The organism is Streptomyces sp. NPDC088812 (assembly GCF_044750285.1).
In the GTDB taxonomy this organism is placed as follows: Bacteria; Actinomycetota; Actinomycetes; order Streptomycetales; family Streptomycetaceae; genus Streptomyces.
In genome coordinates, this window is sequence record NZ_JBIVJP010000027.1 from 114663 (window position 1) to 159261 (window position 44599).

The 44599-nt window shown below is 72.7% G+C and carries 43 protein-coding genes (1 of these 43 running past the window's edge); 22 read left to right on the forward strand and 21 right to left on the reverse strand.

Annotated features, from left to right (window positions below):
• Together ACIP67_RS36895 and amaP are read left to right on the forward strand one after the other, a co-directional pair.
• Positions 1-265, forward strand: partial view of a DUF6286 domain-containing protein gene (locus tag ACIP67_RS36895; RefSeq protein ID WP_401697804.1) — the 3' end only. It extends 386 nt beyond the left edge of the window; only the last 265 of its 651 coding nucleotides appear in the window; its start codon lies off the left edge, out of view; the stop codon is at positions 263-265.
• A complete protein-coding gene (gene amaP / locus ACIP67_RS36900) occupies positions 262-849 on the forward strand; it encodes an alkaline shock response membrane anchor protein AmaP (RefSeq protein ID WP_401697806.1) in 588 nt (195 codons plus the stop codon). Before ACIP67_RS36895 ends, amaP begins: the two co-directional genes overlap by 4 nt.
• 512 nt (positions 850-1361) lie before the next feature.
• Here the strand turns inward: amaP and ACIP67_RS36905 are convergent.
• The 5 genes from ACIP67_RS36905 to ACIP67_RS36925 all read right to left on the reverse strand — a co-directional run bounded on the left by ACIP67_RS36905 (position 1362) and on the right by ACIP67_RS36925 (position 6380).
• Positions 1362-2117 (reverse strand): SDR family oxidoreductase, encoded by a 756-nt coding sequence (locus tag ACIP67_RS36905; RefSeq protein WP_401697807.1) that lies wholly within the window; start codon positions 2115-2117, stop codon positions 1362-1364.
• A gap of 4 nt (positions 2118-2121) precedes the next feature.
• On the reverse strand, positions 2122-3909 hold the full coding sequence (locus tag ACIP67_RS36910) for a glycoside hydrolase family 15 protein (protein ID WP_401697808.1): 1788 nt from the start codon (positions 3907-3909) through the stop codon (positions 2122-2124).
• A gap of 92 nt (positions 3910-4001) precedes the next feature.
• Positions 4002-4808, reverse strand: coding sequence for an SURF1 family protein (locus ACIP67_RS36915; RefSeq protein ID WP_401697810.1), 807 nt, complete (start codon positions 4806-4808; stop codon positions 4002-4004).
• Between the two features lie 48 nt (positions 4809-4856).
• Positions 4857-5090: a hypothetical protein gene (locus ACIP67_RS36920; RefSeq protein ID WP_130437465.1), complete on the reverse strand. Its 234-nt coding sequence runs from the start codon at positions 5088-5090 to the stop codon at positions 4857-4859.
• A gap of 291 nt (positions 5091-5381) precedes the next feature.
• Positions 5382-6380, reverse strand: a complete 999-nt coding sequence (locus ACIP67_RS36925) for a DEDDh family exonuclease (protein ID WP_401697812.1) — start codon at positions 6378-6380, stop codon at positions 5382-5384.
• A 219-nt stretch (positions 6381-6599) separates the two neighbouring features.
• Between ACIP67_RS36925 and ACIP67_RS36930 the strand changes: the two genes are divergently transcribed.
• On the forward strand, positions 6600-7322 hold the full coding sequence (locus ACIP67_RS36930) for a VIT family protein (RefSeq protein WP_401697813.1): 723 nt from the start codon (positions 6600-6602) through the stop codon (positions 7320-7322).
• A gap of 84 nt (positions 7323-7406) precedes the next feature.
• Here the strand turns inward: ACIP67_RS36930 and ACIP67_RS36935 are convergent, their stop codons facing one another.
• Both ACIP67_RS36935 and ACIP67_RS36940 read right to left on the reverse strand, forming a co-directional pair.
• Entirely contained in the window at positions 7407-9107 is a 1701-nt protein-coding gene (locus ACIP67_RS36935) for a CoA transferase (protein ID WP_401697815.1), read from the reverse strand.
• Positions 9108-9309: 202 nt separating this feature from the next.
• On the reverse strand, positions 9310-10839 hold the full coding sequence (locus ACIP67_RS36940) for a S8 family serine peptidase (RefSeq protein WP_401697817.1): 1530 nt from the start codon (positions 10837-10839) through the stop codon (positions 9310-9312).
• Positions 10840-11157: 318 nt separating this feature from the next.
• On the opposite strand from ACIP67_RS36940, the gene ACIP67_RS36945 reads away from it, so the two are divergent.
• The 3 genes from ACIP67_RS36945 to moaA all read left to right on the forward strand — a co-directional run bounded on the left by ACIP67_RS36945 (position 11158) and on the right by moaA (position 14293).
• Entirely contained in the window at positions 11158-11514 is a 357-nt protein-coding gene (locus ACIP67_RS36945; RefSeq protein ID WP_401697818.1) for a DUF485 domain-containing protein, read from the forward strand.
• The gene (locus ACIP67_RS36950) at positions 11511-13136 is read left to right on the forward strand and encodes a cation acetate symporter (protein ID WP_389524696.1); all 1626 of its coding nucleotides are present in this window, start codon (positions 11511-11513) and stop codon (positions 13134-13136) included. Before ACIP67_RS36945 ends, ACIP67_RS36950 begins: the two co-directional genes overlap by 4 nt.
• Before the next feature lie 167 nt (positions 13137-13303).
• Positions 13304-14293 carry a GTP 3',8-cyclase MoaA gene (moaA, locus tag ACIP67_RS36955; RefSeq protein WP_401697819.1) on the forward strand — a complete coding sequence of 330 codons (990 nt, stop codon included), beginning with the start codon at positions 13304-13306 and terminating at the stop codon, positions 14291-14293.
• Between the two features lie 78 nt (positions 14294-14371).
• On the opposite strand, the gene ACIP67_RS36960 is transcribed toward moaA, so the two are convergent.
• Both ACIP67_RS36960 and ACIP67_RS36965 read right to left on the reverse strand, forming a co-directional pair.
• Positions 14372-14608 carry a hypothetical protein gene (locus ACIP67_RS36960; protein WP_401697820.1) on the reverse strand — a complete coding sequence of 79 codons (237 nt, stop codon included), beginning with the start codon at positions 14606-14608 and terminating at the stop codon, positions 14372-14374.
• Positions 14609-14795: 187 nt separating this feature from the next.
• The gene (locus tag ACIP67_RS36965) at positions 14796-15215 is read right to left on the reverse strand and encodes a DUF3099 domain-containing protein (protein ID WP_401697821.1); all 420 of its coding nucleotides are present in this window, start codon (positions 15213-15215) and stop codon (positions 14796-14798) included.
• Between the two features lie 201 nt (positions 15216-15416).
• On the opposite strand from ACIP67_RS36965, the gene ACIP67_RS36970 reads away from it, so the two are divergent.
• The gene (locus ACIP67_RS36970; RefSeq protein WP_401697822.1) at positions 15417-15698 is read left to right on the forward strand and encodes a GlsB/YeaQ/YmgE family stress response membrane protein; all 282 of its coding nucleotides are present in this window, start codon (positions 15417-15419) and stop codon (positions 15696-15698) included.
• A gap of 120 nt (positions 15699-15818) precedes the next feature.
• Here ACIP67_RS36970 and tyrS read toward each other — a convergent pair whose 3' ends face one another.
• The 3 genes from tyrS to ACIP67_RS36985 are packed head-to-tail and all read right to left on the reverse strand — an operon-like array spanning position 15819 to position 20071.
• The gene (tyrS, locus tag ACIP67_RS36975; RefSeq protein WP_401697824.1) at positions 15819-17090 is read right to left on the reverse strand and encodes a tyrosine--tRNA ligase; all 1272 of its coding nucleotides are present in this window, start codon (positions 17088-17090) and stop codon (positions 15819-15821) included.
• A 57-nt stretch (positions 17091-17147) separates the two neighbouring features.
• Positions 17148-18551: a metallopeptidase TldD-related protein gene (locus ACIP67_RS36980; RefSeq protein WP_401697826.1), complete on the reverse strand. Its 1404-nt coding sequence runs from the start codon at positions 18549-18551 to the stop codon at positions 17148-17150.
• Positions 18548-20071 (reverse strand): TldD/PmbA family protein, encoded by a 1524-nt coding sequence (locus tag ACIP67_RS36985; protein WP_401697828.1) that lies wholly within the window; start codon positions 20069-20071, stop codon positions 18548-18550. The genes ACIP67_RS36980 and ACIP67_RS36985 overlap by 4 nt, the downstream gene beginning before the upstream one ends.
• Before the next feature lie 464 nt (positions 20072-20535).
• Between ACIP67_RS36985 and fabG the strand changes: the two genes are divergently transcribed.
• The 3 genes from fabG to ACIP67_RS37000 all read left to right on the forward strand — a co-directional run bounded on the left by fabG (position 20536) and on the right by ACIP67_RS37000 (position 22572).
• Positions 20536-21255: a 3-oxoacyl-[acyl-carrier-protein] reductase gene (gene fabG, locus ACIP67_RS36990; RefSeq protein ID WP_389524715.1), complete on the forward strand. Its 720-nt coding sequence runs from the start codon at positions 20536-20538 to the stop codon at positions 21253-21255.
• Between the two features lie 5 nt (positions 21256-21260).
• Positions 21261-22028 (forward strand): enoyl-ACP reductase FabI, encoded by a 768-nt coding sequence (gene fabI, locus ACIP67_RS36995; RefSeq protein ID WP_392046020.1) that lies wholly within the window; start codon positions 21261-21263, stop codon positions 22026-22028.
• A 163-nt stretch (positions 22029-22191) separates the two neighbouring features.
• The gene (locus ACIP67_RS37000) at positions 22192-22572 is read left to right on the forward strand and encodes a hypothetical protein (RefSeq protein WP_401697829.1); all 381 of its coding nucleotides are present in this window, start codon (positions 22192-22194) and stop codon (positions 22570-22572) included.
• Positions 22573-22622: 50 nt separating this feature from the next.
• Here ACIP67_RS37000 and ACIP67_RS37005 read toward each other — a convergent pair whose 3' ends face one another.
• The gene (locus ACIP67_RS37005; RefSeq protein WP_401697831.1) at positions 22623-23312 is read right to left on the reverse strand and encodes a FadR/GntR family transcriptional regulator; all 690 of its coding nucleotides are present in this window, start codon (positions 23310-23312) and stop codon (positions 22623-22625) included.
• Positions 23313-23382: 70 nt separating this feature from the next.
• Between ACIP67_RS37005 and ACIP67_RS37010 the strand changes: the two genes are divergently transcribed.
• From ACIP67_RS37010 to ACIP67_RS37025, 4 genes are all read left to right on the forward strand, one after another.
• Entirely contained in the window at positions 23383-24693 is a 1311-nt protein-coding gene (locus ACIP67_RS37010; protein WP_401697833.1) for a CynX/NimT family MFS transporter, read from the forward strand.
• A gap of 102 nt (positions 24694-24795) precedes the next feature.
• On the forward strand, positions 24796-24912 hold the full coding sequence (locus tag ACIP67_RS37015; protein ID WP_401697835.1) for an SGM_5486 family transporter-associated protein: 117 nt from the start codon (positions 24796-24798) through the stop codon (positions 24910-24912).
• Positions 24913-25083: 171 nt separating this feature from the next.
• Positions 25084-25293, forward strand: a complete 210-nt coding sequence (locus ACIP67_RS37020; protein WP_401697836.1) for a hypothetical protein — start codon at positions 25084-25086, stop codon at positions 25291-25293.
• A 106-nt stretch (positions 25294-25399) separates the two neighbouring features.
• Entirely contained in the window at positions 25400-25918 is a 519-nt protein-coding gene (locus ACIP67_RS37025) for a SixA phosphatase family protein (RefSeq protein ID WP_401697838.1), read from the forward strand.
• A 188-nt stretch (positions 25919-26106) separates the two neighbouring features.
• Here the strand turns inward: ACIP67_RS37025 and serB are convergent, their stop codons facing one another.
• Positions 26107-27321: a phosphoserine phosphatase SerB gene (gene serB / locus ACIP67_RS37030; protein WP_401697840.1), complete on the reverse strand. Its 1215-nt coding sequence runs from the start codon at positions 27319-27321 to the stop codon at positions 26107-26109.
• A gap of 146 nt (positions 27322-27467) precedes the next feature.
• Positions 27468-29813 (reverse strand): streptophobe family protein, encoded by a 2346-nt coding sequence (locus ACIP67_RS37035; protein ID WP_401697842.1) that lies wholly within the window; start codon positions 29811-29813, stop codon positions 27468-27470.
• A 247-nt stretch (positions 29814-30060) separates the two neighbouring features.
• On the opposite strand from ACIP67_RS37035, the gene ACIP67_RS37040 reads away from it, so the two are divergent.
• Entirely contained in the window at positions 30061-32643 is a 2583-nt protein-coding gene (locus ACIP67_RS37040; protein WP_401697843.1) for an FHA domain-containing protein, read from the forward strand.
• A gap of 122 nt (positions 32644-32765) precedes the next feature.
• Here the strand turns inward: ACIP67_RS37040 and ACIP67_RS37045 are convergent, their stop codons facing one another.
• Both ACIP67_RS37045 and ACIP67_RS37050 read right to left on the reverse strand, forming a co-directional pair.
• Positions 32766-33518: a transglycosylase SLT domain-containing protein gene (locus ACIP67_RS37045; RefSeq protein ID WP_401697845.1), complete on the reverse strand. Its 753-nt coding sequence runs from the start codon at positions 33516-33518 to the stop codon at positions 32766-32768.
• A 313-nt stretch (positions 33519-33831) separates the two neighbouring features.
• Positions 33832-35097, reverse strand: a complete 1266-nt coding sequence (locus ACIP67_RS37050; RefSeq protein WP_401697846.1) for an S-adenosylmethionine:tRNA ribosyltransferase-isomerase — start codon at positions 35095-35097, stop codon at positions 33832-33834.
• A gap of 245 nt (positions 35098-35342) precedes the next feature.
• Here ACIP67_RS37050 and ACIP67_RS37055 point away from each other — a divergent pair, with 245 nt between their 5' ends.
• The 3 genes from ACIP67_RS37055 to chpE all read left to right on the forward strand — a co-directional run bounded on the left by ACIP67_RS37055 (position 35343) and on the right by chpE (position 37556).
• Positions 35343-36488: a GAF domain-containing sensor histidine kinase gene (locus tag ACIP67_RS37055; RefSeq protein ID WP_401697848.1), complete on the forward strand. Its 1146-nt coding sequence runs from the start codon at positions 35343-35345 to the stop codon at positions 36486-36488.
• A complete protein-coding gene (locus tag ACIP67_RS37060) occupies positions 36481-37122 on the forward strand; it encodes a response regulator (protein WP_401697850.1) in 642 nt (213 codons plus the stop codon). The genes ACIP67_RS37055 and ACIP67_RS37060 overlap by 8 nt, the downstream gene beginning before the upstream one ends.
• Before the next feature lie 188 nt (positions 37123-37310).
• Positions 37311-37556: a chaplin ChpE gene (gene chpE, locus ACIP67_RS37065; RefSeq protein ID WP_401697851.1), complete on the forward strand. Its 246-nt coding sequence runs from the start codon at positions 37311-37313 to the stop codon at positions 37554-37556.
• A 328-nt stretch (positions 37557-37884) separates the two neighbouring features.
• Here chpE and ACIP67_RS37070 read toward each other — a convergent pair whose 3' ends face one another.
• Entirely contained in the window at positions 37885-38673 is a 789-nt protein-coding gene (locus tag ACIP67_RS37070; protein ID WP_401697852.1) for a hypothetical protein, read from the reverse strand.
• Positions 38674-38827: 154 nt separating this feature from the next.
• Here ACIP67_RS37070 and ACIP67_RS37075 point away from each other — a divergent pair, with 154 nt between their 5' ends.
• From ACIP67_RS37075 to ACIP67_RS37085, 3 genes are all read left to right on the forward strand, one after another.
• Positions 38828-39625, forward strand: coding sequence for an ABC transporter ATP-binding protein (locus ACIP67_RS37075; protein ID WP_401697853.1), 798 nt, complete (start codon positions 38828-38830; stop codon positions 39623-39625).
• 66 nt (positions 39626-39691) lie between these two features.
• On the forward strand, positions 39692-40123 hold the full coding sequence (locus ACIP67_RS37080; protein WP_389524767.1) for an NfeD family protein: 432 nt from the start codon (positions 39692-39694) through the stop codon (positions 40121-40123).
• Positions 40124-40264: 141 nt separating this feature from the next.
• Positions 40265-41218 carry an SPFH domain-containing protein gene (locus ACIP67_RS37085; protein WP_390656163.1) on the forward strand — a complete coding sequence of 318 codons (954 nt, stop codon included), beginning with the start codon at positions 40265-40267 and terminating at the stop codon, positions 41216-41218.
• Positions 41219-41312: 94 nt separating this feature from the next.
• On the opposite strand, the gene ACIP67_RS37090 is transcribed toward ACIP67_RS37085, so the two are convergent.
• The 3 genes from ACIP67_RS37090 to ACIP67_RS37100 all read right to left on the reverse strand — a co-directional run bounded on the left by ACIP67_RS37090 (position 41313) and on the right by ACIP67_RS37100 (position 43395).
• Positions 41313-41819 (reverse strand): HNH endonuclease, encoded by a 507-nt coding sequence (locus ACIP67_RS37090; protein ID WP_401697855.1) that lies wholly within the window; start codon positions 41817-41819, stop codon positions 41313-41315.
• A gap of 211 nt (positions 41820-42030) precedes the next feature.
• A complete protein-coding gene (locus tag ACIP67_RS37095) occupies positions 42031-42570 on the reverse strand; it encodes a YbhB/YbcL family Raf kinase inhibitor-like protein (protein ID WP_401697856.1) in 540 nt (179 codons plus the stop codon).
• Positions 42571-42612: 42 nt separating this feature from the next.
• Complete coding sequence (locus ACIP67_RS37100; RefSeq protein ID WP_401697857.1) at positions 42613-43395, reverse strand: sporulation protein; 783 nt, start codon at positions 43393-43395, stop codon at positions 42613-42615.
• Between the two features lie 146 nt (positions 43396-43541).
• Here ACIP67_RS37100 and ACIP67_RS37105 point away from each other — a divergent pair, with 146 nt between their 5' ends.
• Positions 43542-44183, forward strand: a complete 642-nt coding sequence (locus ACIP67_RS37105) for a DNA-3-methyladenine glycosylase (protein WP_401697859.1) — start codon at positions 43542-43544, stop codon at positions 44181-44183.
• The last annotated feature ends 416 nt before the right edge of the window (positions 44184-44599 follow it).

Genomic DNA, 44599 nt, shown 5'->3' on the forward strand with positions numbered 1-44599 from the left:
CCGGCCGGAGGTCCGCGCCGGTCTCAGCCGCGGCGCCGCCGCGCTGGTGCTGCGCGACCGGGCCATGGAGGTCGCCGGTGTGCAGTCCGTGCGGGTCCGCGTCGGCCGCCGCAGGGCCGACGTCCGCGCGGTCTCCCACTTCCGGGACCTGGACGACGTACGCGCCGACCTGGACGCCGTGCTCGGTGACGCGGTCCGTGGTCTGGGCCTGGCCCGTCCGCCCGCGCTGAAGGTGCACGTGCGCCGGCTCGGCGGAAAGGGGTGAGGGCGGTGCTCAGAACGGTCGACCGGGTGGTGCTGGGGCTCGTGGGCCTCGTCCTGCTCGCCCTCGGCGGCGCGGTGCTGGCCGTCGGCCTCGGCGTCTCCCCGCCCTCCTGGTGGATCCACGACGGTCCCCACGACGTGCTCCTCAGCACCGCCGAGCGCACCCACTGGCGTGGCGAGGCCTGGTGGTGGCCGGCCGTGCTCGCCGCCCTCACGGTCCTCGTCCTGCTCGCCCTGTGGTGGCTGGTCGCGGTCCTGCGCCGCCACCGGCTCGGCGAGGTCCTCGTCGACACCGGCGACGGCGCGGGCGCCCTGCTGCGCGGCCGGGCCCTGGAGGGGGTCCTGGCCACCGACGCGACCCGTCTGGACGGCGTGGCCCACGCCCACGCCCACCTGACGGGCCGCAGGGACGCCCCCGAGGTCCGCGTCCGTCTCCTGCTGGAGCCGCACGTCGACCCGGCGGACGCCCTGCACCACCTGACGGCCGACTCCCTGACCCACGCCCGGGACTCCGCGGCCCTGGGCTCCCTCCCGGCGGAGGTCCGCCTGCGCACGGCCAGACACAAGGCCGAACGGGTGAGCTGAGCGGCCCGCGGTCCGTCGGCGCACCGCGGGCCGGGTGGGCCGACGGACCGGGACGGGGTGGGCCGGCGCACCGCGGCGGGGTGGGCCGGCGGACCGGGGTGCGATCCCGCCCGACCGGGCCCGCCGGGCCGGTCCGTACGCGGACCGGCGGGCGGGCTGACGTAGGACCGGCGGGCGGGCTGACGTAGGACCCGCCGGCCGGAGGACCGGGGCGCGGTTCCGCTGCTCCGGCGGGCCGGGCCCGCCGGGCCGGTGCACACGCGGACCGGCCGACCCGTCGACCGACGAACCCCGGCGTCCGGCGCCGCGCTCTCCAGGGGCCGCGCCCGGCCTTGCCGGCCGGAGCCCGCGACCGCGGCCCCTCCGGCCTGCCGGAGCCGTTCGGCCGTCCGGACGGTGCCGTGCCGCCGGTCGGAGTCCGTGCCGTCTCGCCGGTCGTACGGCGGGCGCGGCCCGCCGGGCCGCGCCCGTGTGTCCTCCGGTCGGCCGGGAGGCGGGCGTCGGCCCCGTGCTCAGAAGCCGTGCCGCATGCCGCCGTCGACCGGCACCATGATGCCGGTGAGGTAGGAGGCACCCGGGGACAGCAGGAACGCCGCCGTCCTGCCGAACTCCTCCGGCCTGCCGTACCGCCGCAGCGGGATGCGGGACTCGTGGGCGGCCCGCGTGGCCTCCGGATCGGCCGACAGGCCGTCCAGCTCGCGCACGCGGTCCGTGTCGATCCGCGCCGGCAGCAGGCCCACGACTCGGACGCCCCGCGGTCCCAGCTCGTCCGCCAGCGACTTCGCGAACCCCGCGAGCCCCGGCCGCAGCCCGTTCGAGATCGTCAGCCCGGGGATCGGCTCGTGCACCGAACCGGACAGCACGAACCCGATGACACCACCGTCCTCCAGCTCGGCGGCGGCCGCCCGCGCGAGCCGGACGGCGCCGAGGAACACCGACTCGAACGCCGCCTGCCACTGCTCGTCGGTGTTGTCGGCGACGAACCCCGGCGGCGGGCCGCCGACGCTGACGAGCACGCCGTCGAAGCCGCCGAAGTGCTCGCGGGCCGTCGCGATCAGCCGCGCGGGCGCCTGCGGGTCGGCGTTGTCGACGGCCACCCCGACCGCGTTCGGCCCCAGTTCCCGCGCCGCGTCGGCGGTGCGCTGCGCGTCCCGCCCGGTGACGACCACCTTCGCGCCGTCGGCGACCAGCTCGCGCGCGGCGGCGTTCCCGAGGCCGCGCGTGGCCCCGGTGACGACGTACACCCGGTCCCTCAGTCCAAGATCCATGCCCCTATCCTGCCTCCTCGCCGCCGAACAGGGTGAGGGCGGTGTTGACCAGGCCGATGTGGCTGAACGCCTGGGGGTAGTTGCCGAGGTGGCGGCCGCTCACCGGGTCGTACTCCTCGGCCAGCAGCCCCACGTCGTTGGCCAGACCCACCAGCCGCTCGAACAGCTCGCGGGCCTCCCGCGTACGGCCCGTCAGGTGCAGCGCGTCGGCGAGCCAGAACGAGCACGCCAGGAAGGTGCCCTCGTCGCCGGGGAGGCCGTCGACCGTGGTGCCGTCGGTGCTGTAGCGGCGGACCAGGCCGCCGTGGCCGAGCTCCGCGCGGACCGCGTCGACGGTGCCGACCACGCGCGGGTCGTCGGGCGGCAGGAAGCCGACCCGGGGGATCAGCAGCAGCGAGGCGTCCAGCTCGCGCGAGCCGTAGGACTGGGTGAAGGTGTTCCGCTCGGCGTCGTAGCCCTTAGCGCACACCTCGCGGTGCACCTCGTCGCGCAACGCCCGCCAGCCCTCCAGGTCGCCCTTCAGCTCGGGGTGGCGTTCCAGCGCGGTCACGGCCCGGTCGGCGGCCACCCACACCATCACCTTGGAGTGCACGAACTGACGGCGGCCGCCCCGCACCTCCCACAGCCCCTCGTCCGGCTGCCGCCAGTGCTCGCTCAGCCAGGTCATCAGCGAACACTGCAACGACCATATGTGCGGTTTGGGCGACATGCCCGCGGCGCGGGCGAGGGACAGGGAGTCCATGACCTCGCCGTAGACGTCCAGTTGCAGCTGGTTCACGGCTCCGTTGCCGATGCGCACGGGCCGGGAGTCCAGGTACCCGGACAGCCAGGGCAGTTCGCACTCGGGCAGCCGGCGCTCGCCGCCCAGCCCGTACATGATCTGCAGGTCCGCCGGGTCGCCCGCGACGGCGCGCAGCAGCCAGTCGCGCCAGGCCTCGGCCTCCTCCTGGTACCCGGCCGCCAGCAGCGCGCCGAGGGTGAGGGTGGAGTCGCGCAGCCAGCAGTAGCGGTAGTCCCAGTTGCGCAGCCCGCCGATCTCCTCCGGCAGGGAGGTGGTGAGCGCGGCGACGATACCGCCCGTCGGTACGTAGGTGAGGGCCTTCAGCGTGATGAGGGAGCGCACGACGGCGTCCCGGTGCGGTCCGTCGTAGCGGCAGCGGGCCGACCACGCCTGCCAGTCCTCGACGCTGGACCGCAGCGCCTCGTACGGGTCGACGAGCGGCGGCCGTGCGTGGTGCGAGGCGTGCCAGGTCAGTACGAACGCCACCGACTCGCCCTCGGCGACGGTGAACTCCGCGTGCGTGCCGAAGTCCTCGCCCCATGTGCGCACGGCGGGTTCGCTGCGGAACCAGACCGCGTCCGGTCCGGCGACCGCCACCCGGTGGCCGTCGACCCGGCGCATCCAGGGGACGACCCAGCCGTAGTCGAAGCGCAGCCGCAGCGTGGAGCGGACGGTGACCCGGCCGCGCAGGCCCTGCACGACGCGTACGACGTCGGGGGCGCGGTCACGCTGCGGCATCAGGTCGGTGACGCGGACCGCCCCCTCGTCCGTCTCCCACTCGGTGTCCAGGACGAGGGTGTCGGGGCGGTAGGCGCGCCGTGTGCAGGGCCCGTCGACGCCCTTGGGCGCGATGCGCCAGTGGCCGTTGCGCTCGTCGCCGAGGAGGCGGGCGAAACAGGCGCCGGAGTCGAAGCGGGGCAGGCACAGCCAGTCGATGGAGCCGTCCGTGCCGATCAGCGCGGCGGTCTGTTCGTCGCCGATCACGGCGTAGTCCTCGATACGGGGGTGCACGGGGTGCGGGTTCCCGGCTCGCCCCGGGGGCAATCAGGGGAGCGGCCGGGGGAGTGACACGCGGTCCGGACCGGCCGTGCCGCCGGCCCCGGCTACACCGGCCCCGGCTGCACCGTCGCCGGTTCCGTCCGGTCGGTCTCCTGACGGGCCGCCTGGGTCCGGTCCCGTCGCTCCCGGCGGACCAGGACCACCCAGCCGACGGGCACGCCCGCGGAGAACAGCCACCACTGGATGGCGTAGGCGTAGTTCAGTGCGGCGTCCTCGTTGCCGGGCTTGCCGATCAGTTCCGGGGTGTCGCCCCGGGGCTCGGGCGCGGTCTGCACGACGTAGCCGCCGAGCACCCGGGCACCGAGGCGCTCCGCCTCCTGCTCACTGTTGATCAGCATGACCTGCCGGTCCGGCAGCCCGTCGAGGTTCTTGATGCCGCTCGCCTCGGTCGTCTCGTCGGGCATCAGCCGCCCGGTGACGGTGATCGTGCCGGTGGGGGGTGCCGGAACCTTCGGGAACTCGGTCTGGCTCGCGCCGTCGGCGGGGATCCAGCCGCGGTTGACCAGCAGCACCGTGCCGTCCGTCAGGACGAACGGGGTCAGGACGTGGAAGCCGACCTCCTCGTCCGCGTTGACGCGCCGCCGGACCACGACCTCCCGCTCGGGGTCGAAGCGGCCCTCGGCCGTCACGGTGCGGTACCGCTCGCCGGTGGTGACGGTGTGCCCCGGGGCGGTCAGCCTCTCCACGGGCACCGGGTCGGCGGTGAGCGCGTCGGAGACCAGCTGGTTGCGGGCGGTGCGCTCCTCGTAGCGGTGCATCTGCCAGAAGCCCAGCCTGATCATCGTGGGGATGAGGAGGAGGGCGACCAGCGTGAGGATCACCCACTGCCGGGACAACAGGAAGCGGTACACCCCACGACCGTACCTCCCGGGCCGTGGGGTGCCTCGGGCAGGGGGCGCTCAGACGCGGTCGACGATGCCCACCTTCCCCTCCGCCCGCGCGCAGTGCGCACCGCAGTACCAGTGGCCCTCGACGTCGACACCCTGACCGATGATCTGAACACGACAGTGCTCACAGATGGGGGCCATGCGGTGGATCGCGCAGGAGAAGCAGTCGAAGACGTGCACCGCGCCCTGCGCGTGCACCTCGAAGGTCATGCCGTAGTTGTTTCCGCAGACTTCACAGGTCGCCATGGGCCACAGGGTGAGCGGTCGCGGTGGCGCGGGCGAGCGGGCGGCGGGCGAGTCGTACGGCAATCACCCGTACGTACGGGTCGCGGCGAGGCGGTCGGCGGCCCCGCCCGTCCGGCGTGCGGGGGGCACCCGTCCGCAGGGGACACCCGCCTGTAAGGGACACCCGTCCGGCAGGGCGTCGCCCGTCCGCGGGGGGGCATCCGTCCGTGGTGCCCCGTCCGCGGGCGTCATCCGTCCGCGGGCGTCACCCGTCCGTGGTGTTTCCGTCCGTGGTGCCCCCGTCCGCTGCGGTCATCCTTCCGCGGGCTCGACGTCCCGCAGCAGTTGCCCGAAGGCGGCCTCGTCGACCACCGGCGTCCCGAACTGGCGCGCCTTGACCACCTTCGACGTGCCCGAGTCGGGGTCGTTGGTGACCAGCAGGCTGGTCAGCCGTGACAGGCTCGTCGCCACGTGCAGCCCCGCCTCCGCCGCACGGTCCTCCAGCAGCTCGCGGTCGACGGACGTGTCGCCCGAGAACGCCACCCGCATGCCCTGCTTCAGCCTTCTGCCCTCTTCGTACCGGCCGGGGTTGGGGTAGGGGCATACCGGGCGTTTCCGGGACGGACGCCAACTCGTCGGCCGATAGCTGCCGTAACCGCCCGAACCTCCCGGCTGCTGTCCGATCCGGGGCGCGGGCCGGTCCTGCCACTCCGTCAGCGGGCGGCACTCGTGCAGCGGCAGCCGTACGCCGCCCGCCGCCGCGGCCCGCAGGCTCGGCCGGAACGCCTCCGCCAGCACGCGCGCGTCGTCGAGCGCGTGGTGCGCCCGCCGCTGGACCACGCCGAAGTGGGCCGCCAGCGACTCCAGCTTGTGGTTGGGCAGCGGCAGGCCCAGCTCCTTCGAGAGGGCGATGGTGCACAGCCGCTGCTTCACCGGGGCCTCGCGCTCCGCGCGCGCGTACTCCCGCGCGATCATCTGCCAGTCGAAGACCGCGTTGTGCGCCACGAGCACCCGGCCCGCGAGCCGGGCCGCGAACTCCTCGGCGACGTCCCGGAACACGGGCGCCCCGGCCAGGGCGTCGCTCGTCAGACCGTGGATCCACACCGGGCCGGGATCGCGCTCCGGGTCGACCAGCGTGTACCAGTGGTCCTCGACCTCACCGCGCGCGTCCAGCCGGTAGACGGCGGCGGAGATGATCCGGTCGTCGCGGGCCAGGCCGGTGGTCTCCACGTCAACGACCGCGTACCCCTGGGGATACGCGGCCGGCCACTCCGTGGCGGAGGGCGCTGTGGTCGTGCGGTCTTCGAGCATGGTCCCTGAGGATACGGGCCACCACTGACACCCCGCGCACGTGTCCCCGCCCGGCCCCGCGTACCGCCACACGCGCGTGCGGGACGAAGCCGGACGGAAGGTGCCCGCGGCGCACGGCAGTTCGGCCTGCCCACCCGGACGGGGTGTCACACCCCGTCCCGCGCGCGCGTGGAGCGTCGGTACGGTGCGGGCGGTGCCTGGGGTGCGATCCTCCGACCTGTGACGGAACCCACGCCGGAACCTCCCGCGGGCAAGGCCCACGACAGCACGCTCGGATCCCGCCTCAACTGGCTGCGCGCCGCCGTCCTCGGCGCCAACGACGGCATCGTCTCCACCGCCGGTCTCGTCGTCGGCGTGGCCGGTGCGACGGGCGACCGCTCGACCCTGCTCACGGCCGGCCTGGCCGGACTGCTGGCCGGGTCGATGTCCATGGCGGCGGGGGAGTACGTCTCGGTGTCGACGCAGCGGGACTCCGAGGAGGCGGCCCTCGCCCAGGAGAAACGGGAGCTGCGCGAACAGCCGGAGGCGGAGCTGGAGGAGCTGACCGTGCTGCTGGAGGAGCGGGGCCTGAGCCGGCAGGTGGCCCGGGAGGCGGCCGTCCAGTTGACCCGACGGGACGCGCTGAGGGCCCACGCGCGCGTGGAGCTCGGGATCGATCCCGACGACCTCACCGACCCCTGGCACGCGGCGTGGGCCAGCTTCCTCGCCTTCACGGTCGGCGCCCTGCTGCCGCTGCTGGCGATCGTGCTGCCGCCGCCGGACCGGCGGCTGCCGGTGACGGTGGTCTCGGTGCTGCTCGCCCTCGCCTGCACGGGATGGACCAGCGCCCGGCTGGGCGCGGCGCAACCGCGGCGCGCGGTGGTGAGGAACGTCGGCGGCGGGGCCCTGGCGATGGGGGTGACGCACGCGGCCGGGATCCTGCTGGGGGCGGCGGGGGCGTGAGGCCGGGGCGGCGGGGCACCGCTCCCGCCCGCCGCCGGGCAGGCTCACCCGCCCCTGGCGCGACGGCGCCGCCGGGCCGGCCGCTCACCCCGCCCAGCGTGCCGGATCAGCCCCCCAGGGCCCCGGCGGCCCGGCCCAGTCGACCGGCCCGCCGTCGAAGGACACCGGCGGGAGCGCGTACCGCAGCCGCCCGAGCCGACTGTCGGCCTCGGCGAGCCAGCCAGCGGACCCGCTGTGCGCGGTCTCGGCGGACCGAGGGGAGGGTTCGTCGTGCGGGGTCTCGGGGAGTCGGGGTGTGGGTTCGTCGTGGCTGCTCTCGCGGGGTCCGGGTGCGACTTCGTCGTGGCCGACGTCGGCCCCTTCGCCGCCCGCCGGGGCGGCGTTGACCCCGCCTCCGCCCGCCGAGTCGGCGCCGCCTCTGCCTCCGCCTGCCGAGTCGGCGCCGCCTCTGCCTCCGCCTGCCGAGTCGGCGCCGCCTCTGCCTCCGCCCGCCGAGCCGGCGCCGCCCCTGCTCCGGCCCGCCGAGGCGGCGTCAGCCCCTTCGCCGCCCCCGCCCGCCGACGCGACACCGACCTCCACCCCGCCCGGCCGTACCCCCTCCGTCAGCCAAGCCGCCGTCCGGGCCAGTGCCAGCCGCAGCACCCGGCCGCCGCCCTGCGCCGACCGGTCGGTCAGCGCGCGCAGGACCGCCGCCGCCAGGAGGTACCCCGTGCCGTGGTCGAGCGCCTGGGCGGGCAGTGCGCCGGGCCGCCCGGCCGTCCCCTCGACGGCGGCGATGCCCGTCGCGGCCTGGACGAGGCTGTCGAAGCCACGCCGCCCGCCCCACGGCCCGTACGCCCCCCACGCCGACAACTGCGCGACGACCAGCCCGGGCCGGCGCTCGGCCAGCGCCTCGGGCGAGAGGCCGAACCGGTCCAGGGCCGCGGGCCGGTACCCCGTGACGACGACGTCCGCCGTGGCGAGCAGTTCCTCGAACGTCCGCCGGTCGACGCCGAGATCCAGGGCCGCCGACCGTTTCCCGAACCCCGTGTCGGCGTGCTGGTCGGGGAGCTCGGGCAGGTGGGGTGCGTCGACGCGCAGGACGTCCGCGCCCAGCAGCGCGAGGGTGCGGGTGGCGACCGGACCGGCGATGACCCGGGTCAGGTCCAGCACGCGCAGCCCGGCGGCCGGCAGCAGGGGAGTGCCGTCGAGGGGCGGCAGCGCACGCGCGGGCGCGGTGTCCAGGGCCGCGCTCTCGACGAGCGGCCGACGGGCGATCTCCGCCGCCTGCGGGTGCGCGGCCCACTCCGCGGGCGTGCGCAGCGCCACGGCCAGGCCCGAGGCGGCGGTCACCGTCTCCTCCACCTCCAGGGCGGAGCGCCCGGTGAGGGCCGCCTCGACGGAGGCCGGACCCGCATCGCCGGGCAGGTCCAGGGCCCGCAGCAATCGCTCACGGTGGTGCGGGTAGTTGGCGTGCGTGCGCACCCAGCCGTCGGCCGTCCGCCAGAACCGCGACAGCGGCGCGAAGGAGACGGGCGCCCGCCCGTCGACCAGCAGATGGCGCTCGCTGACGAACGCGGTGGCCACCGCCCCGTCGTCCACCCGCACCCGCGGCACCTCGGTGAGCCCGGCCCGTACCGCCGCGAGCTCGGCTCCGGCGAGCGCGCACGCGCCGACGCAGGCCCGCGCCAGTTCCCGTACCGGAAGCCGGGAGGGGAGGACGCCCTCCCGCGGAAGGGCCGTCACGCGCGCGAGGAGGGCGGGGCGGCCGCCCAGGTCCGCCCAGGCGGACGCGATATCCATCATGACCGCACCCTACGCATCACCGGCCGGAACCGGCCGGAACATGCATCACCGGCCGGAACATGCATCACCGGCCGGATCGCCACAGGCCCAGGCACCTCTCTCGGCCACCCGCCCACCTGCGCACCCGCCCGTCCGGACCCGGGCAGGGCGGGGGCCGGACGGGACACCCCGCCCGGCCCCGGGAAGAGGCCCGGGCCTCCGGCTACTTCACGGCGCGCAACGCGTTCACGACGCCGAAGCCGAAGAATCCGTTGAACCGCGTGCCGCCCGCGCACGTGGCGTCCACCACGCCGTCACCGTTGCCGTCGTACGGCTCGGCCGGGCACCCGGGGTTGTCCGCCTGCGCCTTGAGCAGCGCCTGCAGCGTCGCCGGGGACGCGGACGGGTACGTCGACTTCAGCAGCGCCGCCACCCCGGCGACGTGCGGGGACGCCATCGAGGTGCCCTGGAGGAAGCCGTACGCGTCGTTCGGCATCGTCGACAGGATGCGGCCGTTGGCCGACGGGGTGTCCGGGACCTGGTACCGGTCGCCGCCCGGAGCCGCCACGTCGACGACGCCCAGGCCGTAGCTGGAGTAGTACGACTTGGTGCCCTTGACGCCCGTCGCGCTCACCGTGACCACGCCCGGCAGCTGGGTCGGCACGTCGAGGCAGGTGTGCGGGTCGACCGTCCGCGTCACCGGCGTGGAGTCGTCCGGGCTGCTGGAGTCGACGACCTCGTCGGCGTCCAGGTCGTGGTTGGAGTTGCCCGCGGAGGCGACGTTGAGCGTGCCCTTCTTCTGGGCGTACAGCTGCGCCCTGTTGACCGCGTCGACGATGGCCCTCTGGTCGGGGTCGTCCAGGCAGTTGTACAGCCACGGGTCCACGTAGTAGCTGTTGTTCGTGATCTCGACGCCGTGGTCGGCGGCGAACACGAAGGCGCAGACGACGTTCTCCGGGTAGAAGAGGCCGTCCACGGGGTCGCTCACCTTGATGCTGGCGACCTTCACCCCGGGCGCCACACCGGCCACGCCGATGCCGTTGCGGGCCGCCGCGATCTCACCGGCGACGTGCGTGCCGTGGTAGTCGTCAGCGGTGTACGGGCGCCAGGCGCCCTCGGAGGTGTCCGCGACGCCGCCGACGCAGTTGGCCGACTGGGACGCGGAGAAGTTCGGGGCGAGATCCGGGTGGGTGTCGTCGACGCCGGTGTCGATCACGGCGACCGTCACGTCCCTGCTGCCCGGGTCGATCTCGGCGGCCTTGTCGGCGCCGATCGCACGCAGGTCCCACTGGTCGGCCTCGAGGGGCTCGCTCTCGCCCGCCGCCGCCGACGCGCTCGCGGTCCTCGCCGCGTCCGCCTCCGACAGCAGCTGCGCCGCGCCCTCGTCGGTGGTCCCCGCCGGGCTCAGCGGCGCCGTACGGGTCGCACCCGCCGACTCCACCCCGCGCACCGCGCGTATCGTCGCGCCGAAGCCGGGGTCCGCCGAGTGCGCGACGAGCACGCCGATCCGGTCGTAGGCCGCGGTGACGGTGCCGCCGGCCGCGGTGATCGCCTCCTTCACCGACCCGATCGTGCGGTGGTCCACCCTCGTGTTGACGACGTACGCCAGGGTGCCGGCGTCGGCCGCCTCCGTGGCGGAGGCCGTGACCGGGGCCGCCGCGGCCGCCGTCGGCAGGAAGCCGAGCGAGGCGGTCAGCGAGAGCACGACGGGCACCGCGAGGGCGAGACGGCGTCTGGACGGCAGATGAGCCATGGGGTCTCCACATCATCCGGGAACAGGACCGCCCGGGACACAGGTCGTGTCTGGGCAGGTACATGACGCATGGTGCTGGGGCGAAGCTATCTTCCTGACTCGCCGGCCAGCAATGACCCACGGCCACGACTTCTCCGGGAGCCTCCCCGCGGCCCCGGCCGACATCCCGGGACGGCCTCCGGAACAACCCCCCGACGACTTCCGAAACAACCCGATCGAGTTGAACCGTGGCTTGCGCGCCGCCGTGACCTTGGGCAGGGAGCCCGAGGACGATCGAGCCCCCCGGTACACCCGCCGTCCGTAACGCGAGGAGACTCCGTGGCCACCGATGCACCGCCCCCCTCGAAAACCCAAGCCCGACTCCCCTCCACCGAGGAGTTCGTCGCGGTGCAGGAGAGCGCGGAGTTCGGTGAACTGCGCCGCTCCCACCGCAGCTTCGCCTTCCCGCTGACCGTGGCCTTCATCGCCTGGTACCTGCTGTACGTCCTGCTGTCCAACTACGCGGGCGGCTTCATGGGCACCAAGCTGTTCGGCAACGTCAACGTCGCCCTCGTCCTCGGCCTGGCCCAGTTCATCACCACGTTCCTCATCGCCTGGTGGTACTCGCGGCACGCCGCCGCGAAGCTCGACCCCCAGGCCGAGGCCATCAAGTCCCGGATGGAGGGCGGCGCATGAGCCCCGCACAGCACACCTTCCTCGCCGCCAACGAGGCCAGCGAACACCGGCCGCTGATCATCACGCTGTTCGCCCTCTTCGTCGTCGCGACCCTCGTCATCACCGTCTGGGCGGGCCGCCAGACCAAGGACGCCGCCGACTTCTACGCGGGCGGCCGCCAGTTCAGCGCCTTCCAGAACGGCCTCGCGGTCTCCGGCGACTACATGTCGGCCGCGTCGTTCCTCGGCATCGCCGGCGCCATCGCCCTCTTCGGCTACGACGGCTTCCTCTACTCGATCGGCTTCCTCGTCGCCTGGCTGGTGGCCCTGCTCCTGGTGGCCGAGCCGCTCAGGAACTCCGGCCGGTACACCATGGGCGACGTGCTGGCGTACCGCATGCGCCAGCGCCCGGTCCGTACGGCGGCCGGCACCTCCACGATCGTCGTCTCGATCTTCTACCTGCTGGCCCAGATGGCGGGCGCCGGCGTCCTCGTCTCCCTGCTGCTCGGCATCACCTCCGACGCCGGCAAGATCCTCATCGTCGCCCTCGTCGGCGTCCTGATGATCGTGTACGTCTCCATCGGCGGCATGAAGGGCACCACCTGGGTCCAGATGGTCAAGGCCGTGCTGCTCATCGGCGGCACCCTCCTGATCACCTTCCTGGTGCTGCTGAAGTTCGACTTCAACATCTCCGACCTGCTCGGCAAGGCCGCCGAGAACAGCGGCAAGGGCGCCGCCTTCCTGGAGCCCGGCCTCCAGTACGGCGCGACCGGCACCTCCAAGCTGGACTTCATCTCCCTGGGCATCGCCCTGGTGCTCGGCACGGCCGGCCTGCCGCACATCCTGATCCGCTTCTACACGGTCCCCAACGCCAAGGCTGCCCGGAAGTCGGTGAACTGGGCGATCGGCATCATCGGCGGCTTCTATCTGATGACCATCGCGCTCGGCTTCGGCGCCGCCGCCCTGATCTCCCAGGACGAGATCATCGCCTCCAACCCGTCCGGCAACACGGCCGCCCCCCTGCTCGCCCTCCACCTGGGCGGCGTGGACTCCACCTGGGGCGCGATCCTGCTCGCCACCATCTCGGCGGTGGCCTTCGCGACGATCCTCGCGGTGGTCGCCGGCCTGACCCTCGCCTCGTCGTCGTCCTTCGCCCACGACATCTACGCCAACGTCATCCGCAAGGGGAACGCGACGGAGAAGGAGGAGATGAAGGCGGCCCGCTGGGCGACCCTCTTCATCGGCATCGTCTCCATCGGCCTGGGCGCCCTCGCCCGCGACCTCAACGTGGCCGGCCTGGTCGCTCTCGCCTTCGCGGTCGCCGCCTCCGCCAACCTGCCGACCATCCTCTACAGCCTGTTCTGGAAGCGGTTCACCACCCAGGGCGCCCTCTGGTCGATCTACGGCGGCCTGATCGTCGCCGTCGGCCTGGTGCTGTTCTCGCCGGTCGTCTCCGGTGACCCCAAGGCGATGTTCCCCGACGTCGACTTCGCCTGGTTCCCGCTGAAGAACCCCGGCATCATCTCCATCCCGTTCGGCTTCCTGATGGGCTGGCTCGGCACCGTCCTGTCCAAGGAGGAACCCGACGCCGGCAAGTACGCGGAGCTGGAGGTACGGTCCCTGACCGGCACCGGCGCCCACTGACCCGCCCCCCGCAGCGGCCGCGTCGCAGGGCACCTGGAGGTCCCTACGACGCGGCCGCGTCTTATGTCGTGGGATCGGCGGCTGACCTTGTCGGTCCGGTCACGTAGGCTCGCAGACGACGGACCACACACGATCCGCTCCGAGCGCTACGAGGGAAGGGGGCCCACGTGCTCATCGACACCTACGGCCGGGTGGCCACCGACCTGCGGGTCTCGCTGACCGACCGGTGCAACCTGCGCTGCACGTACTGCATGCCCGAGGAGGGACTGCAGTGGCTGGCCAAGCCGGACCTGCTCACGGACGACGAGATCGTCCGCCTGATCGACATCGCCGTCACCACCCTCGGCATCGAAGAGGTCCGCTTCACCGGTGGTGAGCCCCTGCTGCGCCCCGGCCTCGTCGGCATCGTGGAGCGGGTCGCCGCCCTCACCCCGCGCCCCCAGATGTCGCTGACGACCAACGGCATCGGCCTGAGGCGCACGGCGACCGCCCTGAAGGCGGCCGGCCTGGACCGGGTCAACGTCTCCCTCGACACCCTCCGGCCCGACGTCTTCAAGACCCTCACCCGCCGCGACCGCCACAAGGACGTCCTCGAGGGACTCGCCGCCGCCCGCGAGGCCGAGCTGACCCCGGTGAAGGTCAACTCCGTCCTGATGCCGGGGCTGAACGACGACGAGGCCCCCGACCTGCTGGCCTGGGCCGTCGCCCACGACTACGAACTGCGCTTCATCGAGCAGATGCCCCTCGACGCCCAGCACGGCTGGAAGCGCGACGGCATGGTCACGGCGGGCGACATCCTCGCCTCGCTCCGGACCCGCTTCGACCTCACCGCCGAGGGCGAGTCCGCGCGCGGCTCGGCCCCGGCCGAACGCTGGCTGGTCGACGGCGGCCCCCACCGCGTCGGCGTCATCGCCTCCGTCACCCGCCCGTTCTGCGCGGCCTGCGACCGCACCCGCCTCACCGCCGACGGCCAGGTCCGCACCTGTCTCTTCGCCCGCGAGGAGACCGACCTCCGGGCCGCCCTGCGCTCCGGCGCACCCGACGAGGAGATAGCCCGCATCTGGCGCCTGGCGATGTGGGGCAAGAAGGCGGGCGCGGGCCTGGACGACCCGTCGTTCGTCCAGCCGGACCGCCCGATGTCCGCGATCGGCGGTTAGCCGAGCACACCTCGGAAGCCACGCCTCAGGAGCCCTGGGTCCCCGGGCACCCTCAGGAGCCCTGGGCCTCCGGCACCTTCAGGAGCCCTGGGCCCCGCCGGTCTCCTCGGGCGCCCGCCACTCCTCGAACCTCACCACGTCCTTGAGGAACCCCCGCACCCCGAGGAACTGCGACAGGTGCTCCCGGTGCTCCTCGCAGGCCAGCCAGGTCTTGCGCCGCTCCGGCGTGTGCAGCTTCGGGTTGTTCCAGGCGAGGACCCACACGGCGTCGGCACGACAGCCCTTGGCGGAGCAGATGGGGGTCTCTTCACTCACTGGTTCGTCCCACAGGTGCGGTGAACAAGGCGACGCCGAGCAGCCACGGGGGGAGCTGCCCGGCGTCGGTCCGTCGCTCCGACGGGGGATGCGGAGCGCGTACGCAGTATGTCACGGGTGACCGGCCGCACGGCACCGGAACAACATGATTGATCTGAGCTTTTCTTGAGCTTGGTCCACAGCCGGCTCAAGGCGTGGCGCGTGGCCGCCGCTCCGTCGGACCGCCCTCCGCGGGCTCCCGGGCGGATTCCGCGGACGGCTCCTCTTTTGGCCCGGACACCCCGGAACCGCCCTCCGCGCGCGGCGGCGTCAGCATCGGCCGTTCCGGCGCGGTCACGAACGTCGACGGCAGCCCCGGCGCGTTCTCCCGGCCGGCGTTGGCGATCACCACCGCGACGTACGGCAGGACTCCACCCAGGATCAGCGCCACCACGGCCACATGCCGTTCCACGTTCCACAGCACCGCCGCCAGGATCACCGACAGGGTGCGGATCGTCATCGAGATCACGTACCGTCGCTGCCGGCCCCGCACGTCCTCCTGGAGCCCCTGACGGGCCCCGGTGATCCGGAACACCTGGACGTTGCCGGCGCCACTCCGCTTCCGCATCACATTCCACCATCCGACCGCATCGAACTCTCCCCGGCACCCACGGTACGCCCGGCCCCGGCCGCCTTCGAGGCCGGGGCGCTCCCCGCCCGGGCGGACTTTCTGCGCCGTACCACGTACGGCCGTGTCCGACATGCGCCGTACGGCGTACGAACCCAGACTGGGGGCAATGCTCACGTCGAGCCGTACGAGGAGGCAGCCATGGGCTGGTTGTGGGCGATCATCGTGGGATTCGTACTGGGCCTGATCGCCAAGGCGGTCATCCCGGGCAAACAGCACAGCCCGCTCTGGCTGACCACCATCTTCGGCATCCTGGGCGCCGTCGTGGGCAACGCCGTCGCGCGGGGCTTCGGAGTCGACGAGACTCCCGGCATCGACTGGAGCCGCCACATCTTCCAGCTGATCGCCGCGATCATCATCGTGGCCTTCGGCGACATGCTGTACATGGCGACGCTGGGCAAACGCAAGCACCGCACCACCTGAGACGGGAGCGACACCCCGAGCCGTCCGAGGCGGGAGCCGTACGAAGGGACGCGCCCCCCGGAACACAAGCTCCGAGGGGCGCGGGGGCGGGCCGGGCGGCGATGGGCGCCGGCGAACCGGTCAGGCGGCCCCGGTGACCTCCACGGCGGCCAGGTTCTTCTTGCCCCGACGCAGCACCAGCCACCGCCCGTGCAGCAGGTCCTCGGCGGCGGGCACGGCGTCCTCCGCGGTGACCTTGACGTTGTTCACGTAGGCGCCGCCCTCCTTCACGGTCCGCCGCGCGGCGGACTTGCTCGCCACCAGGCCGACCTCGGCGAACAGGTCCACGACCGGTCCCAGCTCGGTGACCCGCACGTGCGGCACCTCGGAGAGGGCCGCCGCCAGCGTCCGGTCGTCCAGCTCCGCCAGGTCGCCCTGACCGAAGAGCGCCCTGGACGCGGCGATCACGGCGGCCGTCTGGTCGGCGCCGTGCACCAGCGTCGTCAGCTCCTCCGCCAGCGTGCGCTGCGCGGTCCGGGCCTGCGGCCGCTCCTCCGTCTGCTGCTCCAGTTCCTCCAGCTCCGCACGGGAGCGGAAGGACAGGATGCGCATGTACCGCGAGATGTCCCGGTCGTCCACGTTCAGCCAGAACTGGTAGAACGCGTACGGCGTCGTCATCTCCGGGTCCAGCCAGACGGCGCCGCCCTCGGTCTTGCCGAACTTGGTGCCGTCCGCCTTGGTCATCAGCGGCGTGGCCAGCGCGTGCACGGAGGCGTCCGGCTCCAGCCGGTGGATCAGGTCCAGGCCGGCCGTGAGGTTGCCCCACTGGTCGCTGCCGCCCTGCTGGAGCGTGCAGCCGTGGCGCCGGTAGAGCTGGAGGAAGTCCATGCCCTGGAGCAGCTGGTAGCTGAACTCGGTGTAGCTGATGCCCTGGTCGGACTCCAGGCGGCGGGCCACGGAGTCCTTCGTCAGCATCTTGTTGACGCGGAAGTGCTTGCCGATGTCGCGCAGGAACTCGATCGCGGACAGTCCGGCCGTCCAGTCGAGGTTGTTGACCATCACGGCCGCGTTCTCGCCCTCGAAGGAGAGGAACGGCTCGATCTGGCCGCGCAGCCGGTCGACCCAGCCGGCGACCGTCCCCGGGTCGTTCAGCGTGCGCTCCGCCGTCGGGCGCGGGTCGCCGATCAGGCCGGTCGCCCCGCCGACCAGGGCCAGCGGCCGGTGCCCGGCCTGCTGGAGCCGGCGCACGGTGAGCACCTGCACCAGGTGCCCGACGTGCAGGGACGGCGCGGTCGGGTCGAAGCCGCAATAGAACGTGACGGGACCGTCCGCGAGCGCCTTGCGCAAAGCGTCCTCGTCGGTGGACAGGGCGAACAGCCCGCGCCACTTCAGCTCGTCGACGATGTCCGTCACGGTTCTCGTGTCTCCTCGGTGATCCTCGGGCAGCCGGGACGACTACCGGCTACGAGGTTATACGCCCTGGCTGACAGAGCTCATATTGAAATCCGGCACCCGCAGCGGCGGCATCGCGGCCCGGGTGAACCAGTCGCTCCACTCCCTGGGCAGCGTCTTCTCCGTGCGCCCGGCCTCGGCCGCCCGGCCCAGCAGATCGACCGGCGACTCGTTGAAGCGGAAGTTGTTCACCTCGCCCACGACCTCGCCGTCCTCGACGAGGTACACGCCGTCCCGGGTCAGGCCGGTCAGCAGCAGCGTCGCCGGGTCGACCTCGCGGATGTACCACAGGCAGGTCAGCAGCAGCCCGCGCGCGGTGCCCGCGACCATCTCCTCCAGGGAACGGTCGTCCCCGCCGTCCAGGATCAGGTTGTCGCCCGCGGGCGCCACCGGCAGCCCGGTCAGGCCCGCGCTGTGCCGGCTGGTCGTGAGGTGCCTCACCTCGCCCCCGCCGATCCACTCGGTCGCCCGGATCGGCAGCCCGTTGTCGAACACCGACTGGTCGCCGCCGGAGGAGTGCGCGACGACGAACGGCGCCGACTCCAGCCCCGGCTCGTGCGGGTCGCTGCGCAGCGACAGCGGCAGCTCGGTCAGCTTCTCGCCGAGGCGGGTGCCCCCACCCGGCCGGGAGAACACCGTCCGTCCCTCGGCCGCGTCCCGGCCCGACGCCGACCACAGCTGGTAGATCATCAGGTCCGCCACGGCGGTCGGCGGCAGCAGCGTCTCGTACCGCCCGGCGGGCAGCTCGATCCGCCGCCGGGCCCAGCCCAGGCGTACGGCGAGCTCGGCGTCGAGCGCCGCCGGGTCGACGTCCTTGAAGTCCCGGGTCGACCGGCCCGCCCACGCCGACCGCGTACGGTCCGGCGACTTCGCGTTCAGCTCCAGCGTCCCGTTCGGCTGGTCGTGCCGCAGCCGCAGCCCGGTCGACGTGCCCAGGTACGTCGACACCATCTCGTGGTTGGCGAACCCGTACAGCTCGCGCCCGCCCGCCCGCGCGCGGGCGAACGCCTCGCCCAGCGCCGGCGCGAAGTCGGCGAACACCGCGGACGAGGTCTCGGCGGGCGCCTCCGTGAACTCGGGGGACCGCGCCGCACCCGTGACCAGCGGCTGCGCGTCCTCGGCGGGCCCGGCGCCACGCGCGGCGGCCTCGGCGGCCCGCACCAGCGGCTCCAGCTCGTCCGGGGTGACCGCCGCCCGCGAGACGACCCCGGAGGCGGTGCCCTCCCTGCCGTCCACCGTCGCGATCACCGTGAGCGTGCGCGAGCGCGTCACCCCGTTGGTGGTGAGGGCGTTGCCCGCCCAGCGCAGGTTGGCGGTCGACTGCTCGTCGGCGATCACCACACAGCCGTCGGCCCGCGACAGCTCCAGGGCCCGCTCCACGATCTCGTGCGGCTGGTCCGCCTTGCTGGTGCGCGTGCTCATCGGCCGGCCTCCTGCGTGGTGTTCAGAATGTTGACGCCCTTGAACAGGGCCGACGGGCAGCCGTGCGAGACGGACGCGACCTGCCCCGGCTGGGCCTTGCCGCAGTTGAAGGCACCCCCGAGCACGTACGTCTGCGGACCGCCGACCGCGGCCATGGACCCCCAGAAGTCGGTGGTCGTCGCCTGGTAGGCCACGTCCCGCACCTGCCCGGTGATCCGCCCGTTCTCGATGCGGAAGAAGCGCTGCCCGGTGAACTGGAAGTTGTACCGCTGCATGTCGATCGACCAGGACCGGTCGCCGACGACGTAGATGCCGCGGTCGACGCCCCCGATGAGGTCCTCCGTGGACATGCCGGCGGGGTCCGGCCGCAGCGACACGTTCGCCATGCGCTGCACCGGGACATGGCCGGGGGAGTCGGCGTACGCGCACCCGTTGGAGCGGTCGAAGCCGGTGAGCTTCGCGATCCGCCGGTCCAGCTGGTAGCCGGCGAGGGTGCCGTCCTTCACCAGGTCCCAGGACTGCGCCCGCACCCCTTCGTCGTCGTAGCCGATCGTGGCGAGGCCGTGCTCGGCGGTGCGGTCGCCGGTGACGTTCATCAGCTCCGAGCCGTACCTGAGCTTGCCGAGCTGGTCGAACGTGGCGAAGGAGGTGCCGGCGTAGGCGGCCTCGTAGCCGAGGGCCCGGTCCAGCTCGGTGGCGTGCCCGATGGACTCGTGGATGGTCAGCCACAGGTTCGACGGGTCCACGACCAGGTCGTACAGCCCCGGCTGGACGCTCGGCGCCCGCATCTTCTCCGCGAGCAGCTCCGGGATCCGCTCCAGTTCCTCGTCCCAGTCCCAGCCGGTGCCCGTGAGGTACTCCCAGCCGCGCCCGACCGGCGGGGCGAGCGTCCGCATCGACTCGAACTCGCCGCTCGACTCGTCCACCGACACCGCCGTCAGCGACGGATGCAGCCGCACCCGCTGCTGCGTGGTCACCGTGCCCGCCGTGTCCGCGTAGAACTTGTTCTCGTGGACGGTGAGCAGCGAGGTGTCGACGTGGTCGACGCCGTTGCCCGCGAGCAGCCGTGTGCTCCACTCCGCGAGCAGCGCCGCCTTCTCCTCGTCGGGCACGCCGAAGGGGTCGATCTCGTACGACGACACCCACGTCTTCTCCGCGTGCACCGGCTCGTCGGCCAGCTCCACCCGCTCCTGCGACCCGGCCGCCTCGATCACCCGGGCGGACAGCCTGGCCATGGCCACCGCCTGCGAGGCGACCTTGGCCGCCGCGTCCATCGTCAGGTCCACGCCCGACGCGAACCCCCACGTGCCGCCGTGCACCACGCGCACCGCGTACCCGAGGTCCGTGGTGTCGGACGACCCGGCGGGCCGCGCGTCCCTCAGCCGCCAGGACGCGCTGCGCACCCGCTCGAACCGGAAGTCCGCGTGCTCCGCCCCCAGCGCACGCGCGCGTGCGAGCGCGGCGTCGGCGAGGGCGCGTAGGGGTAGCGCGAGAAAGGTCGGATCGATGCCGTGGGCCACAGGAGGCTCTCCCCTATCGAAGTGTTCTCAAGGTGTTCTCTGCGCGTGCTCTGTGGAAGGGACAGGCCGCAGTCAAGCACGTCACATTCGATCATGCCGTGTCCACCGTGTTTCACGAGGCGACCGAGGGGAGTTGGGGAACGGCGGTCGGCACGTGGCCCGGTCCTCGGGCGTGGTCCGGGCGTGGTCCGGCCGTGGGAGGGCAGGCTGCGCCGCCACCCGGCGGCCGGTGCGCGGACGGTGGCCCGGACACCCCGCCCGAGCCCGGCCTCCTCGTGGGCCACGCCCGGTGCCGGCTGCCGCCCGGCGCCGGGCGAAACTGTAGGGACCCGACAGCCAGCCCCCTGCGCCACTGTCGGTGCCCCCTTCTCCGCCACCGCGACCGGACCGATAGGTTCGGGGGAAGCCGCCTGTCACCCAGCGTCCGGGCGGTCGTGTCAGACCCCTAGGGAAAGGGTGATCCGTTGAGCCGCTCGGTTCTCGTCACCGGAGGAAACCGGGGCATCGGCCTCGCCATCGCCCGCGCGTTCGCCGACGCCGGCGACAAGGTCGCGATCACGTACCGTTCGGGTGAGCCGCCGGCCGCCCTGACGGAACTGGGCTGCCTCGCCGTCAAGTGCGACATCACCGATGCCGAGCAGGTGGAGCAGGCCTACAAGGAGATCGAGGCCGTGCACGGTCCGGTCGAGGTCCTGATCGCCAACGCCGGCATCACCAAGGACCAGCTCCTGATGCGCATGTCCGAGGAGGACTTCACCTCGGTCGTCGACACCAACCTGACCGGCACCTTCCGGGTCGTCAAGCGCGCCAACCGCGGCATGCTGCGCGCCAAGAAGGGCCGCGTCGTGCTGATCTCCTCGGTCGTCGGGCTCCTCGGCTCCGCGGGTCAGGCCAACTACGCCGCCTCCAAGGCCGCCCTGGTCGGCTTCGCGCGATCCCTCGCCCGTGAGCTGGGCTCGCGCAACATCACCTTCAACGTCGTCGCGCCCGGTTTCGTCGACACCGACATGACCAAGGTGCTCACCGACGAGCAGCGCGCGGGCATCGTCTCGCAGGTCCCGCTCGGCCGGTACGCGCAGCCGGAGGAGATCGCCGCGACGGTGCGGTTCCTCGCCTCGGACGACGCCTCGTACATCACTGGAGCCGTCATCCCCGTTGACGGCGGACTGGGAATGGGTCACTGATCACCATGAGCGGAATTCTCGAGGGCAAGCGCGTCCTGATCTCCGGTGTGCTGATGGAGTCCTCCATCGCCTTCCACGCGGCCAAGCTGGCTCAGGAGCAGGGTGCCGAGATCATCCTGACCGCGTTCCCGCGGCCCACGCTGACCGAGCGCATCGCCAAGAAGCTGCCGAAGCCCACCAAGGTCATCGAGCTCGACGTCACCAACGACGAGCACCTCGGCCGCCTGGCCGACATCGTCGGCGAGGAGCTGGGCGGCCTCGACGGCGTCGTCCACTCCATCGGCTTCGCGCCGCAGGACGCCCTCGGCGGCAACTTCCTCAACACGCCGTTCGAGTCGGTCGCCACGGCCATGCACGTCTCGGCGTACTCCCTGAAGTCGCTCACCATGGCCTGCCTGCCGCTGATGCAGAACGGCGGCTCGGTCGTCGGCCTCACCTTCGACGCGCAGTACGCCTGGCCGCAGTACGACTGGATGGGCCCGGCCAAGGCCGCCCTGGAGGCGACCAGCCGCTACATCGCGCGTGACCTGGGCAAGCAGAACATCCGCTGCAACCTCATCTCCGCGGGCCCGCTCGGCTCGATGGCTGCCAAGTCCATCCCGGGCTTCAGTGACCTGGCCGCGGTGTGGGACACCCGCTCCCCGCTGGAGTGGGACCTCAAGGACCCGGAGCCGGCCGGGCGCGGCATCGTCGCCCTGCTCAGCGACTGGTTCCCCAAGACCACGGGCGAGATCATCCACGTGGACGGCGGTCTGCACGCCATCGGCGCCTGACCCCCGGCCGAAGCACCGACGCCCCGTCCCCCGCGGCACGCCGGGGGCGGGGCGTCACCCGTCCGGCGTACTCGACCGGGCGGGGAGGGGGCGTCACCAGCCATGATGAGGTGTGCGCTCCGCACGCGCTTCCCTCCCCAGCACGGCCGAGGAGGTCCCCCTTGTGCGTCTGTCCCGCAGCGTGGCCCCAGTGACCGTTGCCGTCTTCGTCGTCCTTTTCCTGCCGTACCACGCCCTGCCCCACGCGCGTGGGGAGGCATCGCCCGCGCAGGCGCCGCGCGCGCGGGCACCGAAGCCCGCCACCCCGCCGGAACCGTTCGGCGCGGAGTGCCGCGTCACGGTCCGCGGCTCCCGCGTCGTCGCGTACTGCCACAACCCCTACGCCGAGGTCGACCGCGTCCGCCTGCACATCGAGTGCGCCCGCTGGTGGGACCTGGACACCGACGGAGCCCCCGCCGACGCCGGACCCGCCATGACCGTACGGCTGACCGGCCGGTGCTGGAAGGAGGTCGGCGCGGCCTGGGTCAGCCACCGCAGGCCGTGAGTCCGACGGCCTGGGTCAGCCACCGCAGGCCGTGAGTCCGACGGCCTGGGTCAGCCACCGGACGCCGTGAACCGCCCGGGCCGGCACAGGAACGGATAGCTCGCCGCCTCCATGGCCGCCCGCTCCGCGTCCCCGGCGCGGATCGCGTCCACCAGCCGCGCGTGGTCCATGTACGTCTCCGGCGTCAGCTCCTCGCCCACGTCCTCGCGCAGCCAGTCCCGCAGCACCTCGCCGAGGTCCGCGTACATCGCGGTCATGACGTCGTTGTGGGAGGCGGCCACCACCGCCAGGTGGAAGGTCGCGTCCGCCGCGACGAACGCCTCGGCGTCGCCCGACTCCCACGTCTCCTCGCGCCGCAGCAGCAGCGCGTCCAGCTGCTTGAGGTCCTTCTCGGTGCGCCGCTCGGCGGCCAGTTTCGCCGCGCCGGACTCCAGCGTGGAACGGAGTTCGGCGATGTGCCGCGGGTCCGCGGCGGCGAAACGGCGGTGCATCACGCCCGCCAGCTCGCTCGTCGCCACCACGTACGTGCCCGAGCCCTGCCGGATGTCCAGCAGGCCGTTGTGCGCGAGGGCGCGGACGGCCTCGCGGACGGTGTTCCGGGCGACGCCCAGCTGCTCGACCAGCTCGGGCTCCGTCGGGATGCGTGAGCCCACCGGCCATTCACCCGAGGTGATCTGGGTACGCAGCGCGGTGATGACCTGCTCGGACAGCGCCGAGCGACGGGGATGGCTCAGGGGCATGGCACACCTTCGCACGGGCGGGGCGGGGCGACGGCACCCGGGGATGGACAACCAATCATCCCATGATTCTATGATGGGCCTCATGGCCAGTGAGGAAACACGGACGACGCCGTCGCCCGCGCACACGACGACGTCCCCCGCCCCGCCCGCCCCGGCGGCGGACGAAGCGCCGGGGGCGGACACGCGCGCGTGGGCGCAACGCCTGCTCGTGGTCGGCATCGTGCTGGCCGCCTTCAACCTCCGTCCGGCCATCACGAGTCTCGGCGCCCTCCTGGAAGAGGTCCGCGACGGCCTCGGCATGAGCGGCAGCGTGGCCGGCCTGCTCACCTCCGTGCCCCCGCTCTGCTTCGCCGTCTTCGGCGTCACCGCCCCCCGCCTCGCCCGCCGCTTCGGACCGGGCGCGGTGGTCTGCGCGGGCATGGCGGCGATCACCGCGGGCCTGCTGATACGGCCGTACGCCGGGAGCACGCCCGGTTTCCTGGCCGCCAGCGCCCTCGCCCTCATGGGCATCGCCGTCAGCAACGTCCTGATGCCGGTGATCGTCAAGCGCTGGTTCCCCGAGCGGGTCGGTTCCATGACCGGCCTGTACTCGATGGCCCTCGCCCTCGGCACCTCGACCGCCGCGGCGATCACCGTGCCCGTGACCGACGCGCTGGGCGGCGAGTGGCAGTCCGGACTCGCGGTCTGGGCGGTCCTGGCGGCGGTCGCCGTCCTGGCGTGGCTGCCACAGGTGCGCAGGCGGGAGGCGGCTCCCGACGCGCGGGCCACCGCGCGCGCGGAGGCGCCGGCCGGGATGCGCGTCACCCGCAGCCGCACCGCCTGGGCGCTCGCCGTCTTCTTCGGGCTCCAGGCCACCGCCGCCTACATCACCATGGGCTGGATGGCGCAGATCTTCCGGGACGCGGGCGTGGCCGCGGGCACGGCGGGCCTGCTCCTCGCCGTCACGATGGTGATGGGCGTGCCCCTCGCCTTCGTCATCCCGCGCGTGGCGGCCCGGCTGCCGCACCAGGGCCCGATCGTGCTCGCGCTCGGCGTCTGCGGCCTCGCCGGATACGCCGGCCTCTACTTCGCGCCCGCCGGCGGCGCCTGGGCCTGGGCGGTGCTGCTCGGCGTCGCCAACTGCGCTTTCCCGCTGGCCCTCACCATGGTCGGCATGCGGGCCAGGACCGGCGCGGGCGTGGCCCAGCTGTCGGCCTTCGCCCAGAGCACCGGCTATCTGATCTCGATTCCCGGCCCGCTCCTGGTGGGCGTCCTCTACCAGCACAGCGGAGGCTGGGGCCTGCCCCTCGCGCTGATGGCGGCGCTGATGGTCCCGCAGACGGTGGTGGGCGTGCTCGCCGGGCGCGACCGCACCGTGGAGGACGAGGCCGCCGCCCGCTGACCCCGGGTGCGCCGCGTCGACCCGGGGGAACCGCGTCGGCCCTGCGGGAACCGTGTCGACCCCGGGCGCACCGTTTCGCGTGGCGGGTGCGAGACTGGGCGCATGCCCGTGCTCGACCCGAACCCCCAGAACGGCCAGAAGAAGATGCTGATCGTCTTCGGCTCGTTCCTCCTCATCTTCGTGATCATCGCCGTCGTCGCGACGATCGCCTCGCCCTGACGGGCCCGCTCCCCCCCGGGCGGTGGGGTTAACCCCCCTGTCCCCTAGGGGGCCAGGGTCAGGGTCAAGTGGGTGGACCACCGGATGGGGGGAGGCCCGCCGGATCCGTACCTTCGAGAAGTGACCGCGCGACGCGGACCACGGACGACTCGAAGACCCGCGGAGGCACCCATGCCGGCCCCTACGCACACCCGGCTCCACCCGGTCGCCCCGAGCGGCGGCATCGCCACCCGGCTGCCCTGGTGGGCCCTGGCGCTCCCGGCCCTGGCCTTCGTCGCCCTGCTCACGCTGATACTGAACCCGTCCGACGCCCAGGCGGCCGCCGGCGACCCGACGATCCCGCACCTCGTCGAGCGCGTGCGCCACCTGCTCGCGCGCTAGCCGTGTCGATCACGCCCCGGGCACGCCCTTCACCCCCCGGCCGACCGGTGAAGGCGCATGTCAACTCCCTGCGCCGCATGGCCTGTTTCATGCGAAGCTGGGAGCCATGAGCGTCGTAGAACCCCGCAGGATCGTCCTCTTCCGGCATGCGAAAGCCGACTGGCCCCAGGTGACCGACCACGAGCGTCCGCTCTCCGAGCGGGGCCGTCATGACGCCGCCATCGCCGGACGCAAGCTGACCGACACCGGCATCCCCATCGATCTCGCACTGTGCTCCACCGCCACCCGCACCCGCGAGACGTGGAAGCTCGCCGTCCAGGAGTTCCCGCAGCGGCCGAAAACCGTCTACGAAGAGCGGATCTACGAGGCCTCCCCGGGCGAACTGATCGCCCTGCTCAACGAAACCCCCGACGACGTGCGCAGCATCCTCCTCGTCGGCCACAACCCGGGCATCCACGGCCTCGCCGACATCCTCTCCGGCACCGCCGAGGACGACGCCCGCGAGCGCATGAACCGCCGCGGCTTCCCGGCCGCCGCCTTCGCCGTCGTGTCCTTCGACGGCTCCTGGAAGTCCCTGGAGCCTGCCGTCGGCACCCTGACCGACTACTGGGCGCCGTCCGAGTGAGCCCGCGGCAGGAGTGATCCGCGGGCGGGCGAAGGCCCCGCTGGCGGGCGCGGCCCCGCACACGGGACGCTCCGGCACGCGCACGCGGGGTGTTCCGGCACCCGCACCCCGGACGCACCGGCACGCGCGAGGGCCCGGCACCCCTGGGTGCCGGGCCCTCGCGCGTGCCGGTGCGGGTCGGTACAGCGCTAGCGCTCGTCGTGGGTGTCCGCCGCCTCGACCTCTTCCCGGGTGATACCCAGCAGATACAGGACGGTGTCCAGGAACGGCACGTTCACCGCGGTGTGCGCGGCCTGCCGCACGACCGGCTTGGCGTTGAAGGCGACACCGAGACCGGCCGCGTTGAGCATGTCCAGGTCGTTGGCGCCGTCGCCGATCGCCACCGTCTGCGACAGCGGTACGCCCGCCTCGGCGGCGAACCTGCGCAGCAGCCGCGCCTTGCCCGCGCGGTCCACGATCTCCCCGGTGACCCGGCCCGTCAGCTTTCCGTCGACGATCTCCAGCGTGTTCGCCTGGGCGAAATCGAGCCCCAGCCGCTCCTTGAGGTCGTCGGTGACCTGGGTGAAGCCGCCGGAGACGACCCCCACCTGGTAGCCGAGTCGTTTCAGCGTCCGGATGAGGGTGCGCGCGCCCGGCGTCAGCCGCACCTCCGCGCGCACCTTCTCCACGACCGACGCGTCCAGCCCCTCCAGCAGCGCCACGCGCGCGTGCAGCGACTGCTCGAAGTCCAGCTCGCCCCGCATGGCCGCCGCCGTCACCTCGGCGACCTGCTCCTCACAGCCGGCGTGCGCGGCGAAGAGCTCGATCACCTCGTCCTGGATGAGCGTGGAGTCGACGTCCATGACCACGAGCCGCTGGGCGCGCCGGTGCAGGCCCGCCGCCACGACGGCGACGTCGACACCCAGCGCGGCCGCGTCCGTGACCAGGGCGGTGCGCAGCGGCTCCGTCTCCACACCGGAGACCGCGAACTCGACGGCCGTCACCGGATACTTGGCCAGCCGGAAGATGCGGTCGATGTTGCCGCCCACCTTGGTGATCTGGGCGGCGACGGCGGCCGTGGCCTCCGCGGTCAGCGGGTGGCCGAGCACGGTGACGAGGGAGCGGCCCAGACCGCGCGGGCGGTTGTCACCGATGCCGGAGATGATCTCCGCCTGCATCTTCATCGACTCCGCCCAGCTGTGGACGGTCGCCCGAAGGTCCCCCTCCAGCCCGTGCGGCGGCTCGGTCACGAGCGCGCACAGCACCATACGGCCACGGGTGACGACCTGCTCGATGTCGACCACGTCGACGGAGTAGGCGGCGAGGGTGTCGAAGAGGCCGGCCGTGATGCCCGGCCTGTCCTTGCCGAAGATCTTGACAAGGAGGGTGGGGACGTCGGTCGGCGAGGTCTGCTCAGCGCTCATGGTGTACCCACCGTATCCGGCACCCAGTGCCGACCGCCGCCCAGGTCCGCCTAGCGGACACGGAACAGTGGGTGGCGTGCCGGTGACCCGCGCATGACGACGCGGCCACGGTTGCCGGAGCACGTCCCGCCCTGCGGCCGGCCGGCTCAGCGGGGCCGCTTCGGCCTGCCGGGCGGGGGCGCGGCCGGAGGCGGGGGAGGCGGTGGGGGAGGAACCGACGGAGGGTGCGGCGGTGAAGGCGGGGGAGACGAAGGGGGCGCCGGAGGTGGCGGAGGCGGCGGAGGCGGTCCGTCGTCGGCGTCCCGCGCCGGTCGCTCCCCGGGCCGCGGAGGGTCGCCGGGCCGCCGCGGCGACCGGGGCGGCGGCCCGACGGGCCGGACCATGGTGGGCGCGTCGTACAGGTCGCCGAGCGGCGGCGGCCCGTCCGGACGCCGCCCGGCACCCGGGGTGTCCGGAGCACCCGGGGGCCCCGGAACGTTCGGGGCAGGAGGCTCGACGGGCCGGGCGCCGCCCGCAGGCCCGACGGGTCCTCTCGGCCCGGGCGGGAAACCCGGCGCGGACGGCGCGGACGGCGCGGCCCCACCGGGGCGGGGCCCGGGACCGCCCGACGGCGGGGCGGGACGGGCGTCCTCGGGCGGAGACGCGTCCGTGCTGCGCCCGCTCGGGGGCCCCGGGCGGGCGTCCTCCGGCTCCCGCAGGCGGTCCGGCACGCGCAGGTACGGATTGGTCGCCGGATTGGGCGGCCGGTACGGCGCGCTCGGCGTGTACGGTCCGGACCGGCTCTCACCGGGCCCGGCGACCGGACGCTCCGCCTTCCCGGCCCCGGCGCCCCGAAGCCCGACACCGATGTCCCCCGCGTCTCCGTGTCCGACACCCGCACCCCCCGCACCCCCGTGTCCGACACCTGCACCCCCGTGCCCCACACCCGCGAACCCGCCCCCGACCCCAGCAGCACCGCCCCCTGCACCCCCACCGCCTCCCGCACCCCCACCGCCTCCTCCACCACCCTCCGCACCAAGCACCACCTCCGGCACCCCCACTCCCGACACGCCCACCCCCCTGACACCCCGTGCCAGTGGCGCCGCCCGTCCGCCCGCCGCCCCGGTCGCGCAGGCCAGTGCCGCGCCGACGGCCCCCGCCCCAGCACCCCACGCGACGCCCAGCAGCACCGCCGTGCCGGGGTGCCCGTGCAACTCGATCCCGGCCTCGAAGGCGTCGAACCCCAGCACGGACAGGGAGGCGTCCGCGGACACGTCCGTCAGCCGGGCGAGCAACGGCAGGGCCACCCCGGTCACGACCCCCAGCCGCAGCGCACACCGTCCGGTGAAGCCGACGACGCCGGGGCCGTCGGCGGCGCCCGCCCCTCGGGCCGCCTCGAAGGGCGTCCGTACGGCCGTCAACACCCCTGCCAGCAGCATCATCACGGTGACCGCAACCGCTAACAGCCACACGCGACCGTCCAGTTCGGCCAGTCGTCCCAGCGTCACCGACTGCTCGGTGCCCATGCCCAGCAGTCGGTCCAGCGGAGTCGGCAGCACGCCGGTCAGGACGCCCGTCGCCCGTCCGTCCCACGGCACGAACAGGCCGATGCCGAGACCGAGCCAGGCCCCGTTCGGCGCGCCCAGCAGCGCCGCCCCCGCGATGCGCCCGGGGTGGTCGTCGCCGATCGCCGCGTACGCGGCCGCGGCGAACCCGGCCGCCACAGAGACCAGCAGCACGGTGACGACGGCGGAGACGGCGGGCCGTACCACCCGGTGCACGGCCTCCCACCCCCGCGGCACGGGCGTACGGCGCGAGGCCAGCAGGGCGATCGTCAGGACCCCCGCCGACCAGAGCAGTCCGCCGAGCAGCGTCGGGACCGTGTCGACGGTGAAGCCGACGGCCGCCTGAGCGTCCATCAGGTCTTCGAGCCCGTCCGGCAGCAGACCACCGACGTCCCCCAGGTCACCCAGCCCGGGGATCTCGACCCCACCGCCCCCGCCCCCGCCGGGCAGGCCGTCCAGCCCCAGCGAGCCCCCGTCGATCGTGACGACGTCGTGTCCCGCCCAGGCCAGCCCGCCCAGCACCGCCACGAACAGCGCGACCATCGTGGCCGCGCGGGCGAGGAGTTCGGCCGGGGAGATCACCGCGCCCGCCGTGCGCAGGGACCGCAGGAAGAACCACGACAGCAGCAGCGCCCCGACCAGGCCGACGCCAAGTGGCGTGATCTCGACGGCCGTCACCGCCTCCGCGCCCGTGAGGCCGAACGCCGACAGATCCCCCGACGGCGTCACCGCACCACCCGCCCCGAGCGCCACCACCGCCGCCGTCATCGGGCCCAACGAGCCCGCCGCGTCGGCCTCCAGCAGATGCAGCCCGAGCGCCGCGGTCCCCGCCATCCCGATCAACGCCCAGCTCACCGCGGCGATCGCGGACACCAGCACGTCGGCCCACGGCACACCCGTGCCGCGCTCCGAGCCCCCGACGCCCCCGACACCCGTGCCGGCACCCATGCAGACCCCCCGATCCGCGGTGCGGAGCGGCGAAGATCGCCGTTTCCGTCCCCTCTCGCGTGTGTTTACCACTCTCCGGTCCGGTTTCAACCCCGTCAACGGATACGGCCGAGGAGCCCCTACGCGGTCTTCACAAGGCCCGGCTTTCGGTCAGGGGGCCGTGCCTGAAATAGTTCCCGACGATGTTCGACATCCCTAGACTCCCTGCGACGGGGGTAATTCGGGGGACTACTCAGTGGGGCATGGAGTGCCGGAACTCGTACTGGAATTGAACGGACGCACCTGGAGACTGGATCCGTCCAGGGCCTACACCCTGGGACGTGATCCGCAGGGGGACATCGTCCTTGACGACGCCAGGGTCTCCTGGCGTCACGCCACGGTCAGCTTCAACGGCCGTGGTTGGGTCCTGGAGGACCACGGCAGCACCAACGGCACGTTCGTGCAGGGCCAAAGGGTCCAGCAGGTGGAGCTCAACGCCGGTTCGGCGGTGCACCTCGGCAACGCGACCGACGGACCCCGCCTGAACCTCTCCGGCGCGGCGGCGGGCGTCGCCGCGCCGCAGGCCCAGCCGCAGCAGCAGCCGTACGCGGCGCAGGGCGCCAACCCCGGCTGGGGCCAGCAGGCACCGCAGCAGCAGGCACCGCAGCAGCAGGCGCCGCACGCGCAGGCGCCGCACGCGCAGGCGCCGCACGCGCAGGCTCCGCAGCAGGCCCCGCAGGCAGGCTGGCAGCAGCCTCAGCAGGCCGCCGCGCCCATCCCGCAGCAGCAGGGCCCCGGCGTCGGCGCGGGGGCGCCGCCGGTCTACGGCGACCGCAGCCCGACCACCTTCCACCAGTTCTCCCTCGGCCGCGTCATGCGCATCGGCCGTGCCCTGGAGAACGACCTGGTCGTCTCCGACCTCCAGGTCTCCCGCCATCACGCCGAGTTCCACTCCACGCCCGACGGCCGTATGGAGATCCGCGACCTCGGCTCGCACAACGGCACGTACGTCAACGGCCAGCCGATCGCCAAGGGCGGCTCGCAGCTGCTCGGCCCGGCCGACATCGTCGGCGTGGGCCACTCGACGTTCCGGATCGTCGGCGACCGCCTCGAGGAGTTCGTCGACACCGGTGAGGTGTCCTTCTCCGCCCGCCACCTGACCGTCACGGTCGACGGCGGCAAGCAGATCCTGAAGGACGTCTCCTTCGGAGTGCCGGAGAAGTCGCTGATCGCGGTCATCGGCCCGTCCGGTTCCGGCAAGTCCACCCTGCTCAAGGCGCTCACCGGCTACCGGCCCGCCAACCAGGGCGACGTCCTCTACGACAACCGGAACCTGTACAAGCAGTTCGCCGAGCTGCGCCAGCGCATCGGTCTGGTCCCGCAGGACGACATCCTGCACAAGGAGCTGACCGTCAAGAAGGCCCTCAAGTACGCGGCCAAGCTCCGCTTCCCCGCCGACACCACGGCGGCCGAGCGCCAGTCCCGCATCGACGAGGTGCTGCGCGAACTGAAGCTGGACATCCACAAGGAGAAGAAGGTCACCTCCCTCTCCGGCGGCCAGCGCAAGCGTGTCTCGGTTGCCCTGGAGCTGCTCACCAAGCCCTCGCTGATCTTCCTGGACGAGCCGACCTCCGGCCTCGACCCGGGCATGGACCGCGACGTCATGCAGCTGCTGCGCGGCCTCGCCGACGACGGGCGCACGGTCCTCGTCGTCACGCACTCGGTGGCCGAACTGGCGATCTGCGACAAGCTCCTGGTGATGGCGCCGGGTGGCTCGGTCGCCTACTTCGGCCCGCCGGAGGAGGCGCTGAACTTCTTCGGCTACGACACCTGGGCCGACGTCTTCTCCGCCTTCGAGAACTACCGCGACTACGACTGGGCGGGCCGCTGGAAGGGCTCGCAGCACTACCAGATGTACGCCGCGGACATCGACGCCACCGCGCCGCAGTCCGTACAGATGCCGCCGATGCAGGCGCTGAGGCCACCGAAGCCGCAGGGCTGGATGTCCCAGTTCGTCACACTGGTGCGCCGCTACGCCTCGGTGATCGTCTCCGACAAGGGCTTCCTGGCCCTCATGGTGATCCTGCCGGCCGTCCTCGGCGCGGTGAGCCTGCTCATCGACCCGGACCGCGGCCTGCTGCCGAACCCGGCCAACCCGAAGACCGGCCGGATCATCCCGAACGGCACGGCCACCACGGTCCTGCTGATCCTCGCCGTCGGCGCCTGCTTCGCCGGTGCCGCGAACTCCGTCCGTGAGCTGATCAAGGAACGGGTCATCTACGAGCGGGAGCGCGCGACCGGCCTGTCGCGCTCCGCGTACCTGATGTCCAAGGTGTTCGTACTGGGCATGATCACCGTGCTCCAGGGTCTGCTGGTCGGCGTCATCGGCCTCTCCAGCCGGGAGATCCCGGAGGAGGGCCTGGTCCTCGGCAACCTCACGCTCCTCGAGATGTCGCTGCCGATCATGGCGCTCGGCTTCACCTCGATGATGTTCGGCCTGATCATCTCCGCGCTGGTGAAGACCGCCGAGAAGACCATGCCCCTGCTGGTCATGTTCGCGATCATCCAGGTCGTCTTCACCGGCTGCCTGTTCGCCCTGAACGGCTCGATCGGCGTCAACCAGTTCTCGTACCTGATGCCCTCGCGCTGGGCGGTCGCCGCCGCGGGCGCCACGCTGGACTTCAACAAGATCAGCCCGCCCGAGGAGGGCGTCGGCAACGACCCGCTGTGGGAGCACACGGTCGGCGCCTGGGCCATGGACCTGGCCGCCCTGATCGCCCTCGGCGTGATCTGCGGCTTCTTCGTGGCCCGCTTCCTGCGCCGCCACGAGCCCGAGGTCATGCGGAAGTAGTCCGCACGCGGCCGACGCCGAAGGGCGGCACCCCGACCGGGGGTGCCGCCCTTCGGCGTCGGCGGACCTTCGGCGTCGGCGGACCTTCGGCGTCGGCGGCCCTTCGGCGTCGGCCGACAGGATCAGTACGCGCTGTTGACGTTGTCCATGGAGCCGTAGCGGTGGGCCGCGTAGTTGCAGGCGGCGGTGATGTTGGCGACCGGGTCGTAGATGTTCCAGGACGTGCCCGGGACGTGGTAGGCCGAGAAGGTCGGCGGGATGACCTGGAGCAGGCCCTTCGACGGGACGCCGTTGATGGCGTTGATGTCCCAGTTGTTGATGGCGTACGGGTTGCCGGAGGACTCGCGCATGATGTTGCGGTGGATGCCCGAGTAGGAGCCCGGGATGCCGTGCTTCTTCATGATGGCGAGCGACTCGCGGATCCAGCCGTCGAGGTTGTTCGCGTAGCTCTTGACGGAGACCGGCTGGACGGCGGCGCGCAGGGAGGCCCGGCTCGTGGCCTGCTGGACCTTGCGCTCGGCGGCGGCCTTCGCGACCGCACGGGCCACTGCCTTCTTCCGGGCGGCCGCGTCGGCGGCGGCCTTCTTCTTCGCCGCGGCGGCAGCGGCGGCGGCCTTCTTCGTCGCGGCCGCGTCGGCGGCGGCCGCCTTCTTCTTCGCCTCGATGGCGTCCAGCTTCACGGTGACGCCGGCCAGCTGGCCGGTCACGCCGCCCTTGACGTCCTTCACCGGCTCGGAGCTGTAGGCGACGCGGGACGGGGAGGCGGCGTCCGTCGTGGTCGTGTGCGTGTCGGCCGGCACCACGGAGAAGGCGATGGCGGCGGCACCGAGCGTGGTGACACCGGCGATCGCGATCCTGCGAGTGTTCTTGGGCATGGCGGAATGACCTCTTCGAATAGCGCGGAGGTCGCTCTGTCTGTCCACGGCGGACACGGGTGCTTTCGGCACGAACGCCGCGGGGAGAGCCCGCGGCGCTGAGCGACGGCAGCCATTGTTAGCGGCCGCAAAATCCGGAGGCAATCATGTGACGTACGAAGCCGGATAGTGGATCAGGGAACGGCAAAACGGGACAGACCACAACGTCTGTCCCGTTCAACCCGGACCCTTTTGACTCCTAAGGTCCTTCGTACGTGATGTGCACCCTATGTGCGGGCTCACATCAACCTCTCAGACTTCTCACTGCGAGTTGCTAGAGCAATGCCGAGCGTGAGTGGTTCGTAGCGGGCTCGCCACCGCCCCTTCGGACGGGATCGGAAGGCGTCGTCCGGACGGGACCGGGCCGCCCCGCTCGGACGGGACCGGACCGCCCCGCTCGGACGGGACCGTGGTCCCCGTCCCCCGGCAGGAAGAGGTGCAGATCCCCGAACTCGTGCCACAGGTACCGCCCGCGCAGTGCCTCCTCGTAGCCCCGGTCGATCGCGGCCCGGCCCGCCACCGCCTCCAGCATCAGCAGGTGCGAGGCCTCCGGCTCGTGCAGCCCGGTCAGCAGCCCGTCCACCACCCGCACCCCGCGCCCGGGCGTGACGACGAGGTCCGTCCACCCCTCCCGCGCGCGCACCACCCCGTCCGCCCCGGACGCCGACTCCACGGCCCGCACGGCCGTCGTCCCCACCGCGATCACCCGCCCCTCCGTCCGCCTCCCGCCGCCCTGCCGGACGAGCGCCCCGCGCCCGCCCCGCTCGGCCCGCACGGCGTTGATCAGCCGGGCCGACGCCTCCGGCACCGCGAACCACTCCGGGTACGGCGGCTCGTGCGCCTCCGCCGAGGCCACCCCCGTGTGCAGGGTGACCGGCGCGAACCGCACCCCGCGGCTGACCAGCTCCGTCACCAGCCGAGCGGTGAAGGGCCGCGCCGCACTCGGCATCTCCGCACTGCCCGACCCGTCGGCCGACGGCAGCGCGAACACCGTCTGGTACACCGACAACGGCTGGTCCCGCTCCGTGTAGGAGTACCGGATGGGCCGCCCGTGCCCCCGCAGCAGCACCGGCACCGACCCGCCGGACATCCGCGCCCACCACAGCCGCCCGCCGCCCCCGCCCAGCGCCTCCTCGCACACGAGCCGCACGCCTCCCGGCAGCCGCACCTCCGTCCCCCGGGCCGCGCCCGCCGCTCTCCCCACCCGCGCGCGCGTGGTGCCCCTCCCGTCCGGGTCCCGCAGCTCGACCGCCCACCGCCCGTCGTCCCCGCGCGTGGAGAAGTGCACCACCACGCGCGCGTGCCCGGTCCATCCGTCCACCGCGGCCGCCAGCGTGGGCGAGGTGTTCACCACCAGCAGGTCCCCGGCCCGCAGCAGCCCGGGCAGCTCCCGGAACGCGTGGTGCGCCACCTCCGTCCCCCGCGACACCAGCAGCCGTACGGAGTCCCGGCCCCGGCGAGCCCCGCGCGGCCAGCGCCTCGGCCAACGCCCTCCCCAGGCCCTTCGACGCTCCCGTGATGATCGCCACCGGCATGACAACCGTCCCTTCGTCCGACGACCCGCCTCCGCTCGGCGATGCCCTCACCGTAGGAACCGCCCCGCCCGCCCCGCCTCGGACGCGGGGCGGGGGCCGCCGGGGCCCTTCGGCGTACGTCCCCGCACCCCCGCCGCGCGCCCTACGCCCTACGCCCTACGCCCGGGACCGCGGACCTAGGCCCCGGGCCCCACCCCGACGCCGCCACCGGTCCGATCCCCCTGTCACACCCCGCCGGTACCGTGAGGGCATGAGTCAAGGCCCCCGGTCCGGCCTCGCCGCGGTGAGCTCCGCGCTGCTGGCCATGAGCAGGCACCTCGAGGTGCGCGACGTCCTCAAGACGATCGTCGCCTCGGCCCGTGAGCTGCTCGACGCGCAGTACGCCGCGCTCGGCGTCCCGGACGACCACGGCGGCTTCGCCCAGTTCGTCGTCGACGGCATCGGCGAGGAGCAGTGGAAGGCCATCGGCCCCCTGCCCCGCCAGCACGGCATCCTCGCCGCGATGCTCCACGAGGCCCGGCCCGAGCGCCTCGCCGACGTGCGCGAGGACCCGCGCTTCGAGGGCTGGCCGTCCGCCCACCCGGACATGTCGGACTTCCTCGGCCTGCCCATCCGCGACGGCGACGAGGTCGTCGGCGCGCTGTACCTCGCCAACAAGAACTGCGCCAAGCCGGCCGGCGGCTGCGGCTTCACCGAGGACGACGAGGAACTGCTCTCCATCCTCGCCCAGCATGCCGCGATCGCCCTCACCAACGCCCGCCTGTACGAGCGCAGCCGCGAACTGACGATCGCCGAGGAACGCTCGCGACTGGCCCACGAACTGCACGACGCGGTCAGCCAGAAGCTGTTCTCCCTGCGCCTGACCGCCCAGGCCGCCGCCGCCCTCGTCGACCGCGACCCCTCCCGCGCCAAGGGCGAACTCCAGCAGGTCGCCGCGCTCGCCGCCGAGGCCGCCGACGAACTGCGCGCCGCCGTGGTGGAGCTGCGCCCCGCGGCCCTCGACGAGGACGGCCTGGTCGCCACCCTCCGCACCCAGATACGGGTCCTCGACCGCGCCCACTCCGCGCGCGTGACCTTCACCAGCCGTGGCGTCCGCGCCCTGCCCGCCGCCCAGGAGGAGGCCCTGCTGCGCGTCGCCCAGGAGGCCCTGCACAACGCGCTGCGCCACTCCGGCGCGGAGCACGTCGAGGTCAGCCTCCACCGGCGCGGCCCGGCCGCGGTCCTGCGCGTCACGGACGACGGCGGCGGCTTCGACCCCACGACGGTCCGCAGGGCCGGCCGCCACCTCGGCCTGGTCTCCATGCGGGACCGGGCGAGCGGCGTCGGCGGCAGCCTGGTGGTGGAATCGGCGCCCGGCAAGGGCACCACGATCGAGATGGAGGCCCCCGGTGGCTGACGCAATCAAGGTGCTGCTCGTCGACGACCACCAGGTCGTCCGCCGGGGCCTGCGCACCTTCCTGGAGGTCCAGGACGACATCGAGGTCGTCGGCGAGGCGGCCGACGGTGCCGAGGGCGTCGCCCGCGCCGAGGAGCTGAAACCCGACGTCGTCCTGATGGACGTCAAGATGCCCGGCATGGACGGCGTGGAGGCCCTGCGCAGGCTCCGCGAACTCGACAACCCCGCGCGCGTGCTGATCGTCACGAGCTTCACCGAACAGCGCACCGTGGTCCCGGCCCTGCGCGCGGGCGCCGCCGGATACGTCTACAAGGACGTGGACCCCGACGCCCTGGCCGGCGCCATCCGTTCGGTCCACGCCGGCCACATCCTGCTCCAGCCGGAGGTCGCGGACGCCCTGCTCTCCCAGGAGGAGGCCACCACCGGGCAGGGCAGGGGCGGCTCGCTCACCGAGCGGGAGCGCGAGGTCCTCGGGCTGATAGCGGACGGCCGCTCCAACCGGGAGATCGCCCGCGCCCTGGTCCTCTCCGAGAAGACCGTCAAGACCCACGTCTCGAACATCCTGATGAAACTCGACCTGTCCGACCGTACGCAGGCCGCCCTGTGGGCCGTACGCCATGGTGTGACCGGCTGAAACACGCTCCGGCGCACGACCGGGGGCGTTTCGGGGCGCCCTCGCGGAGCGGTTCCCTCCGGTCCGAGATTCATACCGTCGTGGGAATGTCCCCCGGACGGCGCACCCTTCGCCGGGCGTCCGCGTTCTCCAGTGCGTACCGCGGCGGCTGCCGCGGCACTCGCCAGCAGGGCCAGGAGGGCTCAGAAGTGAAGAACCTGAAGAAGGCAGCGGCCGTGACGATGGTGGCCGGCGGTCTGGTCGCCGCGGGCGCCGGCATGGCCTCCGCCACCGGCGGCGCGTCGGCCCACGGCGTGGCCGAGGGCTCGCCGGGCGTCCTCTCGGGCAACGTCGTCCAGGTCCCGGTGCACGTCCCGGTCAACGCCGTCGGCAACAGCGTCAACGTCATCGGCGTACTGAACCCGGCCTTCGGCAACTCGGGCGTCAACCACTGACACCCTTCGCGGACCCCGGCGGCCACCGGCCTCCCCCGGCCCCACTCCGGGGGAGGCCGGTCCGCTTGTCGCCGTGCACGACCGAGACCGCCCGGCCCGCACGGAGCCCCGCGTCGGAAAGAACACGGCACCCCGTGTGTGACCGGCCCCCGTCGGCCCGCGAGCTCCCACCGGCCCCGGCCGCCCCTCCTACCGACGCCACCCCCGCGAGGCCCTCACCGCACCCCTGGCCCGGCCGCTCCTCCGGCCGACGCGCACCCCGGCGAGGCTCTCCCCGCATCCCTCGCCCCGGCCGCCTCTCCGGCCGACGCGCACCCCGGCGAGGCTCTCACCGCATCCCTCGCTCCAGCTCCTCCACATACGCGTTGTACGCGGCGACCTGCGCCCGCCGAGCCGTCCGCTCCACCGGCCGCAGCGCCTCCCCGCGCGCCGCCATCTCCGACGCGCTCACCGCACCCCCGTGCCCGCGCTCCAGCGCGAGGGAGACCAGCAACCCCACCCGCTGCGCCAGCTCCAGCACCCGCACCGCCCGCGGCGGATACCCCGGCGCGAGCACCTCCCGCCCCTGCTCCGACCGAGTCCGGTACGCGTCGATCGCCGCCTCCGCCACCGGCCCGGACCCCGCCACGTCCAGCCGCGACAACACCGCCGTGGCCTCCCGCAACGCCTCCGCCAGTTCCCGCTCCGCCTCGCCCAGCGACGGCACGTCGGCGGGCGGCGCCTCCCGCACCGCGAGACAGCGCCACACCACCTCGGCATGGACATCGCCCGCGGGCCCGGCCTCGGACACCTCCGGCACCAGCCCCAGCGCGGACCCGTGGCAGATCACCGCCTCCTCCGCCTCCAGCGCCCGCGCGTTGAACTCCGGCGGCCCGCTCAGCCCCAGCGGATGCCCGGACGCGGGCAGCGCGACCCGGAACCCCCTCACCCCCAGCGCCCGCAGCCGCCCCAGAGCGAGCGTGAGTCCGACGGGCGACGCCTCGCCGGGCAGCCCCGCCACCCGGTGCACGGCATCGGCACCGACTATGGCGTGCACCGCATCGTCCGGAGAGACAAATCCGGACAGAAGTGCGTTTCCCCAAGCGGCAAGGCGACCAGAGCGCGGTTCCGAAAGCATCCCCCCACCCTAAGGACCGGACCGATGGAACGGCTCCCCCGACCGGTGGCGTAGATTTTCCCGGAGGGCCGCGCCCACCCGCGCGCGGCGGTCCGAGCCACAGGCGTACGCGACGACCGAGTCCGGCCACACTGCAAGGGGAGACAACGCGCTCATGAGCGATGTTCTGGAGCTTCAGGACGTATCCGTGGTCCGTGAGGACCGGGCTCTGGTGGACCAGGTCTCCTGGTCGGTCAAGGAGGGCGAACGCTGGGTCATCCTCGGCCCCAACGGAGCCGGCAAGACGACCCTCCTGAACCTCGCCTCCAGCTACCTCTACCCCAGCAAGGGCACCGCCACCATCCTCGGCGAGACCCTCGGCAGGCCCGGCACCGACGTCTTCGAGCTGCGCCCCCGCATCGGCATGGCCGGCATCGCCATGGCCGAGAAGCTCCCCAAGCGCCAGACCGTCCTGCAGACCGTCCTCACCGCCGCCTACGGCATGACGGCCGGCTGGCAGGAGGAGTACGAGGCCGTCGACGAGCAGCGCGCCCGCGCCTTCCTCGACCGCCTCGGCATGACCGAGTACCTCGACCGCAGGTTCGGCACCCTCTCCGAGGGCGAACGCAAGCGCACCCTGATCGCCCGCGCCCTCATGACCGACCCCGAACTGCTGCTCCTGGACGAGCCCGCCGCCGGACTCGACCTCGGCGGCCGCGAGGACCTCGTCCGCCGCCTCGGCCGCCTCGCCCGCGACCCCATCGCCCCGTCGATGATCATGGTGACGCACCACGTCGAGGAGATCGCCCCCGGCTTCACCCACGTCCTCATGATCCGCCAGGGCAGGGTCCTCGCCGCCGGCCCGGTCGAACTCGAACTCACCTCCCGCAACCTCTCCCACTGCTTCGGCCTCCCCCTCGTCGTGGAACAGGTCGGCGACCGCTGGACCGCTCACGGGCTGCCGCTGTCCTGACCGCCGTTCCGACCGCCCCCCTTCGCGCTCTGTCGGCGGCACGACCCTCGGTCCTACCATGAACGCGTGGACGACATCGACGCGTGGGTGTGGTGGCTCGTGGGGGCGGCAGCGCTCGGCATACCGCTCGTGGTGACCGCGATGCCGGAGTTCGGCATGCTCGCGGTCGGCGCCGTCGCGGCCGCCGTCGCCGCGGGCCTCGGCCTCGGCACCGTCGCCCAAGTGCTCGTCTTCCTCGCCGTGTCGGTCGCCCTCATCGCCGTCGTACGGCCCATCGCCGCCCGCCACAGCAGACAGCGCCCCCAACTCGTCACCGGCGTCGACGCGCTGAAGGGCAAACAGGCCGTCGTACTGGAACGGGTCGACGGCTCCGGCGGACGCATCAAACTCGCCGGCGAGGTCTGGTCGGCCCGCGCCCTCGACACCGACCACGCCTACGAGGTGGGTCAGGAGGTCGACGTCGTGGACATCGAGGGAGCCACGGCGATCGTCATCTGACCTTGCACAACTCCCGCACCACGCAAGTGGACAGAACACACCACGAGCCGCACGACCGTCTGTCAGACTCGACCAGCAAGATCTTCAACAAGCCTAAGATCTTCCGAAAGCGCCGAGGCGGAGAAGGGGACGGGGAGCACGATGGAACCGGTCATCATCGTCTTGATCATTCTGGTGGTGTTGGTCTTCATCGCCCTGATCAAGACGATCCAGGTCATCCCACAGGCGAGCGCCGCCATCGTGGAGCGCTTCGGCCGCTACACCCGCACACTCAACGCCGGACTCAACATCGTCGTCCCGTTCATCGACACCATCCGCAACCGCATCGACCTGCGTGAACAGGTCGTGCCGTTCCCGCCCCAGCCGGTGATCACCCAGGACAACCTGGTCGTCAACATCGACACGGTCATCTACTACCAGGTGACCGACGCCCGGGCCGCGACCTACGAGGTCGCCAGCTACATCCAGGCGATCGAGCAGCTCACCGTCACCACGCTGCGCAACATCATCGGCGGCATGGACCTGGAGCGGACCCTGACCTCCCGCGAGGAGATCAACGCGGCTCTGCGCGGCGTCCTGGACGAGGCCACCGGCAAGTGGGGCATCCGCGTCAACCGTGTCGAGCTCAAGGCGATCGAGCCGCCGACCTCCATCCAGGACTCGATGGAGAAGCAGATGCGCGCCGACCGCGACAAGCGTGCCGCGATCCTCACCGCCGAAGGTACGCGCCAGGCCGCGATCCTCACCGCCGAGGGCGAGAAGCAGTCCCAGATCCTGCGCGCCGAGGGCGAGGCCAAGGCCGCCGCCCTGCGCGCCGAGGGCGAGGCCCAGGCGGTCCGCACCGTCTTCGAGGCGATCCACGCCGGCGACCCGGACCAGAAGCTGCTCTCCTATCAGTACCTCCAGATGCTCCCGAAGATCGCCGAGGGCGACGCCAACAAGCTCTGGATCGTCCCCAGCGAGATCGGCGACGCCCTCAAGGGCCTCTCCGGCGCGATGGGCAACTTCGGCGCGATGGGCGGCGGTTCGGGCTCCAACGGCGGCGGCACCGAGAAGAAGATCCCGGAGCGCCGCGAGAAGCCGTCGATCGACTGACGGCACCTGACAGCAGAGAGCCCCGTACCCCCTCCGAAGGGGTGCGGGGCTCCGTCCGTACGCGGGCCGCACAGGGCGGCCCTGCGGGGCACCGTCAAGCCGCGTCCACGGCCAGCCACTCCGGCAGCGCGGCCAAGTCCTCCTGCCCCAGGGCCAACAGCATCGCGTCCTGCGGAGTCGGCTCGAACGGCAGCCGCAGCAACGGCATCTCCGCCTGCTCCGGAGTCCGGTCCGCCTTGCGGTGATTGTCCTCCGCGCACGAGGCGACCGTGTTCAGCCAGGAGTCCCGCCCGCCCTGCGCCCGCGGCACCACGTGGTCCACGGTCGTCGCCCGCCGCCCGCAGTACGCGCACCGGTGCCGGTCCCTGACCAGCACACCCCGCCTCGACCACGGTGCTTGTCTTCGGAACGGCACCCTCACGTACCGGCAGAGCCTGATCACCCGGGGCGCCGGTATGTCCACGGCGGCCCCTCGCATCCGCAGTTCGGGGTGGGACTGTTCGACGACGGCCTTGTCCTGAAGCACCAGAACGACGGCTCGGTTCAGCGTCACCGTCGACAACGGCTCGAAGCTCGCGTTGAGTACCAGCGTGTCCCGCATACCAGCCCACCTCCCGTGTGCACCGGCCCACCCCCTGGCGGGCTGGGATCAACTCTGGCCGGGCACGCCGGGATGGACAACGCAATATCTGCTGCTCCCACGGGGGGTGACCCCCGCGACCCCCGGCAACAAAAATGCCCGCCCCTGATCACTTCCAAGACCAGGGGCGGACAAACGTTGAATGAACGATGAGCTGGCTCAGCCGACGGCGTCAGCTCTGCGCGGGGTTCTCGTACTCACCGATCAGCTGGGCGCGCGCGATCGTGTGGAACCGCAGGTTGAAGCCCACGGCGGCGGGCGAGGTGTCCGCGTCCGGACCGAGCTTGTCCTGATCCACCGCGTACACGGTGAAGACGTAGCGGTGCGGACCGTCCCCGGGCGGCGGCGCGGCGCCCCCGAAGTCCTTCGTCCCGTAGTCGTTGCGCGCGTGGACGGCGCCCTCCGGCAGGCCGTCGAACTTCCCGCTGCCCGCACCCACCGGCAGCTCGGTCACCGACGCCGGGATGTCGAACAGGACCCAGTGCCAGAACCCGCTGCCCGTGGGGGCGTCCGGGTCGTAGCACGTCACGGCGAAGCTCTTGGTCTCGGGCGGGAACCCCTCCCACCGCAGCTGCGGCGAGGTGTTCCCCTCCGCGTGGACCTGCGCACTCTTGAGGGTCGCCCCCTCCTCGACGTCCTCGCTCGTCACCGTGAAAGACGGCACGGGAGGATGGAAGTCGTGGGGGAGCGGCCGCCTCTTGTGCTCGGTCACCTAGGTACCTCCTGAACGGTTCTGGAGTCAGTGGTTCCGAGCCTAGAACCAGTTGCGCTTGCTGCCGACCTCGGACAGCCACTGATTGAGGTACGCCGCCCAGTCGGTCCCCTGGTAGTCGTTGAGCCCCACCTGGAACGAGCGGAAGGTGTCGCTGCCCTCGCCGAACAGCCCGGGCTTCTTGTCCATCTCCAGCACGACGTCCATGGCCTGCGCGTCGGCCACGAAGCTCAGCTCGACCTGGTTCAGGCCCCGGTACTGCGACGGCGGGAAGAACTCGATCTCCTGGTAGAAGGGCAGCTTCTGCCGGGTGCCCCGGATGTGGCCGCGCTCCAGGTCGGCGTTCTTGAAACGGAAGCCCAGCTGGATGAAGGCGTCCAGGATCGCCTTCTGCGCGGGCAGCGGGTGCACGTTGACCGGGTCCAGGTCGCCGGAGTCCACGGCCCGCGCGATCTCCAGCTCCGTGGTCACACCGATGTTCATCCCGCGCAGCGCCTGCCCGTCGATCATCGTGATCGGCGTCTCCCACGGGATCTCCAGGCCGAACGGCACCGCGTGCACCGCACCCGCCTGGATCTCGAAGGCCCCGCCCAGACGCTGCTTGGTGAACTCGATGTCCTGCTTGTACTCCTGGTCGCCGCTCTCCACCTCGACCTTGGCCTGCAGCCCGACGGACAGCCCCTCGATCTGCTGGTTCACGGACCCGCCCTGGATCCGCACCTCGCCCTGGACCACGCCGCCCGGGACGACGTTGACCTCGGTCAGCACCGTCTCGACCGAAGCCCCGCCGGCCCCGAGACTCGCGAGCAGCTTCTTGAACGCCATGACTTCCCCTCTACGACCTCTACGACTGGATCCTTGATCCTTCTAAACGCGACCCGGCCGTGGCCGGTTCCGTCACACACCCTGGCAAGCCGAGGGCCCGCCGACCACCCCGACGCACCCACCCGTCTGCACTACGCTCGGAGGGCATGATCGCGACCCCCGACCGTACGCCCCTTCCCCGCTCCTTCTTCGACCGCCCTGTCCTGGAGATCGCCCCCGACCTCCTCGGCCGCCTTCTCGTCCGTACGACCCCGGACGGTCCGATCACCCTGCGCCTCACGGAGGTCGAGGCCTACGACGGCCCGAACGACCCGGGCTCCCACGCCTTCCGCGGCCGCACCGCCCGCAACAGCGTGATGTTCGGTCCGCCCGGACACGTGTACGTCTACTTCACCTACGGCATGTGGCACTGCATGAACCTCGTCTGCGGCCCGGACGGGAGCGCGAGCGCCGTCCTGCTGCGTGCCGGCGAGATCGTCGAGGGCGCCGAGCTGGCCCGCACCCGCCGACTCTCGGCCCGTAACGACAAGGAATTGGCCAAAGGCCCCGCCCGCCTGGCCACAGCCCTGGACGTGGACCGCGCCCTCGACGGCACGGACGCCTGCACCCCCGGAGACACCCCCCTCCGCATCCTGGCAGGGACCCCCGTACCCCCCGAGCAGGTGCGCAACGGCCCCAGGACGGGAGTCTCCGGCGACGGAGCCGTCCACCCGTGGCGTTACTGGGTTGCCGACGACCCGACGGTGAGCCCCTACCGCCCCCATGTCCCTAGGCGCCGCCGAAGTTGACTCGCTCTTGACGGGCGCGTAACGTGGCCCGAGCCGCTGAACCGGGTACGGCATTCGCCTGCAGCCGGAAGCGGCCAACCCACTACCTAGACGCCCCTCAGCAGGGTCGAATTCGTCGTGTCCGCACGCCTGAATTCGAGCTCGTCGGACTCGATTATGAGTCCACGAAGGAATCGGCTAACGTAGTGAATGCCGAAAGGTCGACAGGCGAAAGCCGGAAGGCCCCAGGCAAATCCCGCCGACAGGGAATCGGATCGGAAACGGTCTGATAGAGTCGGAACCGCCGGAAAGGGAAACGCGAGAGCGGAAACCTGGAAAGCGCCGAGGAAATCGGATCGAGAAAAGATCTGATAGAGTCGGAAACGCAAGATCGAAGGGAAAAGCCCGGAGGAAAGCCTGAGAGAGTCTCTCGGGTG

Excerpts from the sequence above, each read along its gene's own strand:
- ACIP67_RS36965 (WP_401697821.1), bottom strand. The coding sequence starts at position 15,215 with ATGCGGAAGCGGAGTGGCGCCGGCAACGTCCAGGTGTTCCGGATCACC.
- ACIP67_RS37015 (WP_401697835.1), top strand. The coding sequence starts at position 24,796 with ATGCCCGTGCTCGACCCGAACCCCCAGAACGGCCAGAAGAAGATGCTG.
- ACIP67_RS37045 (WP_401697845.1), bottom strand. The coding sequence starts at position 33,518 with ATGCCCAAGAACACTCGCAGGATCGCGATCGCCGGTGTCACCACGCTC.
- ACIP67_RS37075 (WP_401697853.1), top strand. The coding sequence starts at position 38,828 with ATGAGCGATGTTCTGGAGCTTCAGGACGTATCCGTGGTCCGTGAGGAC.
- ACIP67_RS37025 (WP_401697838.1), top strand. The coding sequence starts at position 25,400 with ATGAGCGTCGTAGAACCCCGCAGGATCGTCCTCTTCCGGCATGCGAAA.
- serB (WP_401697840.1), bottom strand. The coding sequence starts at position 27,321 with ATGAGCGCTGAGCAGACCTCGCCGACCGACGTCCCCACCCTCCTTGTC.
- ACIP67_RS37035 (WP_401697842.1), bottom strand. The coding sequence starts at position 29,813 with ATGGGTGCCGGCACGGGTGTCGGGGGCGTCGGGGGCTCGGAGCGCGGC.
- ACIP67_RS36925 (WP_401697812.1), bottom strand. The coding sequence starts at position 6,380 with ATGCTCGAAGACCGCACGACCACAGCGCCCTCCGCCACGGAGTGGCCG.
- ACIP67_RS37085 (WP_390656163.1), top strand. The coding sequence starts at position 40,265 with ATGGAACCGGTCATCATCGTCTTGATCATTCTGGTGGTGTTGGTCTTC.
- ACIP67_RS36935 (WP_401697815.1), bottom strand. The coding sequence starts at position 9,107 with ATGATGGATATCGCGTCCGCCTGGGCGGACCTGGGCGGCCGCCCCGCC.
- ACIP67_RS37090 (WP_401697855.1), bottom strand. The coding sequence starts at position 41,819 with ATGCGGGACACGCTGGTACTCAACGCGAGCTTCGAGCCGTTGTCGACG.
- ACIP67_RS36980 (WP_401697826.1), bottom strand. The coding sequence starts at position 18,551 with ATGAGCACGCGCACCAGCAAGGCGGACCAGCCGCACGAGATCGTGGAG.
- ACIP67_RS37055 (WP_401697848.1), top strand. The coding sequence starts at position 35,343 with ATGAGTCAAGGCCCCCGGTCCGGCCTCGCCGCGGTGAGCTCCGCGCTG.
- ACIP67_RS36905 (WP_401697807.1), bottom strand. The coding sequence starts at position 2,117 with ATGGATCTTGGACTGAGGGACCGGGTGTACGTCGTCACCGGGGCCACG.
- ACIP67_RS36950 (WP_389524696.1), top strand. The coding sequence starts at position 11,511 with ATGAGCCCCGCACAGCACACCTTCCTCGCCGCCAACGAGGCCAGCGAA.
- ACIP67_RS37070 (WP_401697852.1), bottom strand. The coding sequence starts at position 38,673 with ATGCTTTCGGAACCGCGCTCTGGTCGCCTTGCCGCTTGGGGAAACGCA.
- fabI (WP_392046020.1), top strand. The coding sequence starts at position 21,261 with ATGAGCGGAATTCTCGAGGGCAAGCGCGTCCTGATCTCCGGTGTGCTG.
- ACIP67_RS36920 (WP_130437465.1), bottom strand. The coding sequence starts at position 5,090 with ATGGCGACCTGTGAAGTCTGCGGAAACAACTACGGCATGACCTTCGAG.
- ACIP67_RS37105 (WP_401697859.1), top strand. The coding sequence starts at position 43,542 with ATGATCGCGACCCCCGACCGTACGCCCCTTCCCCGCTCCTTCTTCGAC.
- ACIP67_RS37005 (WP_401697831.1), bottom strand. The coding sequence starts at position 23,312 with ATGCCCCTGAGCCATCCCCGTCGCTCGGCGCTGTCCGAGCAGGTCATC.
- ACIP67_RS36970 (WP_401697822.1), top strand. The coding sequence starts at position 15,417 with ATGGGCTGGTTGTGGGCGATCATCGTGGGATTCGTACTGGGCCTGATC.
- ACIP67_RS36940 (WP_401697817.1), bottom strand. The coding sequence starts at position 10,839 with ATGGCTCATCTGCCGTCCAGACGCCGTCTCGCCCTCGCGGTGCCCGTC.
- ACIP67_RS37020 (WP_401697836.1), top strand. The coding sequence starts at position 25,084 with ATGCCGGCCCCTACGCACACCCGGCTCCACCCGGTCGCCCCGAGCGGC.
- ACIP67_RS37100 (WP_401697857.1), bottom strand. The coding sequence starts at position 43,395 with ATGGCGTTCAAGAAGCTGCTCGCGAGTCTCGGGGCCGGCGGGGCTTCG.
- ACIP67_RS37010 (WP_401697833.1), top strand. The coding sequence starts at position 23,383 with ATGATGGGCCTCATGGCCAGTGAGGAAACACGGACGACGCCGTCGCCC.